This is a genomic window from Bradyrhizobium acaciae, assembly GCF_020889785.1.
Taxonomy (GTDB): Bacteria; Pseudomonadota; Alphaproteobacteria; order Rhizobiales; family Xanthobacteraceae; genus Bradyrhizobium; species Bradyrhizobium acaciae.
Window position 1 is genome coordinate 1 of the sequence record NZ_JACMYK010000031.1, and the last position, 57,671, is coordinate 57,671.

Annotated in this window: 46 protein-coding genes and 2 pseudogenes (1 of these 48 running past the window's edge); 25 read left to right on the plus strand and 23 right to left on the minus strand. The window is 64.7% G+C overall.

From position 1 onward, the window contains the following. The 4 genes from H8A92_RS41185 to H8A92_RS15140 form a co-directional block, all read right to left on the minus strand. A partial coding sequence (locus tag H8A92_RS41185) for a twin-arginine translocation signal domain-containing protein (protein WP_420831326.1) occupies window positions 1-94 on the minus strand: 94 nt, incomplete at its 3' end. A gap of 57 nt (window positions 95-151) precedes the next feature. Continuing rightward, on the minus strand, window positions 152-2,350 hold the full coding sequence (locus H8A92_RS15130; protein WP_229196532.1) for a xanthine dehydrogenase family protein molybdopterin-binding subunit: 2,199 nt from the start codon (window positions 2,348-2,350) through the stop codon (window positions 152-154). A 10-nt stretch (window positions 2,351-2,360) separates the two neighbouring features. After that, a complete protein-coding gene (locus H8A92_RS15135; protein WP_229196533.1) occupies window positions 2,361-2,810 on the minus strand; it encodes a (2Fe-2S)-binding protein in 450 nt (149 codons plus the stop codon). 154 nt (window positions 2,811-2,964) lie between these two features. Then, on the minus strand, window positions 2,965-4,374 hold the full coding sequence (locus tag H8A92_RS15140) for an MFS transporter (protein ID WP_229196534.1): 1,410 nt from the start codon (window positions 4,372-4,374) through the stop codon (window positions 2,965-2,967). Window positions 4,375-4,559: 185 nt separating this feature from the next. On the opposite strand from H8A92_RS15140, the gene H8A92_RS15145 reads away from it, so the two are divergent. Both H8A92_RS15145 and H8A92_RS15150 read left to right on the plus strand, forming a co-directional pair. Further along, window positions 4,560-4,697, plus strand: a complete 138-nt coding sequence (locus H8A92_RS15145; protein WP_420831325.1) for a hypothetical protein — start codon at window positions 4,560-4,562, stop codon at window positions 4,695-4,697. A 234-nt stretch (window positions 4,698-4,931) separates the two neighbouring features. Next, window positions 4,932-6,098, plus strand: a complete 1,167-nt coding sequence (locus H8A92_RS15150; RefSeq protein WP_229196535.1) for a GGDEF domain-containing protein — start codon at window positions 4,932-4,934, stop codon at window positions 6,096-6,098. 98 nt (window positions 6,099-6,196) lie between these two features. On the opposite strand, the gene H8A92_RS15155 is transcribed toward H8A92_RS15150, so the two are convergent. Next, window positions 6,197-6,985 carry an IclR family transcriptional regulator gene (locus H8A92_RS15155; protein WP_229196536.1) on the minus strand — a complete coding sequence of 263 codons (789 nt, stop codon included), beginning with the start codon at window positions 6,983-6,985 and terminating at the stop codon, window positions 6,197-6,199. A gap of 121 nt (window positions 6,986-7,106) precedes the next feature. On the opposite strand from H8A92_RS15155, the gene H8A92_RS15160 reads away from it, so the two are divergent. Further along, window positions 7,107-8,927: a flavin-containing monooxygenase gene (locus H8A92_RS15160; protein ID WP_229196537.1), complete on the plus strand. Its 1,821-nt coding sequence runs from the start codon at window positions 7,107-7,109 to the stop codon at window positions 8,925-8,927. A gap of 50 nt (window positions 8,928-8,977) precedes the next feature. After that, entirely contained in the window at window positions 8,978-10,921 is a 1,944-nt protein-coding gene (locus tag H8A92_RS15165; RefSeq protein WP_229196538.1) for an alkyl/aryl-sulfatase, read from the plus strand. Window positions 10,922-11,096: 175 nt separating this feature from the next. Here H8A92_RS15165 and H8A92_RS15170 read toward each other — a convergent pair whose 3' ends face one another. The 5 genes from H8A92_RS15170 to H8A92_RS15190 form a co-directional block, all read right to left on the minus strand. After that, window positions 11,097-11,801: an ABC transporter ATP-binding protein gene (locus tag H8A92_RS15170; protein WP_229196539.1), complete on the minus strand. Its 705-nt coding sequence runs from the start codon at window positions 11,799-11,801 to the stop codon at window positions 11,097-11,099. Continuing rightward, window positions 11,794-13,539 (minus strand): branched-chain amino acid ABC transporter ATP-binding protein/permease, encoded by a 1,746-nt coding sequence (locus H8A92_RS15175; RefSeq protein ID WP_229196540.1) that lies wholly within the window; start codon window positions 13,537-13,539, stop codon window positions 11,794-11,796. The genes H8A92_RS15170 and H8A92_RS15175 overlap by 8 nt, the downstream gene beginning before the upstream one ends. Next, entirely contained in the window at window positions 13,539-14,408 is an 870-nt protein-coding gene (locus H8A92_RS15180) for a branched-chain amino acid ABC transporter permease (RefSeq protein ID WP_229196541.1), read from the minus strand. Before H8A92_RS15180 ends, H8A92_RS15175 begins: the two co-directional genes overlap by 1 nt. A gap of 16 nt (window positions 14,409-14,424) precedes the next feature. Beyond that, on the minus strand, window positions 14,425-15,678 hold the full coding sequence (locus tag H8A92_RS15185; protein ID WP_229196542.1) for an ABC transporter substrate-binding protein: 1,254 nt from the start codon (window positions 15,676-15,678) through the stop codon (window positions 14,425-14,427). A 302-nt stretch (window positions 15,679-15,980) separates the two neighbouring features. Then, window positions 15,981-17,048, minus strand: a complete 1,068-nt coding sequence (locus H8A92_RS15190) for a glycosyltransferase family 4 protein (RefSeq protein ID WP_229196543.1) — start codon at window positions 17,046-17,048, stop codon at window positions 15,981-15,983. A gap of 313 nt (window positions 17,049-17,361) precedes the next feature. Between H8A92_RS15190 and H8A92_RS15195 the strand changes: the two genes are divergently transcribed. The 5 genes from H8A92_RS15195 to H8A92_RS15215 all read left to right on the plus strand — a co-directional run bounded on the left by H8A92_RS15195 (window position 17,362) and on the right by H8A92_RS15215 (window position 25,167). After that, on the plus strand, window positions 17,362-19,125 hold the full coding sequence (locus H8A92_RS15195; RefSeq protein ID WP_229196544.1) for an ABC transporter ATP-binding protein: 1,764 nt from the start codon (window positions 17,362-17,364) through the stop codon (window positions 19,123-19,125). 84 nt (window positions 19,126-19,209) lie between these two features. Beyond that, a complete protein-coding gene (locus H8A92_RS15200) occupies window positions 19,210-21,411 on the plus strand; it encodes an amylo-alpha-1,6-glucosidase (RefSeq protein ID WP_229196545.1) in 2,202 nt (733 codons plus the stop codon). Window positions 21,412-21,470: 59 nt separating this feature from the next. After that, entirely contained in the window at window positions 21,471-21,983 is a 513-nt protein-coding gene (locus H8A92_RS15205; protein WP_229196575.1) for a PRC-barrel domain-containing protein, read from the plus strand. A gap of 88 nt (window positions 21,984-22,071) precedes the next feature. Beyond that, a complete protein-coding gene (locus H8A92_RS15210) occupies window positions 22,072-23,310 on the plus strand; it encodes an MFS transporter (RefSeq protein WP_229196546.1) in 1,239 nt (412 codons plus the stop codon). Window positions 23,311-23,541: 231 nt separating this feature from the next. Then, a complete protein-coding gene (locus tag H8A92_RS15215; RefSeq protein ID WP_229196547.1) occupies window positions 23,542-25,167 on the plus strand; it encodes a L,D-transpeptidase in 1,626 nt (541 codons plus the stop codon). An 87-nt stretch (window positions 25,168-25,254) separates the two neighbouring features. On the opposite strand, the gene H8A92_RS15220 is transcribed toward H8A92_RS15215, so the two are convergent. Together H8A92_RS15220 and glgA are read right to left on the minus strand one after the other, a co-directional pair. Further along, on the minus strand, window positions 25,255-26,313 hold the full coding sequence (locus H8A92_RS15220; RefSeq protein WP_229196548.1) for a class I SAM-dependent methyltransferase: 1,059 nt from the start codon (window positions 26,311-26,313) through the stop codon (window positions 25,255-25,257). 191 nt (window positions 26,314-26,504) lie between these two features. Further along, window positions 26,505-27,932: a glycogen synthase GlgA gene (gene glgA / locus H8A92_RS15225; protein ID WP_229196549.1), complete on the minus strand. Its 1,428-nt coding sequence runs from the start codon at window positions 27,930-27,932 to the stop codon at window positions 26,505-26,507. Window positions 27,933-28,086: 154 nt separating this feature from the next. Between glgA and H8A92_RS15230 the strand changes: the two genes are divergently transcribed. The 8 genes and pseudogenes from H8A92_RS15230 (at window position 28,087) to H8A92_RS15265 (ending at window position 37,142) form a co-directional block, all read left to right on the plus strand. Continuing rightward, the gene (locus tag H8A92_RS15230) at window positions 28,087-29,319 is read left to right on the plus strand and encodes a CaiB/BaiF CoA transferase family protein (RefSeq protein ID WP_229196550.1); all 1,233 of its coding nucleotides are present in this window, start codon (window positions 28,087-28,089) and stop codon (window positions 29,317-29,319) included. Window positions 29,320-29,499: 180 nt separating this feature from the next. Further along, the gene (locus H8A92_RS15235; protein ID WP_229196551.1) at window positions 29,500-30,978 is read left to right on the plus strand and encodes an ABC transporter substrate-binding protein; all 1,479 of its coding nucleotides are present in this window, start codon (window positions 29,500-29,502) and stop codon (window positions 30,976-30,978) included. 6 nt (window positions 30,979-30,984) lie between these two features. Beyond that, a complete protein-coding gene (locus tag H8A92_RS15240; protein ID WP_229196552.1) occupies window positions 30,985-31,935 on the plus strand; it encodes an ABC transporter permease in 951 nt (316 codons plus the stop codon). Continuing rightward, window positions 31,922-32,791, plus strand: coding sequence for an ABC transporter permease (locus H8A92_RS15245; RefSeq protein WP_229196553.1), 870 nt, complete (start codon window positions 31,922-31,924; stop codon window positions 32,789-32,791). The genes H8A92_RS15240 and H8A92_RS15245 overlap by 14 nt, the downstream gene beginning before the upstream one ends. Continuing rightward, entirely contained in the window at window positions 32,788-33,774 is a 987-nt protein-coding gene (locus H8A92_RS15250) for an ABC transporter ATP-binding protein (RefSeq protein WP_229196554.1), read from the plus strand. The genes H8A92_RS15245 and H8A92_RS15250 overlap by 4 nt, the downstream gene beginning before the upstream one ends. Then, window positions 33,771-34,738: pseudogene (locus H8A92_RS15255) on the plus strand (ABC transporter ATP-binding protein). Before H8A92_RS15250 ends, H8A92_RS15255 begins: the two are co-directional and overlap by 4 nt. Before the next feature lie 122 nt (window positions 34,739-34,860). Then, window positions 34,861-35,931 carry an alcohol dehydrogenase gene (locus tag H8A92_RS15260; protein ID WP_229196555.1) on the plus strand — a complete coding sequence of 357 codons (1,071 nt, stop codon included), beginning with the start codon at window positions 34,861-34,863 and terminating at the stop codon, window positions 35,929-35,931. Window positions 35,932-36,059: 128 nt separating this feature from the next. After that, window positions 36,060-37,142 (plus strand): isocitrate/isopropylmalate dehydrogenase family protein, encoded by a 1,083-nt coding sequence (locus H8A92_RS15265; RefSeq protein ID WP_229196556.1) that lies wholly within the window; start codon window positions 36,060-36,062, stop codon window positions 37,140-37,142. A gap of 3 nt (window positions 37,143-37,145) precedes the next feature. Here the strand turns inward: H8A92_RS15265 and H8A92_RS15270 are convergent, their stop codons facing one another. From H8A92_RS15270 to H8A92_RS15290, 5 genes are read right to left on the minus strand one after another with little or no spacing between them, the layout of a single operon-like run. Continuing rightward, on the minus strand, window positions 37,146-38,105 hold the full coding sequence (locus H8A92_RS15270) for a class I SAM-dependent methyltransferase (RefSeq protein ID WP_229196557.1): 960 nt from the start codon (window positions 38,103-38,105) through the stop codon (window positions 37,146-37,148). Between the two features lie 40 nt (window positions 38,106-38,145). Next, window positions 38,146-39,381, minus strand: a complete 1,236-nt coding sequence (locus H8A92_RS15275) for a hypothetical protein (protein WP_229196558.1) — start codon at window positions 39,379-39,381, stop codon at window positions 38,146-38,148. Beyond that, on the minus strand, window positions 39,378-39,659 hold the full coding sequence (locus tag H8A92_RS15280; RefSeq protein ID WP_229196559.1) for an acyl carrier protein: 282 nt from the start codon (window positions 39,657-39,659) through the stop codon (window positions 39,378-39,380). The genes H8A92_RS15275 and H8A92_RS15280 overlap by 4 nt, the downstream gene beginning before the upstream one ends. Further along, window positions 39,656-41,263, minus strand: coding sequence for an amino acid adenylation domain-containing protein (locus H8A92_RS15285; protein WP_229196560.1), 1,608 nt, complete (start codon window positions 41,261-41,263; stop codon window positions 39,656-39,658). Before H8A92_RS15285 ends, H8A92_RS15280 begins: the two co-directional genes overlap by 4 nt. Before the next feature lie 14 nt (window positions 41,264-41,277). After that, on the minus strand, window positions 41,278-42,345 hold the full coding sequence (locus H8A92_RS15290; RefSeq protein WP_229196561.1) for an LLM class flavin-dependent oxidoreductase: 1,068 nt from the start codon (window positions 42,343-42,345) through the stop codon (window positions 41,278-41,280). A gap of 252 nt (window positions 42,346-42,597) precedes the next feature. Here H8A92_RS15290 and H8A92_RS15295 point away from each other — a divergent pair, with 252 nt between their 5' ends. Beyond that, on the plus strand, window positions 42,598-44,364 hold the full coding sequence (locus H8A92_RS15295; RefSeq protein WP_229196562.1) for a carbamoyltransferase family protein: 1,767 nt from the start codon (window positions 42,598-42,600) through the stop codon (window positions 44,362-44,364). Window positions 44,365-44,503: 139 nt separating this feature from the next. Here the strand turns inward: H8A92_RS15295 and H8A92_RS15300 are convergent, their stop codons facing one another. The 3 genes from H8A92_RS15300 to H8A92_RS15310 all read right to left on the minus strand — a co-directional run bounded on the left by H8A92_RS15300 (window position 44,504) and on the right by H8A92_RS15310 (window position 47,200). Continuing rightward, entirely contained in the window at window positions 44,504-44,842 is a 339-nt protein-coding gene (locus tag H8A92_RS15300; RefSeq protein ID WP_229196563.1) for a hypothetical protein, read from the minus strand. 221 nt (window positions 44,843-45,063) lie between these two features. Further along, a complete protein-coding gene (locus H8A92_RS15305) occupies window positions 45,064-46,395 on the minus strand; it encodes a L,D-transpeptidase family protein (protein WP_229196564.1) in 1,332 nt (443 codons plus the stop codon). Window positions 46,396-46,804: 409 nt separating this feature from the next. After that, window positions 46,805-47,200 (minus strand): helix-turn-helix domain-containing protein, encoded by a 396-nt coding sequence (locus tag H8A92_RS15310; protein ID WP_016844123.1) that lies wholly within the window; start codon window positions 47,198-47,200, stop codon window positions 46,805-46,807. 567 nt (window positions 47,201-47,767) lie between these two features. Here H8A92_RS15310 and H8A92_RS15315 point away from each other — a divergent pair. Then, entirely contained in the window at window positions 47,768-48,079 is a 312-nt protein-coding gene (locus H8A92_RS15315) for a hypothetical protein (protein ID WP_229196565.1), read from the plus strand. 54 nt (window positions 48,080-48,133) lie between these two features. Here the strand turns inward: H8A92_RS15315 and H8A92_RS15320 are convergent, their stop codons facing one another. The 3 genes and pseudogenes from H8A92_RS15320 to H8A92_RS15330 all read right to left on the minus strand — a co-directional run bounded on the left by H8A92_RS15320 (window position 48,134) and on the right by H8A92_RS15330 (window position 52,494). After that, window positions 48,134-49,453, minus strand: a complete 1,320-nt coding sequence (locus tag H8A92_RS15320) for a dicarboxylate/amino acid:cation symporter (protein WP_229196566.1) — start codon at window positions 49,451-49,453, stop codon at window positions 48,134-48,136. 102 nt (window positions 49,454-49,555) lie between these two features. After that, window positions 49,556-51,015 (minus strand): annotated as a pseudogene (locus H8A92_RS15325) (sensor histidine kinase). A gap of 204 nt (window positions 51,016-51,219) precedes the next feature. Then, window positions 51,220-52,494: a serine hydrolase domain-containing protein gene (locus H8A92_RS15330; RefSeq protein WP_229196567.1), complete on the minus strand. Its 1,275-nt coding sequence runs from the start codon at window positions 52,492-52,494 to the stop codon at window positions 51,220-51,222. A 136-nt stretch (window positions 52,495-52,630) separates the two neighbouring features. Between H8A92_RS15330 and H8A92_RS15335 the strand changes: the two genes are divergently transcribed. The 6 genes from H8A92_RS15335 to H8A92_RS15360 form a co-directional block, all read left to right on the plus strand. Continuing rightward, the gene (locus tag H8A92_RS15335) at window positions 52,631-53,545 is read left to right on the plus strand and encodes an intradiol ring-cleavage dioxygenase (protein WP_229196568.1); all 915 of its coding nucleotides are present in this window, start codon (window positions 52,631-52,633) and stop codon (window positions 53,543-53,545) included. A 339-nt stretch (window positions 53,546-53,884) separates the two neighbouring features. After that, window positions 53,885-55,195: a CmpA/NrtA family ABC transporter substrate-binding protein gene (locus tag H8A92_RS15340; RefSeq protein ID WP_229196569.1), complete on the plus strand. Its 1,311-nt coding sequence runs from the start codon at window positions 53,885-53,887 to the stop codon at window positions 55,193-55,195. Window positions 55,196-55,253: 58 nt separating this feature from the next. Then, the gene (gene ntrB, locus H8A92_RS15345; RefSeq protein ID WP_229196570.1) at window positions 55,254-56,156 is read left to right on the plus strand and encodes a nitrate ABC transporter permease; all 903 of its coding nucleotides are present in this window, start codon (window positions 55,254-55,256) and stop codon (window positions 56,154-56,156) included. 10 nt (window positions 56,157-56,166) lie between these two features. Further along, complete coding sequence (locus tag H8A92_RS15350) at window positions 56,167-56,961, plus strand: ABC transporter ATP-binding protein (RefSeq protein WP_229196571.1); 795 nt, start codon at window positions 56,167-56,169, stop codon at window positions 56,959-56,961. A 115-nt stretch (window positions 56,962-57,076) separates the two neighbouring features. Further along, window positions 57,077-57,490, plus strand: a complete 414-nt coding sequence (locus tag H8A92_RS15355; protein ID WP_229196572.1) for a globin family protein — start codon at window positions 57,077-57,079, stop codon at window positions 57,488-57,490. Between the two features lie 179 nt (window positions 57,491-57,669). After that, on the plus strand, window positions 57,670-57,671 hold a 2-nt sliver of the coding sequence (locus H8A92_RS15360; protein WP_229196573.1) for an SMP-30/gluconolactonase/LRE family protein. Its footprint extends 898 nt past the window's final position; only 2 of the gene's 900 nt are visible here; only part of the start codon is in view: it crosses the right edge, with 2 bases visible at window positions 57,670-57,671; the stop codon falls past the right edge of the window.

Below are 57,671 nucleotides of genomic sequence, written 5' to 3' on the forward strand. Positions count from 1 at the left end.
CCTGGGCCAACGCCGGACGCGCCAAGGCCGCCGCTGCAACGGCAGCGGCGCCACGGATTACATCCCTGCGCGTCTGATGACGCGTGACGGCCATGCACGACAATCCAGAAAAAGGAAGCGGCGGCCGGTCGGGCCGCCGCTTCCGGTTTGATCAGGCGAAGGAGATGTTCTGGTTGCGCAGCGGGAAGGAGCGGATGCGCTTTCCTGTCGCCGCGAAATAGGCGTTGAGCACCGCCGGTGCTGCAACGCCGATGGTCGGCTCGCCGACGCCGCCCCAGAACCCGCCGCTCGGTACCATCACCGCTTCCACCTTCGGCATTTCGTTGATGCGCATCGAGTTGTAGGTGTCGAAATTGGTCTGCTCGATGCGGCCGTCCTTCACGGTGCAGCCGCCATAGAAGAGTGCGCTGAGGCCGTAGACGAAGGAGCCCGCGATCTGCCGCTCGACCTGCGCCGGATTGACGACATAGCCGGGATCGGTGGAGGCGACGATGCGATGCACCTTGATCTTGCTGCCGTCGGTCACCGAGATCTCGGCGGCGCCGGCGACATAGCTGCCATAGCCCATCACCTGCGCGACGCCGCGATACACGCCCTTTGGCGCCGGGGTGCTCCAGCCGATCTTCTCGGCCACGGCGTTGAGCACCGCGAGATGCTTGGGGTTCTTGCCCATCAGCTTGCGGCGGAATTCGAGCGGGTCCTGGCCGACAGCCTGGGCCAACTCGTCCATGAAGCATTCCATGTAGATCGCGTTGTGATTGACGTTGACGCCGCGCCAGAAGCCCGGCGGGACGTGCGGATTGCGCATGGAATGCTCGACCAGCAGATTCGGCACCGAATAGCCGATCGCGGCCTCGCCGGATTGCGCGACGCCCTGGAACGCGGCCGGGTCCATGCCGTTCTGCAACGCTTCAGGGCGCACCGAGAACAGGATGGATTGACCCGACAGTCGGTAGTGCAGCGCGACCAGATTGTTGTCGGCATCGAACGCGCCGGTCAGCTTGCACTGCGTGACCGGGTGATACTTGCCGTGCTGCATGTCCTCTTCGCGCGACCACAGCAGCTTGATCGGCGTCCCCGGCATCTGCTTGGCGATCGCCACCGCCTGGCGGACATAGTCGGTCATGCCGCGCCGGCCGAAGCCGCCGCCGAGCATCAGCTTGTGCACGTCGACCTTGTCCGCGGGCAGGCCCGAGGCCTCCAGCGCCGCCGCGAACGCGGCCTCGCCATTCTGCGTGCCGCACCACACCTCGCATTTGTCCGGCGTGTAGAGCACGGTGGCGTTCATCGGCTCCATCGTGGCGTGGTTCTGGTACGGGTAGCTGTAGACCGCCTCGACCTTCTTGGCGGCGCCCGCGATCGCCGCCTTGGCGTCGCCATTCTGGTTGCCGACATAGGCCGGCTGCGCATTGTCGAGGCCTTCGGCCAGCCACTTCGCAATCGTCTCGCTGGAGACCTTGGCGTTGTCGCCTTCGTCCCAGACGATCGGCAGCGCATCCAGCGCGGTCTTGGCGTGCCACCAGGTGTCGGCGACGACCGCGACCGCGCTGTCGCCGACCGGCACCACCTTCTTGACGCCCTTCATGCCTGATATCTTGGCCTCGTCAAAGCTCTTCACCTTGCCGCCGAACACCGGACAGTCCTTGATCGCGGCGTTCAGCATGCCCGGCAGCTTGACGTCGATGCCGTAGATCATCTTGCCCGTGGTCTTGTCTGTTGTGTCGAGCCGCTTCAGACCCTTGCCGGCAATGGTCCAGTCCTTCGGGTCCTTCAGCTTGACGTCGGCCGGCGGCTCGAGCTTGGCGGCGGCCTCCGCGACCCTGCCGTAGGTCGTCGTCTTGCCCGAGGGCGTGTGGGTGATGACGCTGTTTGCGGCCTTGCACTCCGCGGCCGGCACCTTCCATTCATTGGCCGCGGCCTGGATCAGCATCACGCGCGCGGTAGCGCCGCCCTTGCGGACATAGTCCTGCGAGGTGCGGATGCCGCGGCTGCCGCCGGTGGAGAAATCGCCCCAGGCGCGCTTGCGGGCGACGCTCTGGCCGGGCGTCGGATATTCGGTCGTGACCTTCGACCAGTCGCATTCCAGCTCCTCGGCGACGAGCTGGGCGAGGCCGGTCAGCGTGCCCTGGCCCATTTCGGAGCGGGCGATGCGGATCACCACGGTGTCGTCGGGCCGGATCACCACCCAGGCATTGACTTCAGGCGCGCCGTCGGCCGCGCGCACCACGGCGGGGCCGCCGAACGGCAAGTCGAGCCCGAGTGCGAGACCGGCGCCGGCGGTTGCCGTTCCGATCACGAAGGCGCGGCGGTTAAGCTTTGGCATGACGTGTTGGTTGACTTGCAGATTCATGGCTGCCTCCTCACGCGTTCGCGGCAGCATGGATCGCCTCGCGCACCTGCTGGAAGGTGCCGCAGCGGCAGATATTGGTGATGGCGTCGTTGATGTCGTCGTCTGATGGCTTCGGGTTTTCCTTCAGCAGCGCCGCCACCGCCATGATCATGCCGCTCTGGCAATAGCCGCATTGCGGCACGTCGCTGGCGATCCAGGCGAGCTGCACCTTGTGCATGACGCCGCCCGCCGCGAGACCCTCGATGGTGGTGATCTCCTTGCCGGCCACTTCGTTCACAGTGATGCCGCAGGAGCGTATCGCGACACCGTCGACATGCACGGTGCAGGCGCCGCATTGTGCAATGCCGCAGCCGTATTTGGTCCCCGTCAGTCCGACATTCTCGCGAATCGCCCACAGCAGTGGCGTGTCGTCCTCGACGTCTACATTGATTGTCTTGCCGTTGATCTTGAGGTTTGCCATCGCTTTCCCCTGAATGGTCCAATCCTCCGATTGGACTTCGGGGTGATGTTGGCCTCGAAACTGGAACCGTTCAAATCAAGAATATGCGCTTGCAGCGCGGAAGAAAGTTGATGGCGCGGTGTATGGTCGCGCCCCTGCGCGCATCACATGCCTGTCATGACCTTTGCGGTGAGGCGACGGCCAGACGGAGGAAGCTCATGACGCTGCCGAGCGCGGCAAAGCCGGCACCGAGCGCCAGCGCCACGGTGGCGCCCTCGCGATCGGCCAATGCGAAGCAGAGCGCGGCCAGCGCAGCGCCGGTGGTCTGCCCGGTCAGCCGGGCGGTCGCGACGATGCCGCTGGCGCTGCCGCTGCGATGCGACGGCGCGCTCGACATGATCGCCTTCATGTTGGGAGTCTGGAAGAACCCGAAGCCGATGCCGCAGACCATCGTGCGCCAGACGATGTTGGCGACGCTGGGCTCCGCCGGCAGGGTCGCGAGCAGCACCATGCCGAGTCCCAGCAGCAGCATGCCGATGCCACCGAGGATGCCGGCCGGATAACGATCCGACAGCCGGCCGCCGATCGGCGCCATGAAGGCGACCACCAGCGGCCACGGCGTCATGAAGAAGCCGGTCTCGACCTGCGAGCGGTGCAAAATGTCCTCGAAGTAGAACGGCAGCGACACGAAGGCGAGGCCCTGCACGGCGAATGAGCAGACCGCGGTCGCGGCCGACAGCGCAAAGATCGGGCGGCGGAACAGGTCGATCGGCAGCATCGGCGCTGGATGATCGGCGTGCCTCCGGGTCAGGATCCAGCCGAACGCAACGGCTCCGACCAGCTCGGCGATGACAAGCGATGGCGCGGTCTTGTGGGCGGCACTGCCGATGCCGATGATGAAGAGGCCAAGGCAGGCACAGGCCAGCGCGGCGCCGGTGAAGTCGAAGGCGTGGGCGGCGCGCGGCGTCTTCGGCAGCGTCTTCATGCCGATCAGCAGGGCAATGATGCCGAACGGAATGTTGACGGCGAACAGCCACGGCCATGGGCCGAGCGCGAGGATGCCAGAGGCGATGGTTGGTCCCAATGTAAACGCGGTCGCGACCACGAGCGCATTGTGGCCGAAGCCGCGGCCCAGCATCCGGCTCGGATAGACGAAGCGCACCAGCGCGGTGTTGACGCTCATCAGGCCGCTGGCGCCGAGCCCTTGTAACGTCCGCGCGACCAAGAGGCTTGGCAGCGACCATGCCAGCGCACAGCCGAGTGACGCCAATGTGAACAGCAACAGGCCGCCCAGATAGATCCGCTGGTGGCCGACGATTTCGCCGAGTGCGCCGAGCGGCAGCAGCGTGGCGACAAGGGCGATCTGGTAGACGTTGACGACCCAGACCACTTCCGCAGGGCTGACATGCAGATCGTTGGCGATCGCCGGCAGCGCGATGTTGGCGATCGCGGTGTCGAGCGAGGCCATCGCCAGCGCCGTGAAGATCGCGGCCACCGCCCAGCGCCGGGTCGCCCAAGGCAGCCCATCTGGCAGTCCATCGGTGATCGGCGCCGCTGCCGCGGTGGTCGGGGTCTTCTCGAGCATGCCTGAAACTGTCTCCGGGTGGCCATGTACTACGTGGCCTTCCCGTTCCCCAGTCGCGCCATTGCATGATGCGTATGCGAAGTGGCCTTGTCGGGGCGGGCGCAGAAAGCCTGCGGTTAGGGCGGTCGCGGCGGAAGGACGATTCATGTCGCGGAAATGCGAAACTGCATCCGATGGGAGGGCAGATGCAGCGCGTTGCGCTGGCGCGCAGCATGGTGTACCGGCCGCAATTGTTGCTGCTCGACGCGCCGCTGTCGAACCTCGATGCCACTGCCTTCGGCTGCGCGACGACCTGCGCGTCATTCTCGATCAGACCGGGATGACCGCGCTCCATGTCGCCCATGACCAGGCCGAGGCGGTGGTGCTTGGCGACCGGATCGGCGTCATGCGTGTCTGTGGGCGTACCGCGACACTGGGCCGGCGCCGCATGACTAGCTCCGCTGTGGGACGCAGTTAATGGTTTCCTCGATGCGCTGAAGTCGATTCAATTTTAGCGATCTGGACCCCGGTGCTTTTACATCCTCCCGGTAGGCTGACGGTCGTTTCGGGGGAAGACCATGCCGTTCGGGAGATTCAAGTCTGGCGCTGCATCGATCTCCGACGCCGTCTATCTGGAAATGATCGGCAATCTTTACGGGACCACGGTTCCGATCCTGATTGCTGGCGGTTGTCTGGCGATTGTCGGCGCGATCTCGGTCAGCGCGACCGGAGATCGCCTCTCCGCGGCGCTGACGATCGGTGGCGTCGTCGTCGCCGTGGTACGGCTGCTCGGCGTGCTCGCGTTCCGGACCCAAACCCGGCGCAGGCCACTGCGTGATCGGGCCGAGGCCATCGTCTGGGAATGGCGCTATGCGGTCGGCAGCGTCGCTGCCGCTCTGATCATCGGGTTGTTTGCCGGCCGGAGCCTGTTTGTCGGTGACGCAATCTGCCTGGTCATGGCGGTCGGTATCGCCTTTGGCTTCAGTGCGGGGATCGTCGCGCGGTTGTCGTTGCGCCCGATGGTGGCGATCCTGGATTTCGCGGCGGTGGGGCTGCCCGCGGTCGTCGCGAGCTTCATGAAGGCCCGGGATCTGCCGCATCTAGCGCTGGGCGTCATGTTCCTGGTCTTCATCGTCGCAGGCGTCGAGATGGTTCGTTTGTCTTACGACAACACGCTGAACCAGATGTCGCTGAAGCGGAAGTTTGAACAACTCGCACGTCTCGATCCCATGACTGGCCTGCTCAACCGCTCGGTGCTTGCCACCGACCTTGCCGGGATCATCGCAGAACGCGGCAGCGCGATGGTCGCGGTCCATGCCATCGACCTCGATCATTTCAAGGCCGCCAATGACCGCTTTGGCCATCCGGTCGGCGATGCCTTGCTGCGACAGGTGGCGGCAAGATTGTCGTCGCTTGCTGGCCGATCCGATCTTGTCGTGCGCATGGGCGGCGACGAATTCATTCTGCTCCAGGCGACGCCGCAGTCCCGCGGCGATGCCGAAGCCATGGCGCGACGAATCTTCGAGGCGGTCAGCGCGCCCTATCAGCTCGGCGATCATGAGATCATCATCGGGGCCAGCATCGGTATCGCCCTATCGCCGGACCACGGCACGACCGTCGAGGCGCTACTGTCCCGGTCCGACACGGCGCTGTATCGGGCGAAAGAGCGCCGCGGCGGCTATGTCTTCGCGGCCGAGCCCGCATGCGTCAATGGCGATCGCAGCAGCCGCCAGCGCGCCGCCTAGAGCTTTTTCCGTTCCGATGGAATCGGAACGGGGATCCATATTCTAGTTTTGACGCGTTTTCTTCACGCGAACCGGTCGTCACTTCGCTCGAAAACGCTCTAGCCTTCCTCCACCAGCGCGCGGATGCTGCGGGCGAGCCCAAGGATGCGGGGGCCACATTCGCGCTCGATCTGCTCGGCGCTGAAGCGGTAGGAGGGGACACCGCAATTGACCGACAGGCATTCGCCGGTCGGCGTGCGATAAAGCGGGGCGGCAACACCGAATATCTCGCGCCGCCATTCGCCGAGCGAGATGGCAAAGCCGCGTTCGCGGCATAATTCCACATCGGGCAATGTGCGCTTCTGCACGTAATCGAACTCGTCGGGGCGCTCGGTCTTGACGCGCGCGACGTAGGCGCCGAGCTCCTGCTCGCTGAACAACGACAGCAATGCGCGCCCGACCGCGGTCGGCGCCAGCGTGCTGACAAAGCCGACGTCGGGCACATGCGGCGCCGTATCGGTCGTGCGCAGCGTCTCGACATAGATGAAGTCGATCCCGAACGGCATCGCGATCGACACTGTGCCGCCGGCGTAGGTCGCGAAGTCCCGCATCAACGGACGGGCAAGCTGGCGCACCTTCAGCGCTGACAGCACAGGATAGGCGGCGGCAAGCGCGCCGAGCCCGAGCACGAAGCGGCCCTTGGCGTCGCGCCTGAGATAGCCGAGTTGCTCCAGCGTATAGGTCAGCCGCGACACCGTCGGCCGCGACAGGCCGGTATGCAGCGCGAGTTCGGCATTCGACAGCGATCCGGGGTGGCGGCGGAAGGCCGCCAGCACGTCGAGCCCATGGGCCAGGGTGGTCGCAAAGGCTGGATCCGCCTGAATTTCGGCAGGGGAAGATGCTGTCATACGGAATATTGTTCTCGAACGGCCGGGTTTGTCAATATATCGGAATGAATTTGCAAATCGTGTCGATATCGGTTTATCTGCCGGAAATAAGGATAAAACCGCTGGAGCGAGGCGCCTTCCGATGACGATGACCGAGCAAGCCCGTGACGCAAAACCCTCCGCGATCGACAAGGAGCGGCTGCGCCGGAAATATCAGGAGGAGCGCAACAAGCGGCTGCGTCCTGACGGCAACGACCAGTATCTCCAGATCAAGGGCCAGCTCGCGCATTATCTCGAGGATCCCTACACGCCGGTCGTGGCGCGCGGGCCGAAGACCGACCACGTCACCTTCGCTTTTATCGGCGGCGGCTTTGCCGGGCTCGCCACCGCGGCACGGCTGACCGAGGCCGGTGTCAAGGATGTGCGCATTGTCGAGAAGGGCGGCGATTTCGGCGGCACCTGGTACTGGAACCGATATCCCGGCGCGCAATGCGACACGGCCTCGATGGTCTACATGCCGCTGTTGGAAGAGACCGGCCACATGCCGTCGGAGAAATACGCGCATGCGCCCGAAATCCTTGCGCACTGCCAGCGGATCGGCCGGCAGTTCAATCTCTACGACAACGCGCTGTTCCACACCGAGGTGACGAGCCTCGACTGGGACGCGGCGCAATCGCGCTGGATCATTCGCACCACCAGGGGCGACGCTTTCACCGCGCAATATGTCGGTATCGGCACCGGCCCGCTGCATGTGCCGAAGCTACCCGGCATTCCCGGCATCGAGCGCTTCAAGGGCCACTCGTTCCACACCAGCCGCTGGGACTACGACTACACCGGCGGCGATCCCAATGGCGCGCTGATGGACAAGCTTGCCGACAAGCGGGTCGGCATCATCGGCACCGGCGCGACGTCGGTACAGTGCATTCCGCACCTCGCGCGCGCCTGCAAGGAGCTCTACGTGTTCCAGCGCACGCCGTCGTCGGTCGATGTGCGCGGCAATGGCCCGATCGATCCCGACTGGTTTGCCGATATCGCGACGCCGGGCTGGCAACAGCGCTGGCTGGAGAATTTCACCGCCAACCAGGCCGGTGGATCCGCCGAGGAAGATCTGGTGCAGGACGGCTGGACCGACCTGTCGAAGCGGATCCGCGCCAAGGTCATGCTGCTGCCGCGCGAGCAGCGCACCGTGGAAAACATGCGGGCGGCGTTCGAGGATTCCGACTTCGAAAAGATGGAGGAGATCCGCAACCGCGTCGACACCATCGTCCACGATCCCAAGACGGCCAAGGATCTCAAGGCCTGGTACGGTCAGCTCTGCAAGCGACCATGCTTCCACGACGCCTATCTTCAGGCGTTCAACACGCCGGGCACGCATCTGGTCGATACCGACGGCAAGGGCGTCGAGGAGATCACCGAGAACGGGATCGTCGTCGCGGGCAAGGAATATCCGCTCGACTGCATCATCTACGCATCCGGCTTCGAGGTCGGCACCGAATACAAGCGCCGGGCGGGTTTCGACGTGACGGGCCGGGCCGGCATCAAGCTGTCGGAGCACTGGGCCGAGGGCATGCGCAGCAAGCACGGCATCCATGTGCATGGCTTCCCGAATCTGTTCTTCGTGCAGCCGACGCAGGGCGCCAATTTGATCTCCAACGTGCCGCACAATCTGACCGAAGCGGCGCGCACCATCGCCCTGATGGTCGCCCACGCGCAGGACAACGGCTTCAAGGAAATCGAGGTCAGCAAGGAGGCGGAGGACCGCTGGGTCGAATTGCTGCTGACTGCGGTCGGCCGGATGATCGGCGGGCCCGATTGCACGCCCGGCTACTACAACAATGAGGGACGCGAGCCGGGGCCGGCGGCGAAGCTCAATGTCGGCTATCCGGCGGGCGCATTGGCCTACTTCAAATATATCGACGAGTGGCGCAGCAGCGGCCAGTTCGAAGGCCTGCAATTCCGCTGAACGATGCGCGATCGAGACTGAGTTTCCGCCAAACGAGGGAGTGCCTGAGTATGACCCAGACAACCGCAGGCGAAGCGCCGCACGAAGGTCCGAAGGCGGCATCCGCGCCGGTCATCGCGCAGCACGAGGCCACGCTGAAGGCGCTGCCGTTCGCCGATACCAGGGATTTCGACGACGCCGCGCGCGGCTTCCTCGGCACCATCGAAAATGCGCGCGTCACCTCGGCCCAGGGCAGGGTGGTCTGGAGCCTCGAGCCGTACGGCTTCCTCTCGGACGAGAAGGCACCCGCGACCGTCGATCCGAGCCTGTGGCGACAGTCGCGGCTCAACATGCATCACGGCCTGTTCGAGGTGGTGCCGGGTGTCTACCAGGTACGCGGCCTCGACATCGCCAACATGACGCTGATCGAGGGCGACAAGGGCGTCATCGTGGTCGACACGCTGACCTCGATCGAGGGCGCGCGCGCCGCGATGGAGCTGTACTTCCAGCATCGCGGCACGCGGCCGGTCGCGGCCGTCATCTTCACCCACACCCACACCGATCATTGGGGCGGCGCACGCGGGGTGCTCGACGACGCCATGCTGGCGGCGGGCGTGCCGATCATCGCGCCGAACTTCTTCATGGAGCACGCAGTCTCCGAGAACATCATCGCGGGACCTGCGATGCTGCGCCGCGCGCAGTACCAGTTCGGGCCGTTCCTCGCCAAGGGCGCGCGCGGCCATGTCGATTGCGGTCTCGGCAAGACCATGGCTGCGGGCGGCGTCGCGCTGTTGCGGCCGACCGATCTGATCATCGCGACCGGCGACAAGCGCGTGATCGACGGCGTCGAGTTTGAATTCCAGATGGCGCCGAACAGCGAGGCGCCGGCGGAGATGCACTTCTTCATCCCGCGCTACAGACTGTTGAACCTCGCCGAGAACTGCACGCATAATTTCCACAATCTGCTGCCGTTCCGCGGCGCCGATGTGCGCGATGCGCTGGCCTGGTCGAAATATCTCGGCGAAGCCCTGCGGATGTGGGGCGGCAAGGCCGAGGCGATGTGCGGCCAGCATCACTGGCCGGTGTGGGGACGCGAGCGGATCGACACCATGATCCGCGAGCAGCGCGACCTCTACAAATACGCGCATGACCAGACCATCCGGCTGATGAACCACGGGCTCAATGCGGCCGAGATTGCCGAGACGATCCGCCTGCCGCAAAGCCTGGAGGGCGCCTGGCACGGCCGCGGCTATTACGGCCATATCAGGCACAATGTGAAGGCGATCTATCAGAAGTATCTCGGCTGGTACGACGCCAATCCGGTCAATCTCGACGCCTTGCCGCCGGTCGAGGCCGGCAGGAAATATGTCGAGTATATGGGCGGTGCCGATGCGATCTTGAAACGCGCCGCGGCCGACTTCGCCAAGGGCGAATTCCGCTTCGTGGCGCAAGCCGTCAGCCACCTCGTGTTTGCAGAGCCTGACAACCAGGCGGCCCGCGCATTGCTGGCCGACACATTCGAGCAGCTCGGCTATGCCGCCGAGAGTTCGACCTGGCGCAACGCCTATCTGTTCGGGGCGCAGGAGCTGCGGCAGGGCATGCCGAAGACACCACCCCGTTCGCCGATGCCGCGCGAGACGCTGGCCGCGCTCCGCACCGAGCAGCTCTGGGACGTGCTCGGCGTCCGCCTCAACGGCCCCAAGGCCGAAGGCAAGCGCATCGTGCTGAACTGGAGTTTTACCGACACCGGCGAAACCTTCGTGCTCAATCTCGAGAATTCGGCGCTGACCTACGTCAAGGGCGCGCAGGCGACCGACGCGCATGCCAGCTTTACGCTGGCTCGCGGTGTGCTCGACGAGGTCATTGCCAAGCTGACCACGTTCCCGGACGCCGTCGGCGCTGGCAAGGTCAAGGTGGCAGGCGATCCGCAGCGGCTCGGCGAATTGATGATGCTGATGGATGAATTCCCGCGAATGTTCGAGATCGTCGAGCCGAAGCGGACGGTGGTGACGTAGCGCCGCGCATGCGGCACTACGACCGTCACCCTGAGGAGCGCGGAACGCGCGTCTCGAAGGGCCGACGGCCCGGGTGGTGGCCGATTCATCCTTCGAGACACGCGCAAGGGCGCGCTCCTCCAGCGACAAAGGCGAAGCCTTTGCGCGGGGATGACGGTTCGATAGTCGCGCGCTCTCAAATCCCGAGATACGCCGCCTGCACCTGCTTGTTGTTGGCAAGCTCGGCGCTCGAGCCCTGCATGATCACGTTGCCGCTCTCCAGCACGTAGGCGCGCTGCACCAGTGACAGCGCGCGGCTGACGTTCTGCTCGACCAGCAGGATCGCGGTGCCCATCTTGTGGATCTCGCCGATCTTCTCGAAGGTGACGTCGGTCATGACCGGCGCCAAGCCGAGCGAGGGCTCGTCGAGCATGAGTAGCCGCGGCTTCAGCATCAGCCCGCGGCCGACCGCGACCATCTGCTGCTCGCCGCCGCTCATGGTGCCGGCAAGCTGTTTCCTGCGGTCGGCGAGCCGCGGGAAGATGCTGTAGACCAGCTCCATCGTGCGCGCCCGATCCGCCTTGGCCTTCGGTGTATAGGCGCCGATCTCGAGATTCTCCTGCACCGTCATTTCGGGGAAGACCTGGCGGCCTTCCGGGACGTGCGCGATGCCGAGCTCCGGAATCCGGTACGGTGGCAGCGTCGCTAGGTCGATGCCATCGAACGTGACCTTGCCGCCGAACAGTTTGACGAGGCCGGAGACGGCGCGCAGCGTCGTGCTCTTGCCGGCACCGTTGGCACCTAACAGGCCGACGGCTTCGCCCTCGCCAATCGAAATGCTGATATCGGTGATGGCGGGGACCGAGCCGTAGCTGGCGCTGACGCGGGAGAGCTCAAGCATGGGCGTCTCCCTGCGCAGTCGGATGCACGTAGGAGCCGAGATAGGCGCGGATCACCTCTGGATTCTCCACGATCTCCTTCGGCGCGCCCTCGGCGATCTTCTGGCCGTGGTCGAGCACCACGATGTGGCGGGCCACCGCCATGATCGCCCGCATCACATGCTCGACGATCACGATGGTCAGGCCGCTGGCGGAAAGCTTCTTCACCAGCGCCACCGCCTGGTCGATCTCGGCCGGGTTGAGCCCGGCCATCACCTCGTCGAGCAGCAGGATCCTTGGCTGCGTGGCCAGCGCGCGGGCCATTTCAAGCCGGCGCTGGTCGATGGTGGTGAGGTCGCGGGCACGGGTCTGCTCCTTGGCGCCGAGGCCGACGAACTCGATCGCCTCGCGCGCCTTCTTTTGTGCGGCGGCGACATGGCGGTCGCGCAGGAAGGCGCCGGTCATTACATTGGCGAGCACCGTCATCGCACCGAACGGTTTTGCGACCTGGAAGGTGCGGGCCATGCCGAGCGCGCAGACGTCGTGCGGCCTGAGTCCCACGACCTCGTGGCCGAAGGCGAGCACCGAGCCGGAGTCCGGCCGGTGAAATCCCGTGATCAAGTGAAAGCTCGTGGTCTTGCCGGCGCCGTTCGGCCCGATCAGCGCCAGCGTCTCGTTCTCCTGCACGGTGAAGCTGACGTCCTGCACGGCGCGCAGGCCGCCGAAGCGCTTGCTGAGACCCTTGATGACGAGTGCGTCTGCCATGGCAGCGACCTCAGGCGCGCGCGGCTTGCGCCGGAGGGTGCGGTGATAGACGTCGGTCGCGAACCCGATCAGGCCGGTCGGTCGCCACAGGATCACCGCCATCAGGATCAGGCTGTAGACGGTGAGCTGGATGCCCCCCACCGAGCTGCCGAGCCAGCTTTGCAGCAGCGCCGAAGTGGTCTCCAGCAGCACGGTGCCGATCACGGGCCCCCACAGCGTACCGATGCCGCCGACGATCGACACCAGCGCCGCCTCGATCGAGACGTTGAAGCTGAACGCGGTCGCGGGATCGATGAAGTAGATGTATTGCGTGTAGAAGGTGCCGGCGAGCGCGGTCAGGAACGCGCTGATCATGTAGATGTCGCGCTTGACCTTCGGCGCGTTGACGCCGATCGCTTCGGCAGCATCTTCATCTTCGCCGATCGCGACGAGGTAGTATCCGATCCAGGATTTCTCGATTTGGTGGGTGATCCACAGCCCGACCACGAGCAGGCCGAGTACAACGTAATAATACGACGACTTCTCCTCGAACTGCATCATCAGGGGTGCGCTGCCGAGGTTCGGGATCGTGGTGCCTTCGGCGCCCCAGGCGAAGTCGCGGAATTTGAGGAAGATCAGCATTAGCACTTGCGCGGTGGCGATCGTGGCGATGGTGAAATAGGGGCCGCGCAGGCGGAAGCAGAGCCAGCCGATCGGCAGGCTTGCCAGCATCGCGACCACGCCGCCGGCGATCATCCCGATCCAGGGCGAGATACCGTAGTTCACCTGCATGATGGTCGAGGTGTAGGCGCCGAGCCCGAAATAGGCGGCGTGTCCGAGCGACAGCTGCTTGGCATAGCCGCCCATCAGGTTCCAGGCGACGCCGATGAAGGAGAACAAGAGGATGCGGATGAAGATGTCGATCGCAAACGACGAGGTCACGAGCTGGGGCAAAGCCAGCATGACGACGGCCCCGATCGCCAGCCACAGCCATTTCATGTTGTCTGAGATCTGCATCAGCGGCTCCTCCTGGCGCCGAGACCGCTCGGCCTGAAGGCGAGCGTCAGCAGCAGCAGCGCGAACACCACGATCAAGCCGGAATCGGCGCCGACGAACTGGATGCCGAGCGATTCTGCGATGCCCATCATCAGGCTCGCGACCAGCGCGCCCATCACATTGCCGAGCGTGCCCATCACGACGGCGACGAACGCCATCAGCACGAACACCTGACCGACGAACGGATAGGCCGAATAGAACGGCATAAGCAGCGAGCCGGCCGCGCCCGCGAGCGCCAGCGCAGTACCGAACGCAACCGCGAACACGCGGTTCGGATTGATCCCCATCAGCATCGCGACGTCGCGGTTCTGCGACGCCGCCCGCATGGCGCGGCCGAGATCGGTGGTGTGCAGGAACACCCAGAGCAGCCCGCTCAGCGCCATGGCGACCGCGAATGCGATCAGTTTTGCCACCGGAATGTACAGTCCGCCGATGTGCCACGCTTCATCCGAGTAAGAAGTATGGACGGTGCGGTAGTTGGCGCTGAACAGCATCAGCGAGAGATTGAGCAGCAATAGCGACAGCGCGAAGGTCAGGAAGATCTGCGGCATGTCGTTCGGCCCGAGCACCCGGCGGATCAGGAAATGCTGGATCAGCACGCCGGCGACGAACAGCACCGGCATCGAGACCACCAGTGAGACCAGCGGATCGATGCCGAACTGGGTGGCGAGGAAGAACGAGATATACATGCCGAGCATCACGAACTCGCCTTGGGCGAAATTCACGATCTTGACCACGCCGAAGATCAGCGTGACGCCGATGCTGACAAGCGCATAGATGCCGCCGATGAGCAGGCCGTTGATCACAGCCTGGGCAAGTGTCTCCCACATCTGATCCGACCGCGGCTCAGGTCTTCATCAGCGGGGCGCGGGCGTCTTCCTTGGGGAAGATGCTGGCGAGATCGGCATTCTGCCACTGCACGCCGACCGGACGGCCATAGACGTTCTTGCCGTCGGGGCCGAACTTCACCTTGCCGCCCGGCGCCATCGCCGCATAGCCCGAGGAGACGTCGAGGGTCGACAGCGCCTCGCGCACCTTCTTGGGATCGGCGGAGGCGGCGCGCTCCAGCGCGTCGGCCAGCATGAAGGTCTGCGCCACCAGGCCGCCGGCATATTCGAAGGCGAACTCGCCGGTGCGTTTCTTGAACTCGGCGTTGACCTTCTGCGCGTCGTCGTTGACGTCGTGGTTCCAGTGCGCAACGCCTTGCAGACCCTCGGCCGCCTTGCCGACATTCTTGTAGAAGTCCGGCATCACGAAGCCGCCGGAGCCGCCATTGATCGCGATGTTGAGCCCGACCTGCTTCACCGTGCGCACGATCAGGATGAGGTCGTTCAGATAGGACAGCGAGAACAGGGTATTGGCGCCGGAAGCCTTGACCTTGTTGATCAGCGGGCTCGCATCGGTGAACCCGGCCGAGTAGGGCTCGAACATCACGATCTCGACGCCTTCGCCCGGCGCCAGCTCCTTCAGCCCGTTCGAGGTCGAGGTGCCGAAGGCAGTGTTCTCGAAGATGACGGCGACCTTGGCCTGTTCGCTGACGAGCTTGGCCATCTGCAACTGCGCCTTGGCGAATTGCGAGGCGCGCGCAAACGGCGTGAACGTGTAGCTGCGGCCCTTGTTGAGCTGGTCGGAGCTCGAGCCGGTGATGATCGGAACGCGAGCGCGCTCGCAGACCTCGCTCGCGATCAAGGTCAGCGCGCTGGCGTAGCAGCCATGGATCGCCGACAGCTTGTTGCCCAATATCAGACGATCGGTCTCGGTGCGCGTCACCGTGGCGTCGCTCTGCACATCGGAGACGATGAGATTGAGCTTGGCGCCGCCGAGCGATTTGATGCCGCCGGCCTCGTTGACCATGTCGACTGCGAGCTTGGCCGCGGCGACGCAACCGACGCCGATCTGCGCCATGCTGCCGGTGCTCGGATAAAGCGCGCCGATGTTGATCGGGTCGGCGGCCCAGCCGCGCAGCGGAACGGCGCCGAACGCGCCCGCCGCGAGCATGCCGCCGGTTCCGACCAGGAATTTGCGGCGGTTCAGTTTCGTCCGGGAGGCTTTGGTCGGCGCGGCATTATTAATGGCCGACGGCTTGCGGTCCCCTGTCATGGCGTTCCCCCTGTGCGATCGCGGCACGGTTGCTCCGTCCGCTCGCTTATTATTTTTTGCTCAAGCGGAGCACATAAGAGCACGTAATTCGGCAATCGCAAAGGCGATATCGGCCGAACTCAGGGGAGGAGTGTCGCGACTGGTGCGTCGCAACAATCGCGCGGCGCGCGCGTCGCGGTTGGCTTTGGCGTGTAGGAGTTGCCGCCGGACCCGGCGGCATTATTGACAATCGAATGACCCAACGGACCGGCACGGACAGTGCCGGCCGGCCCGCCGGATCATTCGATCGGCCGCTGCAACGGCTACTCCGCGCTCGCCACCAGCTTGAAGCGCGGCTTGGCTTCCATCAGGCTGCGATAGGCGGCGAGATAGTCCAGCGCCATCCGGCGCGCGGTGAAGCGAGTCTCGAACTGCTTGCGGATCGCGTCGCGATTGAGTGTCGAAAGGCGCCCGACGGAAGAGATCGCGCTGATCTCGTCCTCGACGATGAAGCCGGTCAGCCCATCCTCAATGATCTCGGGCACCGAACCGCGGTTATAGGCGATCACGGGCGTGCCGCAGGCCATCGCTTCGATCATCACGAGCCCGAACGGCTCCGGCCAGTCGATCGGAACCAGCAGCCCGATCGCGCCGCTGAGGAAGTCCGGCTTCTCGCGGTCGCTGATCTCGCCGATGAACTCGACCAGCGGATTGTTCGTGATCTGAGGCTTGATCAGTTCGTCGTAATATTCCTGGTCGGCGCGATCGACCTTGGCCGCGATCTTCAGCGGAATGCCGCAGCGGGTCGCGATCTTGATCGCGCGATCGACGCCTTTCTCCGGCGCGATGCGCCCGAGCACGGCGAGATAGGATTGCTTGGCCGGTTGCGGCGTCAGCAAATTCTCCGGCAGCCCGTGATGGATGGTGCGCACCCAATGCGCCTGAGGCACCGGCCGCCGCTGCGCGTTGGAGATCGAGATCACCGGGATCCTAGAGAAGGTGTTGAACACGGGCTGGTGCTCCGGCAGGTCGAGCCGGCCGTGCAGCGTGGTCACGAACGGCGTCGGTTGCCGCGCGAACAGCGACCACGGATAATAGTCGAGGTGGCAGTGCAGGAAGTCGAACTCGTCGTCGTCGGCTTTCTGCCGGACGCGTTCCAGCATAACCATATGCAGCGCATTGGGATCGCGGACGGAGCCGTCGAGACGCAGTGCCTTCGGCCAGGTCGCATCGAGCTTTGCGGAGGTCTGTGAATCGCCGCTGGCGAACAACGTCACGTCATGTCCAAGTGTTACAAGTTCTTCGGTCAGCCAGTGCACGACCCGTTCGGTGCCGCCGTAGAGCTTGGGGGGAACAGCCTCCGTCAGCGGGGCGACCTGCGCGATGCGCATTTCTCCGTCTCCTGTATGTGATGTGGAATGAACTACCCTCAGCCCTCTGATGGCACCGACATGCCAAAGACGGGAACGTTCTCGCACGTGCGAGGTTCCTTATGCGTGGGAGATCTGCCGCTTCTTTCTTCCATCACACTGTGGTCTTGCTGATGCCATCTCGCTCCAACACGTTTTTGCCGACGCCAGCGTTGCAAAATTGTTGCGCACTGATGGCCGCATCAAGGAATCCCACCGCCGCCCTTCACGTCATCGTGCACGAGAGCTTCAACTAAAATTTTCTCGTTCACCTTCAACAGCTTTGCAGGACGTCATGGACCATCTGTCAGGATATGCGCATCGCCCGTTCCCCTTTGTGCTGCGCTATCTGCGCCGGCGGCTGCCGTCGCATGTTGTAATCCTGTCGGCCGTCGTCGCGGCGGTTGCCTGCTCTGTGGGCACGCAGTACGGCGTGAAGAACCTGGTCGACGCGCTGTCGGCAGGGCCGTCCGCTGCGAACGGCGTATGGCTGGCATTCGCTCTGCTCATGTCGCTCATTGCCGCCGACAACTTCATGTGGCGGATCGCGAGCTGGACCGCGAGCTACACTTTCGTCAGCGTCTCCGGCGACCTCCGTCGCGACATGTTCCGTCATCTCACCGGCCACGCGCCGAGCTATTTCACCGACCGGCTGCCGGGCATGCTCACGAGCCGGATCACGGCCACGTCGAACGCGGTGTACACCGTCGAGAACATGTTCGTATGGAACGTGTTGCCGCCTTGCATCGCGACCTTCGCGGCGATCACGCTGGTTGGAACCGTCAGCGTGACGATGTCGGCGGTGCTGGTCTTGATCGCGGGAACCATGGTGGTGGCAATGTTCCGCATGGCGGCTGCCGGCCGACCGCTGCATGACGATTTCGCCAACCGCGCTGCGGCCGTGGATGGCGAAATGGTCGATGTCATCAACAATTTGCCGCTGGTACGCGCGTTCTGCGGCCTCGGCTACGAGCACGACCGCTTCGATGCGACCGTCAATCGGGAACTCGTCGCGCGCGGTCGCTCCCTGCGCTATCTCGAAAAGCTCCGCCTCGTTCACGCCGGCGTGACCGTTGTCCTGACGATCGCGATGCTGGCCTGGGCGCTCTCGCTCTGGCAGCAGGGCTTGGCCACCACCGGCGATGTCGTGCTGGTCTGCACGCTCGGCATCTCGATCCTCAGCGCCACCCGCGATCTAGCCGTTGCGCTGGTCGACGTCACCCAGCATGTCGCGCGCCTCACCGAGGCGCTGGCGACGTTGCTGCAGCCGCATGAGCTGAAGGACCACCCGGAAGCCGAGGTGTTGGTGAAGAGCGGTGCGGCGATCGCTTTCAACAATGTCTCGTTCCGCTATCCGGGCGGCCTTCAGGTGTTCGAACGGTTCAGCCTGCGCATCCAGCCGGGCCAACGCGTCGGACTGGTCGGCCAGTCCGGTGGTGGCAAGTCAACACTGTTTACCCTTCTGCAGCGCTTCTACGACGTCGAGCAGGGCAACATCACGGTCGATGGCCAGGACATCTCGCGCGTCACCCAACTGAGCCTGCGTGCGGCGATCTCCGTGGTGCCGCAGGATATCTCGCTGTTCCACCGTTCGATCCTGGAGAATATCCGCTATGGCCGGCCCGACGCCACCGACGACGAGGTGCTGCGGGCGGCGATCGCGGCGCGCTGCGACTTCATCGAAACCTTGCCCGAGGGCATGAACACCATCGTCGGCGATCGTGGCGTCAAGGTCTCGGGCGGTCAGCGTCAGCGGATCGCGATCGCACGTGCTTTCCTGAAGGACGCGCCGATCCTGCTGCTCGACGAGGCCACCGCGGCGCTCGATGCGGAATCCGAGGAGGCGATCCGCGAGGCGTTGTCGCGCCTGATGCGCGGGCGTACGGTGGTGGCGATCGCGCACCGCCTCGCGACCTTGCGCAGCTTCGACCGCGTGGTCGTGCTGCAGGGCGGCCGGATCGTCGAGGACGGTCCGCCCGATATCCTCGTGAAGGGAAGGGGTCCCTACCGCGACCTGGTCGCGCGCGAGATGGGCCGCCTCTCCACCAGCGCGGCCTGACCCCGCGTCATCAAGCCTGTTCTTGCGTTCCAGTGCGTTCGTTCGAGTCAGGAAAACGGCCAATAAAAGTCGCCAGAGGTTCAGATGGCAGCTGACGTCGTCACGCAGATCATCACCGCTCGCATCACTGAGCACATCGCCGAATCGCCGTTCTACATTCCGATGACCGGGCCCGCGGCGCGGCCGCGGCGCTCGCTCAAGCATGACGACACCTTCATCGTGCTCGACAGCCACGGCGATATCGGTGCCTCGGCCGGCGGGCCGGACGGCCTGTTCAACGCCGACACGCGCTACCTCGCACGGCTGGAAATGGTGCTGGAGGACGTGCAGCCGCTGCTGCTCGGCTCCAACATGCGCGACGACAATTCCGCGTTGACGGTCGATCTCACCAATTCCGACGTCTATCGCGACGGCCGCCTGACCTTGCCGAAGGACACCCTGCACATCGTGCGCTCGATCTTCCTGTGGCGCGGCACGGCCTATCAACGCATCGGCCTGCAGAACCACGGCGACCACGCCGCAAGCTTCGATCTCACGCTCCTGTTCGACAATGACTTTGCCGACCTGTTCGAGGTGCGCGGCGAGCGCCGGCCGCGGCGCGGCATCGGCTCGAGCAAGCTATTGGGGCCGACCGACGTCGTGCTGGAATATTGCGGCCTCGACGAGCAGACCCGGATCACCGCGCTGCATTTCGATCCGCGGCCGACACGGCTGTCGGTCAACGCCGCGACCTATCATTTCGACCTCGAGCCCGGGCAGGTGACGTCGCTGTTCGTCGCGGTCTCCTGCAACAAGCCGATCATGCAGAAGCCGGTGCCGTTCTTCCGCGGGCTGCTGGCGCATCGTCGCGAGATGCGGAATTCGTCGGCCGGCGCAGCCTCGATCGAGACCTCGAACAACATCTTCAACGAGGTGCTGTGCCAGGCGATGGCCGACCTCAACATGCTGATGACCGAGACGCCGCAGGGCCGTTACCCCTATGCCGGCATTCCCTGGTACTCGACGACATTCGGCCGCGACGGGCTGATCACCGCGCTGCAGATGCTGTGGGTCGATCCGCGGATCGCCAAAGGCGTGCTGAAGCGGCTCGCGCTGTTCCAGGCCAAGGCGGTCGATCCGCTGGCCGATGCCGCGCCGGGCAAGATCCTGCACGAGATGCGCGGCGGTGAGATGGCTGCGCTTCGCGAGGTGCCGTTCGCGCACTACTACGGCAGCGTCGATTCGACTCCGCTGTTCGTGCTGCTGGCAGGGCTCTATCTGGAGCGCACCGGCGACGTGGAGACGTTGCGCGAACTGTGGCCGGCGGTGGAGGCCGGATTGCAATGGATCGACGGTCCCGGCGATCCCGATCGCGACGGGTTCGTTGAATATCAGCGCGCGACCGGCGAGGGGCTTCGCAATCAAGGCTGGAAGGATTCCTTCGACGCCATCTTCCACGCCGATGGAACGCTCGCCGAAGGCAACATTGCGCTCGCGGAAGTGCAGGGCTACGTGTTCGCGGGCAAGCAGCTTGCCGCGCGTGCGGCGCGCACACTTGGCCTTGCGGATAAGGCTGCCAAGCTGGATGCGGAGGCCGAGCGGCTTCGCGAGCGGTTCGAAGAGGTGTTCTGGTGCGAGGAGCTCGGCACCTATGCGCTCGCGCTCGACGGCGCCAAGCGGCCTTGCAAGGTGCGCACGTCGAATGCCGGACAGACCTTGTTTTCCGGCATGGTGCGGGAGGACCGCGCACGGCGGGTCGCCGCCGACCTGATGAGCCAGAAATTCTTCTCGGGCTGGGGCATCCGCACCGTCGCCGCGGGCGAGGCGCGCTACAACCCGATGTCCTATCACGACGGCTCGATCTGGCCGCATGACAATGCGTTGATCGCACTCGGCTTTGCCCGCTACGGCCTCAAGCATTCGGTCGCGCATCTGTTCAAGGGCCTGTTCGATGCCGCGAGCTATATGGAGCTGCGGCGGCTGCCCGAGCTATTCTGCGGTTTCCGCCGCGAGCGCCGCCGCGGCCCGGTGCTCTATCCCGTCGCTTGCGCACCACAGGCCTGGGCCAGCGCGACGCCGTTCACACTGCTGGAGGCTGCGCTCGGGTTGGAGTTCGACATCGCGCGCGGCGAGATACGCCTGCGCGATCCGCGGCTGCCGGAATTCCTCAATGGCGTGGTGCTGCGCGACCTCAGGCTCGGCGCATCCAGCGTCGATCTGCGACTGCGCCGTCACGGCGACGAGGTGTCACTCGAGGTGCTGCGCACGCGCGGCCAGATACAGGTATCGATCGTGCTGACGCATTGAGCGTCGTCGCGCGGCATGCGCGCCAGGAAAATCGTGGGGAGAGGTACATGCGTCCGAGGATGATGGTTATGCTGGTCGCAGCCACGCTGCTGACATGCGCGGGTGTCCGTGCGGCCGACGACGCAGCGCCGACGCCATCACCGCCGCCGGTGGCCGAGGCGCCGCCAGCGGCTCCTGTGCCGCCGGCGGCCTCGAAGGAGCAGGCCAAGGAGCCATCGCCGCCGCCGTCGGTGACCGTGATCGGCGCACGCGATGCGCACGGTATTCTCGGGCGCGACGTCCGCAGTTCCGCCAACGAGGATATGGGCCGCATCGTCGACGTCATCGTCGACCGCGACGGCAAGGTCCGCGCTGCGGTGATCGATTTCGGCGGCTTTCTCGGCGTCGGCAGCCGCAAGATCGTGGTCGACTGGAACGCGCTGCGGTTCGCCGGCGTTTCCAGCAAGAGCGACAGCATCACGCTGGACCTCAACAAGCAGCAGGTGAGCGCTGCGCCTGAATACAAGGAAGATACGCCGCTGATCGTGCTGGGCGCGGCCGGCAATCTCCACCCATGGGATTACGAACATTAGGGGGCTAAAGCTGGTCGCGCGTCCGAACCCTTCTTTCGAGACGGTTGGCGACGATCGTGGCGAGCGATCAGCCGGCGGCACCAATATTGTGTCGATCCCCCCCGATCAGCCCAGTCCGGAGGGGCCGCGCGCGCCATCGCGTGAAAGCCAGCGCGGGCTCGACTGGTTCATCTTCTTCCTGGCCGACGTGCAGACCGGCTTCGGCCCGTTTGTCGCAGTCTATCTGACGACGCAGAAATGGACCCAGGTCGAGATCGGCTTCGTGCTCTCGATCGGCGGCATCATCGGCCTGCTGGGCCAGATGCCCGGCGGTGCGATCGTCGACGCGGCCCGCTCGGAGAAGGTCGTCGCGGGCTGTGCGGTGGCCGCGATCGGCGCCAGCGCGCTGGCCTACGCACTGTGGCCGATCTTCCCCGTGGTGACGCTCGCCGCGGCACTGCACGCGCTCGCAAGCTGCGTGCTCGGTCCGGCAATCGCCGCGATCAGCCTCGGCCTGGTCGGGCCGCTTGCGATCGGCGAACGGCTCGGCCGCAATGCGCGGTTCGCCTCGCTCGGCAGCGGCTCGGCTGCGGCGCTGATGGGCGCCTGCGGCTATTTCCTGTCGAGCCGTTCCGTGTTCCTCGTCACCTTCATCCTGGCGATCCCGACCTTGTTGTCGCTGGCACGGATCCGCGAGCGCGAGATCGACATCGCGCAGGCGCATGGTGAGGTGAAGCGTGAGGTTCCCGACAAGCGCGCCACCAGCGTCTTCACTCTGGTGCGGCACCGGACACTGCTGATCTTTGCCGGCGCGATGATGCTGTTCCAGCTGGCCAATGCCGCGATGCTGCCGCTGATGGCGGGCGTGGTCACGACGCGGTCGAGCCAATGGGCGCCGGTCCTGATTGCGGCATGCATCATCGTGCCGCAGGCGATCGTCGCGTTGTGCTCGCCGTCGGTCGGCCGCAAGGCCCAGGCTGTGGGCCGGCGGCCATTGCTCCTGCTGGCCTTCGCCTCGCTGGCGATCCGCGGCCTTTTGTTCGCAACGGTGCGCGATCCCTATCTGCTGGTCGCGGTGCAGATATTCGACGGCATCACCGCGGCGATCTTCAGCGTGATGGTGCCGCTGATCGTGGCCGACGTTGCGTTCGGCAGCGGCCATTTCAACCTGGCGCAGGGCATCGTCGGCACTGCGGTCGGCATCGGCGCGTCGCTCAGCACGGTGCTGGCCGGTTATGTCAGCGACAAGCTCGGCAGCAGCACCGCCTTCATGGGCCTGGCCGGCGTCGCAGCCCTCGGGCTGTTCATGATCTGGCTGGTGATGCCGGAGACGCGGCGGACAGCATGACGGCGAGGCGCGACCGCATTGGCCACCATCTTCCGGATAAGGGATTTCGGCTGTCGCAGGGCGGTTTTGGCCGGGCGGTACTCTTCCTCCTGCATCCGCCGTCATATATGAATGAATAGTCCCCAGAGCGAGGGTCTGCGGCGTGGAACCGCGGCAGCGATTAATCAATCCAAAATCGTGATCTGGTACGGATCGACTCAGCGCGGGCAGGCATTTCGACCGAGGAATCGCATGGTAAATCGAACGACGACGGCGCAAACCACCGGAGCGATGCGGCGTTGGGGGCATCCCGCCATTGTGACATTCGCAGCGATGGTCACACTTGCGCCACTGACCGGCGGCGCGGCGGCAAAGCAGCAGCGTTCCGCGGCAACCATCGAGGCGACGGCACCGCGTACCGCGGGCGAGCCGATCATGGCGATCGTGTCGATCAAGGCCCAAAAAGTCACGTTCTACGACGCGGACGGCTGGATCTACCGCGCGCCGGTGTCGAGCGGCGTCAAGGGACGCGAGACGCCGGCCGGCATCTTTGCGCTGGTCGAGAAGGACAAGGACCATCACTCGACCATGTACGACGATGCCTGGATGCCGAACATGCAGCGCATCACCTGGAACGGCATTGCGCTGCATGGCGGACCGCTGCCGGGCTATGCGGCTTCCCACGGCTGCGTCCGGATGCCCTATGACTTTGCCGAGAAGCTGTTCGACCGGACGCGAATCGGAATGCGCGTGATCATCGCGCCGAACGACCCGGAGCCGGTCGATTTCACCCACCCGGCGCTGTTCGTGCCGAACGCACAGGCCATCGCGGCTGCTCCGGCGCGTGCCGAGAAGCTGGCTCGCGAGGCGGCGGATGCCGCCAAGACCGCTGACGAGGCGAAGAAGGCTTCCGCGGTTGCGACGAAGGAAGCGGCACAGTCCACGCCGGCGTCGCTGCGCAGGCTGGAACAGATCAAGACCCGCGCCGACGCCGCGGTGGCGTTCGCCGACAAGACGCTCGCCGCGGCTAAATCCGACCAGGCCAAGGCGCGTGCCGAGGATTTGAAGCAGAAGGCCGTCGCCAAGGCTGCCGAAGCGACCACCCAGTTCGAGGCCGCTCAAGGCGACGCGAAGCCGAAGCTCGATGCCGCAGCCGCCGCGAAGGAAGCCTTCAAGGCGGCCGAGAGCAAGAAGGCCGACGCCCAGAAGGCGGCGACCGAGGCCAAGCTCGCGCTGGAGCCGGTCTCGGTCTACATCAGCCGTGCCACGCAGAAGCTCTACGTCCGGCGCAACACCCATAAGCCATGGGCTGACGGCGGCGAGGTGTTCGATTCCAGCATCGAGGTTCCCGTCACGATCCGTGATCCGGACAAGCCGATCGGCACGCATATCTTCACGGCGATGGCGCGCAACGACTCCGGCCTGCGCTGGACCGAGGTGACGATCGACGATGGCGACAACGCCAAGGATGCGCTCGACCGCGTCACCATCCCGCAGGATGTGCTGGATCGCATTGCGCCGACCGCCGTGCCGCGCTCCTCGATCATCATTTCGGATGAGCCGTTGAGCGCCGAGACCAACTACCGCACCGAGTTCGTCGCCGTGCTGAGCAACCAGCCCCAGGGTGGTTTCATCACGCGCAAGCCGACCCCGCGGCCGATGGATGAGGATTACCCGGTTGCAAGCAGGGACGAGGATGGTTTCGGCTTCTTCTCCCAGCGCAGCTGGAATCCCCAGTCCGGCACCCAATACGGCTATCCCCAATACGGCAATCCTCAAGGGCCGACCCAGTACGGCAATCCGTATTATGGCAATCCGCAAGCGGCCAATCCGCGCCGGCGCGGCGGCCAGTACTACTGGCAATCGCAGGACTGGTAGAGGACGCTGACGGCGTAGCCGCCGATCCGGCCGGCATTGAGAGCGTTGGACGGCGGTGTGATCCCGCCGTCCAATTGCGTTGTGCGGTTACGGTCGAGCTTCCAGGATCAGGTTGAACGGCGTTTCCGCCGCGCGGCGGAAACGTGAGAAGCCGGCCTGACGCGCGACTTCGCGCAATCTGGTCTCTCCGGCCTGCGCGCCGAGCGCGAGCCCGACTTCCTGATCCAGCGACGCCGGCGTGCAGATCATGGTCGAAGCGGCGTAGTAGATGCGTCCGATCGGGTTGAGGTTGTCCTCCAGCCGGTCGTTGGCGAACGGCTCGATCAACATGCAGGTGCCGTCGTCGGCGAGGGTGGAGCGGGTGTGCTTGAGGGCGCCGACCGGATCTCCCATGTCGTGCAGGCAGTCGAAGAAGCACACCAGGTCATAGTTGTTGGCAGGGAAGTCCTTGGCGGAGTGCGTCTGGAAATGAACGCGGTCCGACAGTCCGGCCTCCCGCGCGGACTGCCGCGCGGCGTGGATCGAGCCCTCGTGATAGTCGAAGCCGTAGAAGGTTGATTTCGGAAAGGCCTCCGCCATCAACCGTGTCGAGACGCCGTGGCCGCAGCCGACGTCAGCCACGATGGCGCCTTTCTTCAGCTTGTCGACGACGCCCTCGAGCGCGGGCAGCCATTCCTGGACCAGATAGTGCTTGTAGCTGGTGCGGAAGAAGCGGGCGGTGCCACAGAAGAGGCACTCGCTGCGCCTGTTCCAGCCGACGCCCTTGCCGGTCTTGAACGCATCGGTAATCTTCGGCTCGTCGAGAAAGGTCGCGCCGACAAGGCTCCCCACAGCGCCCAGGAAGACCGGGCTGTCCTCGTTGGCAAGTGCCAGCGCCTGCTCGGGCAGCATCGAGAATTTTCCGGTGGCGCTGTCGTATTCGACGTAGCCGGACGCTGCCTGCGCCGAGAGCCATTCCTGAACGTAACGCCCGGTTGTTCCCGTTGCCTTGGCCAGGGCCGCGGCGTTCATCGGACCTTGCTCTGCGAGAGTCTTGTAGAGCCCGAGCTTGTCTCCCAGCAGCATCAGCGAGGCGTTCATCGCCGCGCCGACATCGCCAATCATCTTTCCCATGAATGAATTAAGACGCTCCTCGTTGACGTCCATGATGTTCCTCCATCGCAATCGGGTTTTGCAAAAAGTCCATCATTGCCAATTTCATGCTTGCGCGATCGTCCAGGCAAATAGCCATGGGTGCGGACATGATCGCACGAATGGGCCCGGCGGCGGAGACGGAATGTCACAAACCGGCTGGGATGCCAGAGCGGCCTCCTTCACAAGCTTGCGAGTCGAAAGCCTTACGCCGCCGCCCGCGGCATGATGAGCTTTCTGTACAGCGCGCCGTAGCAGGCGGCCGACAGGTCCCAGCTGTAGGACTTGGCCATCGCGCTCGAACGCATGGCGTTGAGGCGATCCTTGGCGCGATAGGCGTCGAAGGCGCGCCTGACGCCGCCGAGGAAGGATTCCGCCGACGGCTGCGCGAACAGGAAGCCGGTCTCGCCGTCGGCGATGGTCTCCGCAAGCCCGCCGGTCTGGTGGCCGATCGGCAGCGAGCCGAAGCGCTGGGCATACATCTGGCTGAGGCCGCAGGGCTCGAAGCGCGACGGCATCAAGGTGAAGTCGCTGCCGGCGAAGATCCGGCGCGCCTGCGCGTCGTTGAATCCGATGATGACGCCGATCGCGTCGGGGCGGCGCCGATGGGCGGCCACCAGCGCATCCTCGATCGCGGTTTCGCCGCTGCCGGTGACGACGATCTGCCCGCCGTCCCTGATGATCTCGTCGGCAGCCGACAGCACGAGGTCGACGCCCTTCTGATGCACGAGCCGCGCAACCAGGCCGAAGATCGGCCCACGCGAGACCGCAAGCCCGAATTGCCGGCGGACATAGTCGGCGTTGGCCTGCTTGCCCTTCCAGTCGCCGGCGCCGAACGGCTGTGCGAGCTGCGCGCAGTGACGCGGGTCCCAGCTCTCGTCGATGCCGTTCAGGATGCCGGTCAGCTGGTCGGCGTCGGAGCGGAGGCGCAGCAGGCCTTCCAGCCCGCAGCCGAGCTCGGCGGTCGTGATCTCCTTGGCATAGGTCGCGCTGACAGTGGTCAGATGCGAAGCGTAGACGAGGCCGCCCTTGAGGAAGGAGAGCTTGTCGTAGAACTCCAGCCCGTCGATATGGAAAGAGCTCTCCGGTGCGCCGATCCGCCGCAGCGAGTCCTTCGGGAACAGGCCCTGATAGGCGAGATTGTGGATGGTCAGGATCGACGGAATCCGCAGCTGACGCCATGCGAGGTAGGCTGGTGTGAGCGCGGCCTGCCAGTCGTTGGCGTGAACGAGGTCCGCTGCCCAATTCTTGTCCAGCGTTCCGGCTGCAAGTTCGGCAGCGGCGGAGGCAAACCGGCCGAAGCGGATGTCGTTGTCGGGCCAGTCGCGGCCGAACTCATCGCCATAGGGATTGCCCGGCCGGTCGTAGAGCTCTGGACACAGCAGCACATAGACCGGCAGCCCGTCTTTGGTCGATGCGCGGCCGAGCGTGCAGGCCGGCATCTCGGCAAGCGCTGCGCATTGTCCAACGATTTCAATATGCGTGAACTGTTCGACGACGTCCCGGTAACCGGGAAGTATGATCCGCGCGTCGCTCCAGGGCCGGAGCGCCCGGGGAAGTGCAGCGGAAACGGCGCCGAGCCCGCCCACGCGGACGAAATCGTCCATCTCGGTCGTGACGAATAAGACCTTCAACAAGCGCCCTCGTTCCAGCCCGTGACAGGGCCATGCAAGATCGGGTCCAATCTGCCTTTGAGTAAAATGCAAGACGGCCCGCGGCCCCGGTCTGGACGAGACGCTTTCCTGTCAGGGCGGCTCACTTTAGGGTCACGCGACGCCGAACAACGAAATGACGAAGGTGGAGGAAGCCTTGGCAACGACAATAGCCGCTGACGATGAGGGGAATTTGACACGGAGCTTTGACGGCCTTCGCGTGCTCGATTTTTCGACCACGATCGCCGGACCTCATTGCACGCGGATGCTCGCCGACATGGGCGCGGAGGTGATCAAGATCGAGCCCGGCGAGGGCGAGACGATGCGGACGCGGCCGCCGGTGCGCAACAATTGCTCGACCGCATTCGGCCAGCTCAATATCGGCAAGAACAGTCTGGTGCTCGACCTGAAGTCGCCGGCCGGTGTCGAAGCCGTGTGCCGGCTGATCGCGACCGCCGACGTGCTGGTGGAGAATTTCCGCCCCGGCGTGATGCGGCGGCTCGAGCTCGACTATGCCTCGGTCCGCGATATCAATCCAAAACTGATCTTCTGCTCGATCTCCGGCTACGGCCAGACCGGCCCGTCGGCGGAATTGCCGGCCTATGCGCCGGTGATCCATGCCGCCTCGGGCTACGAGATGGCGCATCTCGCCTACCAGCCGGGCCGCAGCCGGCCGGACTATTGCGGGATCTATCACGCCGACGTGCTGACCGGCGTCTATGCCTTCGGCGCGATCTCGGCGGCGCTCTATCAGCGTGCTGCCAGCGGCAAGGGCCAGCATATCGACGTCTCGATGCTGGAATCGATGCTGAGCCTCACCCTGAACGAAGTGCAGGCGGCGCAGTTCGAGGTGAAGCCGCCGCAGCGGCCGATGTTCGGCCCGATCGAAACCACCGACGGCTACGTGATGGTGGCGATCGCCAGCGAGAAGACGTTCCAGAACCTGATGCAGGTGATCGGCCGGCCCGAATGGGTGTCCGATCCGCGCTTTGCCAAATATTCCGATCGGCGCGACAACTGGGCGGGCTTGATGGAGGGCGTCGAGGCGTGGTCGCGCGCGGTCAGCACGCAAGCCTGTCTTGTTGCGCTCAACGAGTATGGCGTGCCGTCGTCGGCCTATCGCACCGTGCGCGAGGCACTCGCCGATCCGCAAATCGCCCATCGCAGCGCGCTGGCCGAGGTCGAGGACGGCGGCGGCAGCTTCAAGGTGCTCAATCTGCCATTCCGCATGTCCGGTGCGACGGTCGGAGCGCGCAAGCGGATGTCGACGCTCGGCGAGCACACGCTGTCCTATCTGAAGGAGATCGGCCTCTCTGAGGATCAGATCGCAGGCTTTGCAGCGCAACCGGCGAAAACCGCGCGCAGTTAAGCCTGCGGCTTTTCATCCGTTTTACGGTCTTGTCGCGCGCAGCGATTCCAGACAAGCTGCCTCCGAACATACGATGATCCGGAACACCGGACGTCGCCCATCTGGGAGGGAGCATTGATGAAGTTGGCCGGGCGCGCGCACGCAGTTGCGCGCATATTTCTTGTGGCGGGATTAGGTGCGGTGGTATCAGCTGCACCGGTCCATGCGCAGAAGCAGGGCGGCACGCTGACCGTCGGCCAGGAGCTCGACATTCCGGGTTTCGACCCGCTCAAGGTCGGCGTCTACGACACGTCGGCGAACACCGCAGCGGCCGCGATTTTCGACACGCTGACCACGCTCGACGACAAGGGCGAGCCGAAGCCGAAGCTCGCGCTGTCGTGGACGCATTCCGACGACTTCAAGACCTGGACCATCAAGCTGCGGCCCGGCGTCAAATTCCATGACGGCACGCCGTTCAATGCGCAGGCGGTGAAGGAGAATTTCGACCGCCAGAAGGATCCGGCCAACAAGTGCCGCTGCGCCTTCTACATCACGAGCATCATCAGCGTGAACGCGGTCGATGACCTGACGGTGGTCTACAATTTCAGCGACCCGTCGGTGAATTTTCCGGCGACCCAGTCGATCCAGAGCTCCAACAACGTGATGCAGTCGCCAACCGCGTGGAAGACCAAGGGCGACGATTACAATCGCAACCCGGTCGGCACCGGTCCCTACATCCTGAAATCCTGGACCGCCGGCGACCGCATGGTGCTCGAGAAGAACCCGGATTATTGGGACAAGGGCAAGCCCTATCTCGACCGCATCATCCTGAAGCCGCTGCCGGATGCGCAGTCGCGCTTCGCCTCGCTGCAATCGGGTGAGGCCGACATCATCTGGGACGACGAGGCCGACGCCGACAACATCATCAAGGCACGCAAAGACACGAGTCTGACCGTGCATACCTATCAAGGCTCGGGGGCTTCAGTCGCCGCCTTCAACACCAAGGTTCCACCGCTCGACGACGTGCGCGTGCGCCAGGCGCTGGTGATGGCGCTCGACCGCAACAAGATGTCGCAAGCGATCACCAATGGGCTGGCGCGACCGGCCAGCAATCCCTATGGCGACGGCTCCTGGGTGAAGTGCAAGGACGACGGCGCGTTGCCCTACGATGTCGAAAAGGCCAAGGCGCTGCTCAAGGACTACGGCAAGCCGGTCGAGTTCAAGATGCTGGTCACGGCGACGCCGCGTGGCCGCACCGGCGGTCAGGTGCTGCAGCAATTCTGGAAACGCATCGGCGCCAACATGGAGATCGAGCAGGTCGATCAGGCGACCATTCCGCCGCGCGCCTTCATGCGCCAGTTTCAGCTGACGCCGTGGCGCATCGTCGATCTCGCCGATCCCGATCCGCAGATGTACGCCAATTTCCACACTGGCAGCCCGGTGGCGCTGGCGAACTACTCCAATCCGGAGCTCGACCGGCTGCTGGAGCATGCGCGAACCACCGCCGACGTCGCCCAGCGCACCGACGATTATTGCGCGATCAGCCGCCTGATCAACAAGGAGGCGATCTGGTTCTGGACCTTCCAGAACACCTACTACGCGATCTCGAGCGCGAAGGTGAAGGGCGTTCCGAAGATGTTCAACGGGGTGCTCGACGTCTCCTACGCCTGGAAGGAATAGCCTTTCATGCTGTTCTTCGTCGTGCGCAGGCTCCTCTATCTGGTGCCGGTGCTGATCGCGGTCTCGGTTCTGACCTTCGTGATCGCCTCGCTGTTGCCTGGCGATCTGGCCTACGTGATCCTCGGCGACCAGGCGACGCCGGAGAACGTCGCGGCGCTGCGCCACGACATGGGGCTCGATCAGCCGATCTGGCTGCGCTATCTCGGCTGGCTGTGGCACATCCTGCAGGGTGATTTCGGACGATCCTTTCGCACCGGGCAGACCGTGCTGCAGGCGGTCAGCGAGCGCATCCCGGTCTCGTTCGAGCTGATGATCCTGGCCGAGCTGATCGGGCTTGCGATCGGCGTGCCGCTCGCGATCGCCTGCGCGGCCAAGGCCGGCAGCGCTTTCGACCGTTTGATGACCGGCTCGGCCTTCGGCATGCTGTCGGTGCCGACCTTCCTGTCCGCGATCCTGCTGATCTATCTGTTCGCGGTCGAGCTGCGGCTGTTGCCGGCGACCGGCTATGTGCCGTTCACCGAGGACCCGGTCGCTAATCTGCGTTTCATGGTGCTGCCGGCGCTGACGCTCGGGCTTGCGGAATGGCCGGGTATCATGCGCGTGCTGCGCTCCGACATGATCGCGGCGTTGCAGGAGGACTATATCGCGCTCGCCAAGGCGAAGGGCCTGAAGCCGTCGCGCATCCTGTTCGTACACGCGCTGAAGCCGTCGTCGCTGACGCTCGTCACCATCACGGGCATCAATATCGGCCGCCTGATCGGCGGCGCCGTCATCGTCGAGACGATCTTTGCCTTGCCCGGAATCGGACGTCTGCTGGTTGGCGCGATCCTTACCCGCGATCTCATCATCTTGCAGGGCGTGGTGCTGCTGGTCGCCGCCGGTTTCGTGATCATGAACTTCATCGTCGACATGCTCTACGCCGTGCTCGACCCGAGGATTCGCCATGGCCACGCTTGAGCTCAGTCTCGAGGAAGAGGCCGGTGCGACGCCGGTCCGCCGCCGCCGGCTCGGCATGCTGTTCTGGTTCGCGATCGGCTGGATGGTGCTGGTGTTTGCGGTCGCGATCTTTGCCGATCTGCTGCCGCTGCCGAGCCCGACCGACATGGACATGCTGGAGCGGCGGGCGCCGATCTCGGCCGAGCATTGGCTCGGCACCGACGGTCTCGGCCGTGACGAGCTGTCGCGGCTGATCTACGGCGCGCGGATCTCGCTGATCGTCGGCCTCTGCGCGCCGATGATCGGGGTCACCATCGGCGGCGCGCTCGGCATGCTCGCCGGCTATTTCCGAGGCCGTTTCGAATCCTTCGTGGTCGGCAGCATGGATGTGCTGCTGGCGTTCCCGCCGCTGATCCTGGCGCTGGCGGTCACCGCCTATCTCGGCCAATCGATCTTCAACCTGACCTGCATCCTCGGCGTGCTCGGCATTCCCGCCTTCATGCGGGTGTCGCGGGCGGCGACCCTGACGCTGGCGCGACGCGAATTCGTCATCGCGGCGCAGGCGCTCGGCGCCACGCATGCGCGCATCCTGCTGCGTGAGCTGCTGCCCAACGTGCTGCTGCCGCTGCTCGCCTTCTTCCTGCTCGGGGTCGCCGTCACCATCGTGGTCGAGGGCTCGCTGTCCTTCCTCGGCCTCGGTGTGCCGCCGCCGATCTCGAGCTGGGGCAGCATGATCGGCGAGGGACGTGAAAGCCTTGATGTCGCGCCAATGCTCGCCTTCATTCCGGCGATCGCGATGTTCCTGACCGTGCTCGCGTTCAACCTGATCGGCGACACGATGCGCGCGCTGACCGATCCAAGGCAGGGTGCACTATGAGCGGTGCATTGCTTTCGGTCGAGGACGCGGTGGTCGACCTGCCGACGCCGCGCGGCAATCTGCGGGCGGTGGACCATATCGATCTCGCCGTCGGCGCCGGCAGGACGCTAGGCATTGTCGGCGAGTCCGGCTGCGGCAAGACCATGCTGTCGCGGGCGGTCCTGCAACTGCTGCCCAAGAAGGCGAAGCTGTCCGGCCGCGTGATGTTCAACGGGCAGGATCTCACGACCCTGTCGGCAGAGAAATTGCGCAAGCTGCGCGGCCGTTCGCTCGCGGTGGTGTTTCAGGACCCGATGACATCGCTCAACCCGGTGCTGACCATCGGCACCCAGCTGATCGAGACCATTCAGGAGCATCTCGAGCTCGATCTTGCCCAGGCCAGGCAGCGCAGCATCGAGCTGCTGGCGGCGGTAGGCATTCCCGCCCCCGAGCAGCGGCTGGCGCAATATCCGCATCAGCTCTCCGGCGGCATGCGCCAGCGCGTCGCGATCGCTATAGCGCTGTCCTGCGAGCCGCAGCTGCTGATTGCGGACGAGCCGACCACCGCGCTCGACGTCACGATCCAGGCGCAGATCCTCGATCTGCTGGCGCGCGAGCAGCAACGCCGCCATATGGCGATGATCATCATCACGCATGACCTCGGCGTGGTCGCCGGCCGCACCGACGAGGTCGCGGTGATGTATGCCGGCCGCGTCGTCGAGCGCGCGCCGACGCCGGCCTTGTTCAAGCAGATGCGGATGCCCTACACCGAGGCGCTGCTCGCGGCGCTGCCGAAGCTCGACGTCGCGCCGCACACGCCGTTGCCGGCGATTTCGGGACGTCCGCCCGATCCGACCCGGCCGCTCAAGGGCTGCTCGTTCTCGCCGCGCTGCCGTTATTCCGCCGGGCGCTGTACCACCGAAAAGCCGCGGCTCAGCCCTGCTGAGACGCAAGAGCATCTCTATGCCTGCTTCCATCCGATCGCCGCGGGGGCAGGCGCATGATGTTGCAAGCCGCATCCGATCCGCTGATGAAAGTGGAAAACCTCGTCGTCGAATATTCGGTGGGGGGCAAGACCATCCATGCCGTGTCCGATGTCAGCCTCGAGATCGCGCGCGGCGAGACGCTGGGGCTGGTCGGCGAATCCGGCTGCGGCAAGTCCACGCTCGGTCGCGCCGTGCTGCAATTGCGCCAGGCCGTCTCGGGCAAGGTGCTGTTCGACGGGCATGATCTCACCACCCTGAAGGGCGAGCCGCTGCGCAAGATGCGTCGGCGCGTGCAGCTGATCTTTCAGGACCCGATCGCATCGCTCAACCCGCGGCGGCGGATCGGCGATATCGTCGCCGAGCCGCTGGTGATCGCGGGCGTCAAGGACCCCGAGGAGCGCAAGCGGCGCGTCGACGAGGTGCTGTCGGCGGTCGGCCTCGATCCGGCGCTGGTGAGCGGGCGGCTGCCGCATGAATTCTCCGGCGGACAGTGCCAGCGCATCTGCATCGCGCGCTCGCTGGTGCTCAATCCGGAATTCGTGATCTGCGACGAACCGGTGTCCGCGCTCGACGTTTCAATTCGTGCCCAGATCCTCAATCTGCTGGAGGAGATGAAGGCGCGTTACGGCCTGACCCTGCTGTTCATCGCCCACGACCTCGCGGTGGTGAAGGCGGTCTCAGATCGCGTTGCGGTGATGTATCTCGGCCGGCTTTGCGAGGTCGGTCCGTCGGAGCAGCTGTTTGCCCGGCCTGCGCATCCCTATACCGCGCTGCTCATCGAAGCGATCCCGGTGCCCGATCCGGACGTCGTCCGACCCAGAGCGTGCCGGTCGGCGAGCCGCCGTCGCCGATCGCCCCGCCCTCCGGCTGTCGCTTCCGCACCCGCTGTCCGCGGGCCGATGCGCGCTGTGCCGGCGAGGTGCCGGAACTGCGCGTGGTGGCACCCGGCCAGTTCGCGGCTTGCCATCACCCACTGATCTGAATAGGCCTTGGCCCTTCGAACGAGCTGCATGGCGGCTTGCTCGAAAATGGGGTCATGAGCGTTTGTCCCGCGCGGGCAGGCGTGGCAAGGTCCGCGCAAGAACAAGCTTCGGGAGAACAGCGATGAAGAGTTTCCAGGTCGTCGATTTCAACGCCCCCTTGAAAGAGGTCGATCATCCGACACCGCAGCCGTCGGGCACGCAGGTCTTGATCAAGGTCAAGGCCGCCGGCGTCTGCCACAGCGACCTGCACATCTGGGAAGGCGGCTATGATCTCGGCCATGGCCGCAAGCCGCTGTCGCTGAAGGATCGCGGCGTCTCGCTGCCGCGCACGATGGGCCATGAGACGGTCGGCGAGATCATCGCCTTCGGCCCCGATGTCAAGGATGCCGACAAGGGCGGCCTCAAGGTCGGCGATGTCGCATTGGCCTATCCCTGGCTCGGCTGCGGCAAATGCCCGACCTGCCTCGGCGGCGACGAGAACATGTGCGCGATCAAGCCGAATGCGCTCGGCGTCTATTGCGACGGCGGCTACGCCGATCACATGACGGTGCCGCATCCGAAATATCTGCTCGACCTCAAGGGGCTCGATCCGGTCACGGCCGCGCCTTACGCCTGCTCGGGTGTCACGACCTACAGCGCACTGAAGAAGGTCGAGAAGGACCTCGACACGCCGATCGTGATCTTCGGCGCCGGCGGTCTCGGCCTGATGGCGCTCTCGCTCTTGAAGGCGATGGGCGGCAAGGGCGCGATCGTGGTCGATATCGACGCCAGGAAGCGTGAGGCGGCTGAGGCCGCCGGCGCGCTCGCGACCGTCGACGGCAAGGCGCCCGACGCGCTGGAGCAGTTGATCAAGAAGGCGGGCCAGCCGATCCGTGCCGCGATCGACCTGGTCGGCAACGCCCAGACCTCGCAGCTCGGTTTCGACTGCCTGACCAAGGGCGGCAAGCTCGTGATCGTCGGCCTGTTCGGCGGCGGCGCGACCTGGGCACTGCCGCTGATCCCGATCAAGGCCGTCACCATCCAGGGCAGCTATGTCGGCAATCTGAGGGAGACGCAGGAGTTGCTCGACCTCGTGCGGACCAAGAAGATTCCGGCGATCCCGGTCACGCCGATGCCACTGGCGAAGGCGAACGAGGCGCTGACCAATCTGCAGAAGGGCCAGCTGGTCGGACGCGCCGTGCTGACGCCGTAACTGCCACCGCCGTCATTGCGAGCGAAGCGAAGCTATCCATCTCTCCGCTTGCCGCGACGTGGATTGCTTCGTCGCTTCGCTCCTCGCAATGACGGCCGGTCATTTCTCATTTGTTCTGAGGCATCCCCATGTCCGCCAACGATGCACTTCACATCGCAGTTCTCGGTGGCGACGGCATCGGCCCCGAGGTGATGGCGCCGGCACTTGAAGTGCTGCGCAAGATCGAGGCGTCGGCCGGCCTCAAATTCCGTTTCACCGAGGCGGCGGCCGGCGCCGGCCATTACAAGGAAACCGGCAAGTCGATGCCGGAGAGCACGATCCGGCTGTGCGAGGAGGCCGATGCGATCCTGCTTGGAGCCTGCGGCCTGCCGTCGGTGCGCTATCCCGACAACACCGAGATCGCGCCGCAGATCGAATTGCGCGTGATCTTCGACCTCTATGCGGGCGTGCGGCCCGCGCGATTGATCCCGGGTGTGGCGAGCACGATCGTCGGCGCCGATCAGAAGGGCATCGACCTGGTCGTGATCCGGGAATCGACCGAAGGCCTGTTCGCCTCGATGGGCAAGGGCGTCGTCACCGAGGGCGAAGCGCGCGAGACGATGGTGATCACGCGCCGCACCTCCGAGCGGCTGTTCGAGTTCTCGTTCCGGCTTGCCGAACGCCGCAAGGCGCGCGGCAAGGTCAATGGCGGGCTGACCTGCGTCGACAAGGCAAACGTGTTCAAGGCGTTCGCGTTCTTCCGCAGCATCTTCGACGAGACCGCGAAGCGCCATCCCGACGTCAGGGCCGACCACCTCTATATCGACGCGACCGCGGCCGCGCTGGTGAAGCGTCCCTGGGATTTCGACGTCATGGTCACCGAGAACATGTTCGGCGACATCCTGTCCGATCTCACCGCCGGCCTGATCGGCGGCATGGGCATGGCGCCGTCGGCCGACATCGGCGATCGCTACGCCGTTTTTCAACCGTGTCACGGCACGGCACCCGACATCATGGGGCAAGGCAAGGCCAACCCGACCGCGATGATCCTGTCGGCTGCGATGATGCTGGACTGGCTCGCCGACAAGCACGGTCTCGAAGGCGCAGCGGAGGCCGGCGAGCGAATCGAGCGCGCGGTCGACAAGGTCTACGCCGGCGGCATCAAGCCGTTCGAGTTCGGCGGCAGCAACGGCACCGCCGATGTCGCGAGGGCCGTGCTGGCGGCGCTTTAGCGCTCACTGCCAGGTGTTCGATGTCAGCCGCTCGGGCCGGCTGATCTCCCCGAGGAATCCGCCGTTATGGGCTAGCATGGTGTAACCTGCCGGCGCATACAGATCCTCGAGCACGAGCAGTTGCTGGCGTTTGGGCAGCTTGGCGTAGACCTCTTCGAGGTCAGGCGAATTGAGTTTGCCCTTCGGATCGGTGCGCGCGACCGGCATTACAAAGCGGGCATTGAGCCGCGATTCCACCAGTAGTCCGTTTCGCTCCAACGTGAAGCCGTAAGGAACGCATGCCGTAAAGCTGTTCGAAACCAGTTTAGCGATGCTCTCCAGCGTGTACAGGACTTCGTAGTGGTTGACATAGGCGTCGACGATCATCGGATCGACGTCGGTTGGATCTTGAACCGCCCAGCCGTACGGAAAGTCGGTGAAGCCGAGGCGCTTTGCCGACTCGATCTTTTGCCCGACCTGGTCCTGGCCGTGCAGGTGACCGAGCAACCGCTTCCTGCGCATCCGCTCTCCGGAGCCGTATTCTCCGTAGACGTAGAAAATCAGCACGCCACTTGCTGTAAGAAGCCGCGACAGCCGAGCGATCGCTTCGGCAGGCCGCTGCAGATGATGCAGCACGCCCATGCACAGGATCACATCGAACGGTCCGCCTTGCTGATCTGCGGCCATGATATCGCCGACCCGGAATGACACCGGTGCGCCGGAAAAGGCGTTCCTTGCGCGTTCCGCGCAGGCAATCGAGTTCTCCGAATAGTCGATCCCGACATATTCATTGTCCGGAAACGCCGCGGCGAGCTCCAGCAAGCGGAGCCCTGTGCCGGTGCCGGCATCGAGAATTCGCTTGCCCTGGAGGTGGTAACCGCAATCCAGACGAAGCAGCTTCACGAGATTGACCAGCTCCCGGTACCCGCCGGTGCTCGACGTATTGGTCGGATAAGGAAATGCCTCGTACTGGCTCTTGAGCATATCGACGTGGGTCACGCAGCCCTCTCTTTCACTCGGCGATCTACGGCAGCAGGGTCGTGTCGCCATCCATCGGGCCGGCGTACCAACCGTTGCCGTCGGCGAGGAACCGGGCGAGAGACTCGTCAGCCGTCCGATAGACCAGCGGATCGGTCGGATAGGTCCTGACATAGGGCCTCCAGCGCATCAGGATCTGCCGTACGTGCGCGGGCAGTCCCACCACCTCGAAGAAGTCGTCACCGGCGGCGAGGGCGTTCGCGTAGGCCGCCTCGAGCAGCGCCTCGGTCGTCTCCGGATCGTCCTCTTCTGCCAGGATGTCGGCCAGCATCGCGCGGCGCAGGCCGGTCTTGCGGTCGGTCGAATGCTCCACGATGGCGTAGCCCGCCAGACGCCCGGCGTGACGGCAACACAACACGGCGGCGCGCGACGAACCGCCGGGGATGGTAAAGTGCCAGCGCAGCGAAGCGGCGCCGCGGTCCGCCATCAGCCGCGGCGCCTCGGCGAGCTTGCGCTGCCAGAGGTCCTCGAACTCGTCGCCGATGTCGTTGACGTCGATTGCTGCGACGTCGAACTCGCCGCCGGGCCGTCCCGCGGGAGATCGTCCGGGGCCGCGGCGCAGCCCCATGTCGGCCCGCAGCACCGTCGCGCCGAGCGCGCTCGCGATCGCGGCCGTTCCGCCCGACAGGCGGAATTTTGATGCCAGCGTCTGCGCGAACCGCGGCGGATCCAGCACCCAGAACAGCACCTTGTCGAAGCCGGGCTGCGCCAGCGGCTGTGCGTGCAGCGCCTTGCACAGCCTGAGTGCGGATTCGATCGCGAACGTCACGAAGGTGATATCGACACCGGGCTGCCGGAAGAACGCGGTCAGAAGCCCAATGCTGCGCGCGCGATAGGCCGGATCGATGGCGAGGCCGGTGCCGACCGCGCCGACCAGCGTGCGGTCGCCGAGCCGGTAGAGCAGCGGCAGGCTGCCCTGGTATCCGACGATGCCGGACTCGGTCTCCAGCACCCAGCCCATGCCGGCGTGCGATCCCGTCGCCGCCAGCACCGGGTTCTGCCGCCACAGCCGGTGCCAGTTCTCCGGGTTGTCCTTCGGCAGGCCGTAGCGCTCTTTCAGGTCCGTGACGGCCTCGAAGTCCGAGAATCGCACCTCCCGCTGCTTCGCCGGAGACGGCGGTCTGGCAAGTGTGTCCGGATTGACGCGTTCGGCCTCCAGCTCCGGCCGCGCCTTCAGCAGCGGAAGCAGGAGATCGGCAGCGAAGATCTTGGCGTACGTCATGACGGATGCGGTCTCAACTGCTCCGACACGAACAGGCACAGAGGCCCGATCAGCGTCATCTGTTCGGGATCGAGGTTCTCGAAATCGATCTCCCTGTCGAAGTGTTCGCCCGCGGCCATCATCATCTCGACGAAGGCCAGCGAATCGAGCGCGCCCGACAGCAGCAGGTCGTAGTCGTCGGGGAGATCACGCAGCGGACGTTGTCCGCGGTCCTCCAGCTTCTGGTTGAGGAAGGTTCCGAAGAATGCGCGGACGTCATCCGTGGTCGGACCGTTCATTGACTGTCTCCCAAAACCGCCGGCATGGCCTTGCGGTCGTATTTTCCGTTGGCATTGCGGGGCAACCGGTTGCGGACGTGCCATCGTCGGGGGACCATGTAGTCCGGCAATCGGGCGGCGACCGCTTCGCGAAGCCCGTCGAGATCGACCGGCCCGCCTTCGATGAGCACTTCGATGCCGCCATAGCCGCTCGACGTAATGGGCCAGCCGATCGCCACCACTCCGTCGACGCCCGCAGCTTCGCGCACCACCGCCTCGACCTCGCCAAGCTCCACCCTGTGGCCGAGGATTTTCACCTGGGAATCCATGCGGCCGAGATGGGTGAGGGGGCCATCGCCGAGAGGCCGGCGCACGCGGTCGCCGGTGCGGTAGAACACATCCGTCCGTCCGGGCGGGACGATGAAGGCGGTCGCGGTCTTGTCGGGATCCTTCCAGTAGCCGAGCGACATCTGCGGGCCGCGCATCAGCAGTTCGCCATCCGCACCCGGTGCGACCTCGTTCATGCGTTCGTCGGCGACGAGCACGTCCATTCCGGGGAACGGAGCGCCGATCGGCACGATACCCATCTCCGATTCGGCCGGCGCCCGCTTCGGATCCCATCGGTAGCCGGTGCACGCGATGGTCAACTCGGTGGGTCCGTAGATATTTTCAACGATGGCGTTCGGCGCTGCCATCATCCAGGCCTCGACACTGCTGACGGGCAGCGGCTCGCCGCAGAACAGGCTCAGCCTGAGCGAGGGAAACCCTCCCGGCTTCAGGAGACCGCATTGCTTCATCAGCGCGACCATCGAGGGCACCGAGAACCAGACCGTCAGTCCCTGGTCGCGGATGAATCGGCCCGGATTGAGCAGCGTCTTCTGCGAGGGGCAGCACACGCATGCGCCGCGTTCCCACGCCACGAACATGTCGGACGCCGACAGGTCGAACGTCATGTCGAAGGTCTGCGAGACAACGTCGCGCTCCGTGATGGCGAAACGCTCCACCGCATGATCGACATAGGCTGTGACATTGCGGTGGGCGACCATCACGCCTTTCGGGATCCCGGTGCTGCCGGATGTGAATAGCAGATAGGCGATCGCGTCGCCGTGCGCGTCCGGCACGCGCCAGTCGGCATATGCTTCGAGATCGGCAGCTCCGACGACGGTGTGCCGCGGCCATCGTGCGCGATAGGGGCGCGGATCCTCGAGACCGGGCGCGATCACGAGCAGCGATTCGTCCGCGTTCTCCACCAGCGCGTCCATCTGCGGCAAGGATTCCGCGTCGACGATGATCGAGCGGCACTCCGAGCGGACGAACATCGACCTGGTGCGCTCGACCGGGAAGGTGCGGTTCAGCGGCACGTAACCATGTCCGGCCAGCAGCGATCCGAGCACGCCGGCGAATGCCGCCGGACTGCGATGCGCGAACACGGCGGTCAGGGGCGTCCACGACGCTTCGCGATGGGCCTGGATGCAGGCTGCGATGCGGATTGCGACCTCGCGAAGCTGCCGATACGAGAGCGATGTGCCCTGCGTGACGACGGCAGGACGGTCGGGAAACAGCTTTGCCGAATGCAGGAAGCCCGTCCACAACCCCCGCCGTGATCCATCCGCGCGCAACTCCATCGGGCGATCCTCGCCTAGCCTGCGAGGCCCTGACGCGCCGGATCGCGAAGCGCGAACGACTTGAGGCGCCGGGCCTTCGTCAGCGCCAGTCCGAAGACCTCGCCTGTATGGATCAGTTCCTCGCGAGTGGGCGGGATGTCCAGGATGAACGTGCCGTAGCCGGCCGCGGCGTAGCGCGCGAGTTCGTCGGAGACGACCCCGTAGTCGCCCACCAGATACGGGCAGAAGGTTTTGTAGTTTTCGAACGGCACCAGCCAATAGGGCGTGTTCTGCGCGGCCGTCTCGGCCGCGAGATCGGACATCTGTTTGTGCCAGGCCGAATCCGAGACCTTCATGGCCAGCTTGTGCGCCAGTTGCCCTTTCTTGTCGGTCGGGAAGCGCTCGTGCGCGACCCGCCAGGCCTCGTCGGCGCTCGCGCGCGCAATGATGCCGACGCGTATGCCCGAGCCCGTGCAGTCGGCGTCCGCCTGCCCATACTCGGCAGCCGGCTTGGGATATCTCACCGGCGTCGCGCCCAGCGCCTTGGCGGCCGCAAGCCCCGCTTCCGAGGAGCCCGACACGAACACGCCAGGCAGTAGCTCCGGTGCCAGCTGCGGCGTCATCTTGAGATTGCGGACGGTCTGGAATTCTCCTTCGAGAGTTACCGGCCCTGCGTTCTCCAGCAGCAGCTTGATGATGCCGGTGTACTCGACGAGCCTGGCGTATCGCTTGTCGTGCGCCGTCGCGTCGCCGAGCGCCGCAAGTTCGGTCGTGTAGCCGCCCGCGACCATGTTCAGATAGAGCCGGCGCCCGTACATATGCGCGAGCGAGCTCACCATCTTGGCGACGCTGTACGGATGCATGTAGACCGGCTGCACCGCGACCAGCGGACAGAGCTCCTTGGTGCTCTGCATGATGACCTGAGAGACGAGCCAGGGATCGACCAGGGAATTCTCCGTGTAGACCAGGATCCCCTTGCACCCGGCGTCTTCGCTCCAGCGGGCGACGGCCTGCACCTGCTCGACATAGCTTGCCGCCGGGACGGTGCCGGACTGCGGGCACGTGCTGAAGACTTCGAACCGAATATCGGACAGCGCATCCATCGTCCACCTCCATCCGAAAGGCGTCCGAACGCCGTGATTTGGCGGAAAAGCCAACGGTAGCATATGCGTTCGGGAGGTCCCCCGACGCAAAGGTGGTACTCCGTCAAGCGATGGGAACGGATGCCCCGCCGACTATTCCGAGGCGGCGGCACGGCACTTTTGCTGACCTTGATTTCCCCGGCTTCTCTGCAACGATGCTGCTGAACCTGCTCGAAAGTCCCTTGAGCGCGATCCGTCCAGGGGTGGTTTAATATGGTGAATGTCATCGGCATCAGCGGCTTCGAGAACGCGATCCCGTTCAAGAAGACGCACTGGCCGGGCCTCGACGAACGCGAATACCGGATCTCCCAAGGTCACGATTCCGCTGCGGTGCTGGTGGTCGACGGCAGGATCGTCGCCGGTGCTGCTGAAGAGCGCTTCAGCCGCAAGAAGCACACCGGCGACTTCCCGATCGGCGCGATCAGCTACTGCCTGGAGAGCGCCGGCCTGAAGCCGGCCGATATCGACGCGATCTCCCACGGCTTCGATTATTCGCCTTACAAAGCCGCCTTCATGCTGGATCCGACATCGGCCCGCCAATATAGGGAGGTCTTCTCGCGCGAAAAGCTGCTCTCGCAAATTGAGGAGCACCTGCCCGGACTTGCCGCCGACAAGGTCCACCACGTCAACCATCATCTGTCCCACGCCGCCAGCGCCTACTACACCTCGGGATGGGACGAATGCCTGGTGGTGGTTCTCGACGGCATGGGCGAGGTCCACGCCGTCACCGTCTATCACGCGCATGACAATCAGATCGACAAGCTCGCGGAGATCACCGCCCAGGATTCGATCGGCATCCTCTATTCCACCCTGACGCTGCATCTCGGATTCGATTTCAACTCCGACGAATACAAGATCATGGGTCTCGCCCCCTACGGTGACCCGGCCCGCCACCGTGCTTTCTTCGAGCGGACCGTGGAGCTGCGCGACGACGGCCTGATCAGGATTCCTCTGCTCCGTCTCAATAAAGAGCGCCACGATCGCGAAACCTATGGCGCGACGCGACGCGATCTCGGCGAGCATTTGATCCCGGCCCGGGCGCCGGACGCCGACGTTACCGACGACCATCGCGACGTAGCCGCGGCGCTGCAGGAATGCCTCGACAGGGTCATGCTCCACGTCTGCGGCCATTTCGGCCGCAGCACCGGCCTGCGCAGGCTCGCGATGGCGGGCGGCGTCGCGCTCAACTGCACCGCCAACGGCCGTCTGCTCCAGTCCGGCCTGTTCGACGACATCTACGTTCAGCCGGCCGCCGGCGACGACGGCTCCGCGCTCGGCGCCGCGCTCTGGTCGGCATCGCGCGACCGCGGGGTCAAGAACGTCCGGATGCCGGTGCCCTTCCTGGGGCCCGCACATTCGCAGGCCGAGATCGACAGGGCGCTCACCGAAACCGCGGGCCGCATCGAGATCACGCGTTTTCCAGATCTCGACGAGACCTGCGCGGCGGCGGCCAGGCTGATCGCGGCCGGACGCGTGCTCGGCTGGTACCGCGGCCGCATGGAATTCGGACCCCGCGCGCTCGGCCATCGCAGCATCCTGGCCGATCCCGGTCATCCCGAGATGCGCGACCGCATCAACGCGATGGTCAAGATGCGCGAGGCCTTCCGCCCGTTCGCGCCGGCGGTCAGCCTCGAGCAGGTGCATGACTGGTTCGAGGTGCCGAAGGGGCTAGAGCTTCCCTACATGATCATGACTGCCGACGTGCGCCCCGCGCATCGCGCCGCGCTGCCGGCGATCACGCATGTCAACGGCTCGGCTCGCGTGCAGACGGTCGGCGTCTGGGATAATCGGGAATTCCACGCGCTGCTGCGGGCCGTCGGCCGGGCGACCGGCCGCGAGATGGTGCTGAACACGAGCTTCAATGTGAAGGGGCAGCCGATCGTCAACACCCCGCGCGAAGCCATCGACACTTTCCTCGGCACCGGCATCGAGTATCTGTTCCTCGAGAACGTGCTCGTCCGCCGTGCGGGACAAAAGTAACCCGCGCTAACGTCTCGGCGACGGAGCATGATCTCTGCGCAAACGCCTCGTGCTTGTTGCTGCGGAAAGCTGCTTCGCACTTATCAGGATCATGCTTGAACGCGTAAAGGTGAGGGGGCCGAAGCCCCCTCGCTGATGATTAGCGCCGGTGTCCGCCGTGATGCCCGCCGCCATGGTGTCCGCCACCGTGATGACCGCCACCATGATGTCCGCCGTGAGGACGGTACCCGTGATGATGGCGGGGCTGGAAGTGCGGACGATGATGCCATCCGTGATGGCGCGGTCCGTAGCCATAGCCCGGCTGCCAGTAGCAACGGCCCCAGCGATCGCAGACCTGGCGCACCTTGTCGACATTGGACGTTTCGCCTGCGATGTGGCCGGCCTGTGGAAGCCCGTTCGGCATCGCCGATGCCGCGCCGGACATCAACGCCGCGCTTCCGAGCGCGGCCAGTCCAAAAACGGCAAGCTTGATATTCATTGAGATCTCCTTGGTTGAAGCCTGAATACGTCCATGCGGCCACTTCGTTGCTGCGACAAAAAGACGAGCCCATACACTTGGTTCTGGCGAGGCTGGTTCAACGCAGGAAATGCGGGAGTTGTGAGGTCGCGCCGCGCGCGAGCGACAATTGGCCGCGCGACAGAATGGCGATCCGCAAACGAAACGTGGGGACGTTTGGTCGCGCTTCGCGGAAAAGCGCTCTACTGCGTGGTCAGCGGATGTGCGGCGGCCTTGTTGAAGAAGGCAGCTTCCTCGGCGGTGGCTTCGAGGAGTTGCTCGTCCTGGTCGTAGACGTCGTTGCGGAACTGGATGGTTCGGTCCTTCGTCATCCACGCCGTGAGGTAGACCCAGGCCACCGGCACCTTCTTCAGCATGCGGACGTCCTGACGCTCGCCGGTGGCGATCGCAGCATCGATGGTGGCGCGGGTCCACTGCGGCTGGTCTTTCAGCAACCACGCCGCGAGATCGCGGACATTGTCGACGCGCGAGCAGCCATGCGAATCGAAGCGATAGTCGTCGTTGAACAGGCTGTGCTGATTGGTATCGTGCATGTAGACCGAATATGAGTTCGGCATGTCGATCTTGACCGCGCCGAGCGCATTCCATGCGCCGCTCTGCTGACGCACCGTGATGTTCGGTGCGTGATCGCCGGACCAGTCGACCGAACGCGGATCAATCGGGTTGTCGTGAGCGTCGAACACGTCCATGTGCATGCGCGACAAGTAGGTCGGATCCCTGCGCATATGCGCCGCGATCTCCGTCTTCGTGATCGATGACGGCACCGTCCAGGTCGGATTGAGGATGACGTCGGTGATCTCGGACGTCAGCGTTGGTGAGGGTTTCTCGGTCTTGCCAACGATCACGCGGTAGCGCCGCACGACCTTGTTGTCCTCGACGGCCTCGGCGAAGGTGGCGGGAATGTTGACTACGACATAGCGCTGCCCGAACTGGAAGTCCATCTGGTCGAGCCGCTCCAGCGAGGCCTCGAGCTGCCTGATCCGCTTCTGTGCGGGAACGTTGAGCGCAGCCAGCGTCCGCGGCGTCACCGTGCCGGTCGCTGTGAGCCCGTGGCGCGTCTGGAAGTGCTTCACCGCGTCGGCCAGGACTTCATCATAGGCGCCGGCGGCCTTGTCGGTGGCAAGGTCGCCGGTGATGATCAGACGCTTGCGCAACAGATCGTCATTGACGCCCTGCACGCCCAACGCAAATTTTGCGTCCGCGGGGATCGTGGGCCAACCGCCGTGGGCGGCGAGATCGGAATAGCTCTTCACCACGTCGCGAATGCGTTGTGCGCTGCCTTGGTCGTAGGTCGGCTCGCGCGACAACGCGAGCGCGGCAGCCGATCGCCTTTCCGCGACCAATGCCGACGCGGCCGGCTTGGCCTGGCCCGGCTGGGTGGCCGCCGGCGCCGCAGGCGGCAGCGCATGATGTGGCGGGACCGTCGCAGTCGGGTCGGGCGCGCCCGCGGTTTGGGCGAATGCCGGTAGAGCCGCAAGCATCGTGGCTACGACGACGAGTGTCACTCTCTGCATATCTCGATTCTCCGGACTGCGTCGCTTGCGCGATAAATGGAAAGGCAGCGCGTTCGTTCGGAGGTGATGATCTATCCCGAGACCGTTGCGTCTTGATTAAGTTTTGGTTGCTGTCGGGACGTTACCGTGACTGTCCTACCGGCCCTGGGTCGTCGCCGTGGGCATCGCGGCCGCACGACCTTGCGGCGAACATCAACGCGGAGATCGCTCGCTCGTTGTGCCGAAGCCGGGGGCACAGACCTGGCGGCGCCGAACGGCCAAAGAAAAAGCGCTGCCATCGCGGATGGCAGCGCTTCGACTTCCCGGCCGGACCAGCGCGTGCGCGTAGCGGTCGCGGCGAGCGGCCCAGCGGCCGATCCCTGCAGCGGCGTGGTGGATCGCGTTCGCGGCGTCGCGACCCGTTCCGCGCTCAGTCTTCGTTGGCGGCGATCGATTCCATCAGCGACACCAGCTGGCGCTGCACGGTCTGATCCTTGATCTTGCTGTAGGCGCGCAGCAACCGGAGGCTGAACGCGCTGTCGAGGAACAGCAGGCTCTCGACTTCGCGGGCCTTGTTGTCGCCGTCGTAGAAGAAGGTGACCGGCACATCGAGCGCGGTCGCGATCTGCTGAAGGCGAGCAGCGCCGACGCGGTTGACGCCCTTCTCGTACTTCTGAACCTGCTGGAAGCTGACGCCGAGCTTGTCGCCGAGTTCGGCCTGCGAGATCTTCTGCTCGACACGGCGAAGGCGAATCCGCTTGCCCAACTCAATGTCCGGCTTGCCGGCACTGCGCTGCTTCATCTTCTTTGCTGCTGATCTGTTCATTCTTGTGACCCGTCCTTCAAATCGAGAATCCCTGGCCCGGTCGGGTCAGGGACACGTTGATGATGTACCGCGTTAAGCTCGAGTGGATCGTCAGTTCGTCTGAACTACGAAATCCAAGAAGATCGCGGGATGGTATCCATACGCATTTGCGCGTTGGAAGCACCCTAGTACCGACTCGGTCGTCTACCTGAAGTCGACCGCGCCAAGGTGTCTATCGACACCCCGCCCTCTACATTTGGCAAAATATTGACCAAACCACAACTAGCGCGAGTTTGATCGACACAGATTTTGCGTGCATGCTTACTGGGCGGCAATTCACTTTGCCCGTAGTTCTACGGGCAACTATATTGTACGGGCGTCCTTGCATGGATGCAACCCCAGCTAGTGCAGCCTGAGGTCGCGGAGATCGTCCCCGGTTGCTTGACTGAATCGCCGTCGATGCGAAAAGTTTGACGTAAGTCCAAGTCAGGCTTTCGGAATGTTGCTGGACAATTGCCCAAAAGTTCTCGATCATCTGGAACAAATGTGCGCCTACGAGAAGCCGGCGAACTCTGGCGGGAGAGGCAAATGAAGCGGAAGAGGGAAAGACCTCGACTCTACCTCGCGGCTTCGGGAGTGGAAGATATGCCAGTCGCAAATACGGAAGAACGGTTGCTGGCGCTGCTCGCAACCCTCGAAGAATGTCAGACCTTTCTGACCGACCGGGCAAATACCGAGACGGCACGGCTGCTGTCGCTTGCGATCCTCGAGCTTCGGATGGAACTGCATAAGGTGACGGATTCCGAGCTCAAGGCACTGTGCGACATGATTGCGTCGGACGAGCCGGTGCAGGAACCGACAACCCGGCAACTGCCGCCGTATCTGAGGCTGATCAAGTAAGCCCGTGTCCCGCGCCAGGCGCGGGACACTGTTGTGCCTGTGCTGCGTGTGGCTTTAGCCCGCAGTTACGTCAACCGCATCGGCGCCTTCGAGCACGCGCCTGGCCTTGTCCCGGTCCAGGTCACCTTCCCATGCCGCGACCACGACGGTGGCAACGCAGTTGCCGATCAAATTGCCGACTGCGCGCGCCATGCCGATGAACCAGTCGACCGAGAGCACCAGCACGAGGCCGATCGCCGGGATGCTCGGCACGGCGTTGAGTGTCGCCGCCAGGATGACGATCGCCGAGCCCGGCACGCCATGCGCGCCCTTCGAGGTGATCAGCGATACGCCGAGCACCAGCAGCAAGTCGCCAAACGACAGCGGCGTGTTGGTCGCCTGCGCGATGAAGACGACCGCAAGCGTCAGATAGATCGAGAAGGCATCGAGGTTGAAGGAATAGCCGGTCGGAATCACGAGGCCGACCACCGAATCCTTGACGCCGAAATGCTCGAGCTTGCGCATCACCTGCGGGAGCACCGCGTCAGAGGATGCGGTCGCGACCACGATCATCAGCTCCTCGCGCAGGTAGCCGAGGAATTTGAGGATGTTGATGCCGGCAAGCGCCATCACGCCGCCGAGCACGCCGAGCACGAAGATCGCGACCGACACGTAGAACAGCGCGACCAGCGATAGCAGCTGCTTCAACGAGCCGACGCCGTATTTTCCGACCGTATATGCGACTGCGCCGAGCACGCCGATCGGCGCGAAGCGCACGATCAGGCCCATGGCGCGGAACAGCACGGTCGAGACGGCGTCGATGAAGGAGGAGATCCGCTCGCCCTTCTCGCCGCCGACCAGCGCCAGGCTGACGCCGAAAATGATGGCGAAGAACAACACCTGCAGGACGTCGTTGCGCGACAGCGCGTCGAACGAGGTGGTCGGAATGATGTTGAGCAGGAAGCTGCCGATGCCTTCACCCTTCAGCTTCTGCGCGTTGCTGGCGTAGTTGCCGAGCGCCTTGGCGTCCAGCGTCGAGGTATCGATGTTCATGCCGTGACCGGGCCCGAACAGATAGGCCAGGATCAATCCGACCACGAGCGCGACCGTCGTCATCGCCTCGAAATAGACCAGCGCCTTGACGCCGACGCGTCCGACCTTCTTGAGGTCGCCGGCTCCCGCGATGCCGTGCACCACGACGCAGAACACGATCGGCGCCACGATCATAGAGATCAGCTTCAGGAACGCATCGCTGAAGATCTTCAGCCCGATCGCGAAATCGGGCGCGGCCATGCCGATGACGATGCCGAGCAGCAGCGCGACGAGCACCTGCACGAACAGTGATGTGTAAAGCGGCTTTCGTGCCACGGTGACTTCCGCTACGACGGTCGACATGAACATCCCCCTGTTTCTTGCCGGTGTCCTTGCCGGCCGAACCCGCCCCATCTTAGCAACTTGCGTGCCAAGATGTCGCAGGATCGGGCACCATTTGCCCGGTCACTCGCCGGTTTCGAGGGTGCTGGTCACGGTGTAGACGACGCCATGGGGCAGGAAATCGACCGTGGCCTCGCCGCCGAGCTGGTCGCGGGCGCTGCGCTCGATCAGGCGGGAGCCGAAGCCGCGCTGGACCGGCGCGACGACAGGCGGGCCACCGGCCTCGGTCCAGATCATCCGAAGCTTCGGTCCGGGGCTTTCCTGCAGGATCTCCCAATCCAGCGTCACTGTCCCGGTGTCGTTGGACAGCGCGCCATATTTGGCGGCGTTGGTCGCCATCTCGTGCAGGAGCATCGAAAGCACCAAGGCGAGCCGCGGCGACAGCGGCACGCGCGGCCCGAACATCTTGACCCGCTCGGCCGCGTTGTTCAGCAGATACGGCCGCAGCACCCGGCTGATGACGTCCTGGAGGTCGGAGCCCTGCCATTTCTCGGTCGAAAGCAGGTTATGCGCCTCGGCGAGTGCGCCGAGCCGTCCCTCGAATTTCTCGCGCTCGGCGCGGCTCGCGCTGCGGAAGGTTTGGGTGGCGATCGATTGCAGGATCGCCAGCGTGTTCTTGACGCGGTGGTTGAGCTCCTCGATCAGGAGGTCGTGCAACATCTCGCCGCGCGCGATCGTGGTCGCCATCCGCACCGCAAAGCCGAGGCCGACCAGCAGCAGAATGCCGCCGATCACGCTGGTGATCGCAAGCGAGCGCCACAGCGGCCCCACCAGCGAGTTCTCGGCGATACCGGCTGCGACCGTCCAGCCGGTGACGCGCGATCGGGTGAAGCCCGTGATCAGCGCCACGCCTTCGAGCGAGACGGTCGGCAGGGTCGCCTCGCTGCTGCGAAACATCTCGGCAAACAGCGACGGCGAGGCGCGCTGCCCGATGGTCGCTTGCGGATTCGGCACGCGCGCCAGGTTGACGCCGTCGCTGTCGAAGATCGAGATGGTCCAGTCCTGGTTCAGGCGCTGCTTCTCGATGATGGCCTGGAAAACCTCGATCGGCGGGCTGAAGGAGATGTCGTAGAGCACCTCGCCGTCGCGGATCACCGGCACCTCGACGGTGATGATCAGGCGCTGCTTCACCGCGCCGAAGAACAGGTTGGAGTATTGCGGCTGCCGGGTCGTAAACACCTTCTCGAGGATATCGAGATTGTTGCGCGGCGGCAGGCTCGCGGTGTCCGATGTCAGCGAGGAGAATGCATGCCGCCTTCACGGTCGGCCACCAGGATCACGCCGTCCTTGCCGTACTGGTCGAGGAAGCCGGCTGCGACGCGGCGGAAATTGCCGAAGTCGCTGTTGCGCAGCGAGTTGGTCAGCGCCAGCACCTGCAGCCCACCGGTCATGCGCTGCATTTCCGCGTCGAGCAGCAGGCGGACACTGCGCGCCGTCTCCAGCACGCGCTGCGTGGCGGCCTGGCGGTCCCGCTGATAATTGTGGAAGACGATGCCGACCGCGAAAACGATCAGCGGCAACATCGTTCCCGCGAGCAGAAGCGCGAGACGCACTGGCAGTGTCAGTTTCGGCACGAAGTCCCCGGGTCGATGCCCATCGCTGTGAGCTTGGGGGGGGCGGGAAATGTCCGCCAAAGGAAATAGCTTGATATCAGAAAGGTTCCGCGGCGCCATGATGCTCAAACGAGGTGTGCGCCGCGGAATAGCTTGGCCTGAAAGGCCTTGAGGTCAGAGATTGCTCTCGGTGATCGCGGCGTAGACCATGGTGCGCAGCTCGCGCCGCAGCGGATAGGCGCTCGACGGCAGCACCTGGGTCATGAAGATCGTGATCAGCTCTTCCGCCGGGTCGATGAAGAACGAGGTCGTCGCGGCGCCGCCCCAGTTGAATTCGCCCGGGCTGCCCGCGATCAGCGTCTGCGCCGGGTGCATGGTGACGGCGAAGCCGAGGCCGAAGCCGATGCCGTTATAGGCGGCTTCGGCGAACATCGAGCGCGACATCGCCGGCAGGTCGACGCCGCCGGGCAGATGATTGGAGGCCATCAGCTTCAGCGTCTTCGGGCCGAGCAGCCTGACGCCGCCGAGCTCGCCGCCATTGAGCAGCGTCCGGCAGAAGGTCAGGTAGTCGGCCGCGGTCGAGCACAGTCCGCCGCCGCCTGAGACCAGCGAAGGCGGCGACAGGAACGAGCTGGTGGTCGGATCGTCCTGCAAGGTCAGCGTGCCCTTTCGCTCGGCGGCGAGCGGGTTGAAGCCGCCTTGTGGATCGGCCGAATAGCAGGCGGCAAAGCGGTGCACCTTTTCGGCAGGCACGAAGAAGTCGGTGTCGTTCATGCCGAGCGGGTTGAAGATGCGCTCCTTCAGGAATTGCTCGAATGGCTGGCCGGAGATCTTGCCGACGAGATAGCCGAGCACGTCGGTCGAGACCGAGTAATTCCAGGCTTCGCCCGGGGAGAACTCCAGCGGGATCTTCGCCAGGTCCTCGATCATGCTGTCGAGCGTGCCGGCCTTGATGACCTCGCCGATCTTCTTCTCGCGATAGGCGGCGTCGACGTTGGAGCGCTGCTGGAAGCCGTAGGTGAGCCCCGAGGTGTGGCGCAACAGGTCGACGATCTGCATCGGCCGGGTGGGCGGTCGGGTCAGGAAGGCCGGTGCGTTGCCGGCGACGAACACGCCGAGGTTCTTCCATTCCGGAATGTATTTGGCGACCGGCTCGTCGAGCGCGACCTTGCCTTCCTCGACCAGCATCATGAAGGCGACCGACGTGATCGGCTTGGTCATCGAATAGATGCGGAAGATGGTGTCGTCCTTGACCGGCACCTTGCGCTCGAGATCGGCAAAGCCCTGGACGGTCGAATGCACGATCTTGCCGCGGCGGTAGATCAGGACCTGCGTGCCGGGAAAGCGGCCGGCATCGATGTAGCGGCTCTTCAGATGCGCTTCGAGGCGGTTGAGGGCGGTGGTCGACATTCCCGCGGATTCGGGCGAGGCAGGCGTGGGGGCTAACATCGGGCATTTTCTCCGGCTGGCGAGGCAGCCTTGATAGCCGAAAAGTATCCGTTTCACCATTCCGCCGCCGCTTACCGGCATAGCGCCGGTGGTGTACGGTTGCCCCTGCAATCGCGCCCCCGAGGGAAACGCCGAGATGACCCAGTTCAACGAAACCGAGCTCACCACCGCCGTCATCCGCAGCTTCGACCAGACGCCCGATCCGCGGGCCAAGTTCCTGCTGCAGGAACTGGTGAAGTCGCTGCACGACTATGTGCGCAGAACCGATCTCACATTCGAGGAGTGGGACCACGCGATCGGCTTCCTGACCCGCACCGGGCAGAAGTGCACCGACATCCGCCAGGAATTCATCCTGCTGTCCGACGTGCTCGGCGTGTCGATGCTGGTCGATGCGGTCAATCACAGGGATCGCGACGGCGCGACCGAGACCACGGTGCTCGGCCCGTTCTATGTCGGCGAGCACAAGGTGACGCCGCACGGCAGCGACATCTCGGCGAGCCTGCCCGGCGAGCGCATGTTCGTGCAGAGCCGCGTCACCGACCTCGACGGCAAGCCGCTGCCCAATGTGCCGGTCGATGTCTGGCACGCGGATGACGACGGGTTCTATGACTCGCAGAAGCCGAGCTATGCCACCGAAGGCCCGTCCTCGCGGGCGCGCTTCATCACCGACGCGGATGGCCGCTTCTTCTGCCGCACCATCGTGCCGTGCAGCTATCCGATCCCGACCGACGGTCCGGTCGGGCAGATGATCACGCAAACCAACCGTCATCCGATGCGGCCTGCGCATGTGCACTTCCTGGTCAACGCCAAGGGCTACGAGCCGCTGATCACGCATGTGTTCGTCGAAGGCGACAAGTACATCGACTCCGATGTCGTGTTCGGCGTGAAGGACGAACTGATCGCCAAGGTCGAACGGCGCACCGATCCCGTGATGCCCGACGGGCAGCGATCGGATGGGCCGTGGAGCCTGATGACCTACGAATTCCACGTGAAGCCCGGTGGAGGAATGGCGCCCGCGCCGCTCGGCACCAAGGTCAGCGAGAACGCTTGATCGCTATCGTCCAAGCGCTCTGCTTAATTCATGTGCGGCGCACAAAAATTGAGCGGAGCGCATTTTTTGGCAGCGCACGGAGACACCGTGCGCGCTGCGACAAGCTGCGCAAAACATTGCTCTAAAATCGATTTTTGCACTGCGGTAGCTTGGCATGAGGCTTGAATAGCCAAGTGCCGACGCCATTGAAGCCGTCCCTCGAGGCCACCCCCATCGGATTTCTGACGCCGCCAGACCGGGCGTATCCCCGGTGCATGCCCTTTTGCGCCCTGCGCGCGTCGCCACCCGATGGACGGTGCTCGACGCAAAGACGCAACGCCGCAACGCAAAGGACGACCGATGACCAAGCCCAGCAACACGCCCCCGAGCCGTGCGATCAGCCGTCGCCGGCTCCTGAAGGCAACCGGCGGCGCCGCCGCGCTGCTCGCCGCAGCCAAGCTGAACTTTCCCGCTGGTGCATTCGCGCAAGGCGCGGGCCCGGAGGTGAAGGGCGCCAAGCTCGGCTTCATCGCGCTCACCGATGCCTCGCCGCTGTTCGTCGCCAAGGAGAAGGGCATCTTCGCCAAATACGGCATGCCCGACGTCGAGGTGCAGAAGCAGGCCTCGTGGGGCACCACGCGCGACAATCTCGTGCTCGGCTCCGAGGGCAACGGCATCGACGGCGCGCATATCCTGACCCCGATGCCCTATCTGATCTCGGCCGGCAAGGTGACGCAGAACAATCAGCCGACGCCGATGTACATCATGGCGCGGCTCAACCTGAACGGCCAATGCATCTCGGTCGCCAAGGAATATGCCGATCTCAAGGTCGGCATCGACACCGCGCCGTTCAAGGCGGCGCTGGACAAGAAGAAGGCCGCGGGCAAGGCGGTGAAGGCCGCGATGACCTTCCCCGGCGGCACGCATGATCTCTGGATCCGTTACTGGCTCGCCGCCGGCGGCATCGATCCCGACAAGGACATCGAGACCATCGTGGTGCCACCGCCGCAGATGGTGGCCAACATGAAGGTCGGCACGATGGACTGCTTCTGCGTCTGCGAGCCGTGGAACCTGCAGCTGATCCATCAGGACATCGGCTACACCGCGATCACCACAGGCGAGCTCTGGGACAAGCATCCGGAGAAGTCGTTCGGCCTGCGTGCCGCCTGGGTCGACAAGAACCCGAAGGCCGCGAAGGCGCTGCTGATGGCGGTGATGGAGGCCCAGCAGTGGTGCGAGAAGATGGAGAACCGCGAGGAGACCGCGGCGATCTGTGCCAAGCGGCAGTGGATCAACTGTCCGGTCGAGGACATCACCGATCGCATGAAGGGCAAGTTCGACTACGGCACCGGCCGCGTGGTCGAGAACTCGCCGCAGCAGATGCGGTTCTGGAGCGACAACGCCTCCTATCCCTATCAGAGCCACGACCTCTGGTTCCTGACCGAGGACATCCGCTGGGGCAAGTATGAGGCCGGCTTCGACACCAAGGCGCTGATCGCCAAGGTCAACCGCGAGGACCTCTGGAAGGAGGCCGCCAAGGAGCTTGGCGTGTCGGACATTCCAACTTCGACCTCGCGCGGCAAGGAGACCTTCTTCGACGGCAAAGTGTTCGATCCCGCCGATCCCGCCGCCTACCTGAAATCCCTGTCTATCAAGCGTGTCGACGTCTGAGCCTCATAGGGCGGCGCTCGTGCATGGCCCGTTCTTCGACCACGGAGATTGTCTGTCAATGTCGATGCCTGCCATGAAGACCGAAATGCCGGCGGTCGTGACCCCGCCGGCCGCTACCGCGGCGCCGGTCGTGACCATGACGCCGAAGCCCGCGCCGCGCGCGGCGGCCTACGCCAGGATGGCGAAGGAGACCGGCGCACGTGTCGTGCCGCCGCTGATCGTGGTCGCGCTGCTGCTGGTGGTGTGGGAGTTGATCTGCCGGCGCGCCGGCTCCAGCCTGCCGCCGCCGTCAAAGGTGTTCAAGGACACCAGGGAGCTGATCCTCGATCCGTTCTTCGACCATGGCGGCATCGACAAGGGCCTGTTCTGGCACCTCTCCGCCAGTCTGCAGCGTGTCGCCTACGGCTTCTCGCTGGCGGCGGTCGCCGGCATCGCGCTCGGCACGCTGGTGGGCCAATCGGTCTGGGCGATGCGCGGGCTCGATCCGCTGTTCCAGGTATTGCGCACGATTCCGCCGCTCGCCTGGTTGCCGCTGTCGCTCGCCGCATTCCGCGACGGCCAGCCCTCGGCGATCTTCGTCATCTTCATCACCTCGGTGTGGCCGATCATCATCAATACCGCGGTCGGCATCCGCAACATTCCGCAGGACTACCGCAACGTCGCTGCCGTCGTGCAGCTCAATCCGCTGGAATTCTTCACCAAGATCATGATCCCGGCGGCCGCGCCCTACATGTTCACCGGTCTGCGCATCGGCATCGGCCTGTCATGGCTCGCGATCGTCGCCGCGGAAATGCTGATCGGCGGCGTCGGCATCGGCTTCTTCATCTGGGACGCGTGGAATTCCTCGCATATCAGCGAAATCATCCTGGCGCTGTTCTATGTCGGCATCATCGGCTTCGTGCTCGACCGGCTCATTGCGGCCCTCGGCAAGGTCGTGACCCGCGGCACGGCTGCGAACTGAGGGACACGTCATGCAGGCCTATCTGAAGCTCGACCACATCGACAAGGTCTTCACCCGCGGCAACGCCACCACCGAGGTCCTGAAGGACATCAACCTGACGATCGAGAAGGGCGAATACGTCTCGATCATCGGCCATTCCGGTTGCGGCAAGTCGACCCTGCTCAACATCGTCGCCGGCCTCACCGGCGCCACCAATGGCGGCGTGCTGCTGGAGGACCGCGAGGTCAATTCGCCGGGGCCGGATCGCGCCGTCGTATTCCAGAACCACAGCCTGCTGCCGTGGCTCACGGTGTACGAGAACGTCAAGCTCGGCGTCGACAAGGTGTTCGCGAAGACCAAGAGCAGGGCCGAGCGCGACGCCTGGGTGATGCACAATCTCAGCCTGGTGCAGATGGCGCATGCCAAGGACAAGCGGCCGAACGAGATCTCCGGCGGCATGAAGCAGCGCGTCGGCATCGCCCGTGCGCTGGCGATGGAGCCGAAGGTGCTGCTGCTCGACGAGCCGTTCGGCGCGCTCGATGCGCTGACCCGGGCGCATCTGCAGGACTCGGTGATGGCGCTGCACCAGAAGCTCGGCAACACCATCCTGATGATCACCCACGACGTCGACGAGGCCGTGCTGCTGTCGGACCGCATCGTGATGATGACCAACGGCCCGAGCGCGCGGATCGGCGAGGTGCTCGAGGTGCCCCTGGCGCGTCCGCGCAAGCGGCTCGAGCTCGCGACCAGCCCCGGCTACCTGAAGTGCCGGCAGCGCGTGCTCGAATTCCTCTATGAGCGCCACAGCTTCGTCGAGGCGGCATGATGGTCACGCCAGCGGCAAGCGTTTCCGCTTTGAACCGAAACGCGGGCTTCGGCTACCAATGCTCGCATTTTGAAAACTCATTTCAGAGCTCATTTCAGAACCGAGGAGAGTTGAGATGAATCCGGCCCAAATCAAGCTGGTTCAGGATAGCTTTGGCAAGGTCGCGCCGATCTCGGAGCAAGCTGCGGTCATATTCTACGATCGCTTGTTCGAAGTCGCGCCCGCCGTGAAGGCGATGTTTCCCACCGACATGAAGGAGCAGCGCAAGAAGTTGATGACGACGCTCGCCGTCGTTGTCAACGGACTGAGCAATCTCGAAACGATCCTGCCGGCTGCGAGTGCACTCGCCAAACGTCACGTCAGCTACGGCGCCAAGCCCGAGCATTATCCGGTGGTCGGCGGCGCATTGCTGTGGACGTTGGAGAAGGGGCTCGGCGAAGCCTGGACGCCTGACGTCGCCGCCGCATGGACCGCGGCCTATGGCACGCTGTCCGGCTACATGATTTCGGAAGCTTATGGTGCCGCGTAGGCGGCGGAGTAGGGTTCAACGCTGACGCTTGCCACGCGTCTATCCCCGTCATTGCGAGCGAAGCGAAGCAATCCATGCCTCCGCCTGATGAGGGATGGATTGCTTCGTCGCTATCGCTCCTCGCAATGACGGAGTGAACGCTCTATGGTCGCCCCGTTCCGCCAACGGGTGAACCAACAAT

Coding starts and splice junctions, on each gene's coding strand:
- H8A92_RS15280 (WP_229196559.1), bottom strand. CDS start 39,659: ATGAACGGTCCGACCACGGATGACGTCCGCGCATTCTTCGGAACCTTC.
- H8A92_RS15155 (WP_229196536.1), bottom strand. CDS start 6,985: ATGACAGCATCTTCCCCTGCCGAAATTCAGGCGGATCCAGCCTTTGCG.
- H8A92_RS15340 (WP_229196569.1), top strand. CDS start 53,885: ATGACCAAGCCCAGCAACACGCCCCCGAGCCGTGCGATCAGCCGTCGC.
- H8A92_RS15285 (WP_229196560.1), bottom strand. CDS start 41,263: ATGGAGTTGCGCGCGGATGGATCACGGCGGGGGTTGTGGACGGGCTTC.
- H8A92_RS15150 (WP_229196535.1), top strand. CDS start 4,932: ATGCCGTTCGGGAGATTCAAGTCTGGCGCTGCATCGATCTCCGACGCC.
- H8A92_RS15240 (WP_229196552.1), top strand. CDS start 30,985: ATGCTGTTCTTCGTCGTGCGCAGGCTCCTCTATCTGGTGCCGGTGCTG.
- H8A92_RS15310 (WP_016844123.1), bottom strand. CDS start 47,200: ATGAACAGATCAGCAGCAAAGAAGATGAAGCAGCGCAGTGCCGGCAAG.
- H8A92_RS15190 (WP_229196543.1), bottom strand. CDS start 17,048: ATGCGCATCGCGCAGGTCGCCCCGCTGACGGAGGCTGTTCCCCCCAAG.
- H8A92_RS15230 (WP_229196550.1), top strand. CDS start 28,087: ATGACGAAGGTGGAGGAAGCCTTGGCAACGACAATAGCCGCTGACGAT.
- H8A92_RS15320 (WP_229196566.1), bottom strand. CDS start 49,453: ATGTCGACCGTCGTAGCGGAAGTCACCGTGGCACGAAAGCCGCTTTAC.
- H8A92_RS15350 (WP_229196571.1), top strand. CDS start 56,167: ATGCAGGCCTATCTGAAGCTCGACCACATCGACAAGGTCTTCACCCGC.
- H8A92_RS15170 (WP_229196539.1), bottom strand. CDS start 11,801: ATGCTTGAGCTCTCCCGCGTCAGCGCCAGCTACGGCTCGGTCCCCGCC.
- H8A92_RS15195 (WP_229196544.1), top strand. CDS start 17,362: ATGGACCATCTGTCAGGATATGCGCATCGCCCGTTCCCCTTTGTGCTG.
- H8A92_RS15180 (WP_229196541.1), bottom strand. CDS start 14,408: ATGTGGGAGACACTTGCCCAGGCTGTGATCAACGGCCTGCTCATCGGC.
- H8A92_RS15300 (WP_229196563.1), bottom strand. CDS start 44,842: ATGAATATCAAGCTTGCCGTTTTTGGACTGGCCGCGCTCGGAAGCGCG.
- H8A92_RS15140 (WP_229196534.1), bottom strand. CDS start 4,374: ATGCTCGAGAAGACCCCGACCACCGCGGCAGCGGCGCCGATCACCGAT.
- ntrB (WP_229196570.1), top strand. CDS start 55,254: ATGTCGATGCCTGCCATGAAGACCGAAATGCCGGCGGTCGTGACCCCG.
- H8A92_RS15135 (WP_229196533.1), bottom strand. CDS start 2,810: ATGGCAAACCTCAAGATCAACGGCAAGACAATCAATGTAGACGTCGAG.
- H8A92_RS15175 (WP_229196540.1), bottom strand. CDS start 13,539: ATGCAGATCTCAGACAACATGAAATGGCTGTGGCTGGCGATCGGGGCC.
- H8A92_RS15185 (WP_229196542.1), bottom strand. CDS start 15,678: ATGACAGGGGACCGCAAGCCGTCGGCCATTAATAATGCCGCGCCGACC.
- H8A92_RS15295 (WP_229196562.1), top strand. CDS start 42,598: ATGGTGAATGTCATCGGCATCAGCGGCTTCGAGAACGCGATCCCGTTC.
- H8A92_RS15245 (WP_229196553.1), top strand. CDS start 31,922: ATGGCCACGCTTGAGCTCAGTCTCGAGGAAGAGGCCGGTGCGACGCCG.
- H8A92_RS15200 (WP_229196545.1), top strand. CDS start 19,210: ATGGCAGCTGACGTCGTCACGCAGATCATCACCGCTCGCATCACTGAG.
- H8A92_RS15205 (WP_229196575.1), top strand. CDS start 21,471: ATGATGGTTATGCTGGTCGCAGCCACGCTGCTGACATGCGCGGGTGTC.
- H8A92_RS15270 (WP_229196557.1), bottom strand. CDS start 38,105: ATGCTCAAGAGCCAGTACGAGGCATTTCCTTATCCGACCAATACGTCG.
- H8A92_RS15290 (WP_229196561.1), bottom strand. CDS start 42,345: ATGGATGCGCTGTCCGATATTCGGTTCGAAGTCTTCAGCACGTGCCCG.
- H8A92_RS15260 (WP_229196555.1), top strand. CDS start 34,861: ATGAAGAGTTTCCAGGTCGTCGATTTCAACGCCCCCTTGAAAGAGGTC.
- H8A92_RS15315 (WP_229196565.1), top strand. CDS start 47,768: ATGAAGCGGAAGAGGGAAAGACCTCGACTCTACCTCGCGGCTTCGGGA.
- H8A92_RS15145 (WP_420831325.1), top strand. CDS start 4,560: ATGCAGCGCGTTGCGCTGGCGCGCAGCATGGTGTACCGGCCGCAATTG.
- H8A92_RS15275 (WP_229196558.1), bottom strand. CDS start 39,381: ATGACGTACGCCAAGATCTTCGCTGCCGATCTCCTGCTTCCGCTGCTG.
- H8A92_RS15160 (WP_229196537.1), top strand. CDS start 7,107: ATGACGATGACCGAGCAAGCCCGTGACGCAAAACCCTCCGCGATCGAC.
- H8A92_RS15330 (WP_229196567.1), bottom strand. CDS start 52,494: ATGTTAGCCCCCACGCCTGCCTCGCCCGAATCCGCGGGAATGTCGACC.
- H8A92_RS15165 (WP_229196538.1), top strand. CDS start 8,978: ATGACCCAGACAACCGCAGGCGAAGCGCCGCACGAAGGTCCGAAGGCG.
- H8A92_RS15250 (WP_229196554.1), top strand. CDS start 32,788: ATGAGCGGTGCATTGCTTTCGGTCGAGGACGCGGTGGTCGACCTGCCG.
- H8A92_RS15265 (WP_229196556.1), top strand. CDS start 36,060: ATGTCCGCCAACGATGCACTTCACATCGCAGTTCTCGGTGGCGACGGC.
- H8A92_RS15130 (WP_229196532.1), bottom strand. CDS start 2,350: ATGAATCTGCAAGTCAACCAACACGTCATGCCAAAGCTTAACCGCCGC.
- H8A92_RS15220 (WP_229196548.1), bottom strand. CDS start 26,313: ATGGACGTCAACGAGGAGCGTCTTAATTCATTCATGGGAAAGATGATT.
- H8A92_RS15305 (WP_229196564.1), bottom strand. CDS start 46,395: ATGCAGAGAGTGACACTCGTCGTCGTAGCCACGATGCTTGCGGCTCTA.
- H8A92_RS15215 (WP_229196547.1), top strand. CDS start 23,542: ATGGTAAATCGAACGACGACGGCGCAAACCACCGGAGCGATGCGGCGT.
- H8A92_RS15335 (WP_229196568.1), top strand. CDS start 52,631: ATGACCCAGTTCAACGAAACCGAGCTCACCACCGCCGTCATCCGCAGC.
- H8A92_RS15355 (WP_229196572.1), top strand. CDS start 57,077: ATGAATCCGGCCCAAATCAAGCTGGTTCAGGATAGCTTTGGCAAGGTC.